This is a genomic window from Paracoccus wurundjeri, assembly GCF_030678915.1.
In the GTDB taxonomy this organism is placed as follows: domain Bacteria; phylum Pseudomonadota; class Alphaproteobacteria; order Rhodobacterales; family Rhodobacteraceae; genus Paracoccus; species Paracoccus onubensis_A.
Genome location: NZ_JAUUTZ010000014.1, coordinates 55,421 through 110,928, shown reverse-complemented (window position 1 = coordinate 110,928; position 55,508 = coordinate 55,421). Strand labels below are relative to the sequence as shown.

Here is a 55,508-nt window from a genome sequence, read left to right as displayed (position 1 = left end):
TGGATCGCCCGGTCGGCAAGGGCATCAAGGGCCAGTCGGCACTGTTGCGATATGATGCGGCGGGCATGCCGCAGATATTCGCGCATGGCGTGCATATCGTGCCGCATGATGATGGCACGGTTGCGGTTGGCTCGACCTCGGAGAATGAGTATGCCCATTGCGAAACCGATGCGCGTCTTGATGAGATCATCGCCCGGGCCCGCGATATCTGCCCAGAGCTCGCATCCGCGCCGGTGCTGGATCGCTGGGCAGGGCTGCGCCCACGGGCCAGAAGCCGTGCGCCGTTACTGGGGCCGTGGCCGGGACGGGACGGGCATTTCGTTGCGAATGGCGGCTTCAAGATCGGCTTTGGCATGGCGCCCAAAATCGCCTTTGTCATGGCCGATCTTATACTGGAGAATCATGACCGGATCCCCGACGGGTTCCGTTTGATCTGAACCAACCGTGCCTGACGGGACTCGCAGCGCGGCAAGCGGTCATAAAATCGCCCCGGTGGCTTGCCGCCCGCATCCCGTACACATATGTGAGGCGACATGCATATTCCGTTTATCAGTCGATTTCTGACCCGAAACCCGCGCGTGCCCGTCATCCGGATGCAGGGCGCGATCGGCATGTCCGGCCGTGCCGGTGGATTGAACGACGCGACATTGGCGCCGCTGATCGAGCGCGCCTTTTCGCGGGGCAAGCCCGTGGCCGTGGCTTTGGCGATCAACTCCCCCGGAGGCTCGCCGGTGCAATCGTCGCTGATCGCGGCGCGTATCCGAAGGCTGGCGGATGAAAAAGGGGTGCCGGTTCACGCCTTTGTCGAGGATGTAGCGGCGTCCGGGGGCTATTGGCTGGCCTGTGCGGCGGATGATATCTGGGCGGACGAGGCATCTATTCTCGGTTCGATCGGGGTCATTTCGGCAGGCTTCGGCTTTCACGAACTGATCGGCCGCTGGGGAATCGAACGGCGGGTGCATACCGCCGGGCGGTCGAAATCCACCCTGGACCCGTTCCGCCCCGAAAACCCCGAGGATGTCGAGCGGTTGCGCAATGTGCTTGAACCTATTCATGCGGCCTTCAAGGCGCATGTCACCGCCCGGCGCGGCAAGCGGCTGCCAGAGGATCGCGATCTGTTCACCGGTGAATTCTGGGCCGGGCGCGAGGCGGTCGAACTGGGGCTTGCCGATGGGATCGGTCATCTGGCGCCAAAGATCAAAGAGCTTTACGGCGACAAGGTGAAATTCTCGGTCCTCAGTCCGCGCCGTCCCCTGTTCCGCCGTCTTGGCCTGTCTGCGGATGCATTCCTTGATGCAGCCGAGGAACGGGCGGCATTTGCCAGTTTCGGGGCGCGGGGATGAGTATTCGCGCAGTTGTTCTGTTCCTGCTGATCATAGTTGTTCTTGCCCTTGTCAGTGGCCCCGGATTCCGCAGGTTCCTGTTGAAAATGCTGGGGATCGACCGGCGTGATCGTTGATATTCTGGCCATATTGGGTGTCATTTCTGTCTTTGCGCCCTTGCCTGTGCCACAACAGATGTTGCAGCTTGATTTATGGGTCATGCTGGGCGCCGCGCTTCTGCCTGGGGCTTTTCTGCTGCGCGGCATATCGATAACGCGCATAGTCGGGCTGGCAGGCTATGCGGTCTATGTCTGGGTGCTGCTATGAGCGCTGCATTGGTGACGGGCGCGGCAAGGCGGCTTGGTCGTGCCATGACATTGTATCTGGCCGGGCGCGGCTATGACGTTGCGGTGCATTACGACCGCTCGGCCAGCGAGGCCGAAGAGGTTGCGGCGCAGGCAAGGACGCTGGGCGTGTCGGCCATCACGGTCCGGGCCGATCTGCTGGACGAGGCGGCGACGGCCGGATTGATCCCGCAAGTGACCGAAGAACTGGGCCGCCTGTCGGTTCTGGTGAACAATGCCTCTATCTTCGATTACGATAATATCCACAGCACGACGACAGAGAGCTGGAATCGTAACATCGGCTCGAACTTCAGGGCGCCACTTCAGTTGATTCAGGCGTTTGCCGCGCAATCAGCGGCTGTGGACACCGATGATGCGGGTGAGCCGGTCGCGACCGGGCTGGTGGTTAATATGGTCGATCAGCGGGTTCTGAAGCCAACCCCGGAATTCATGACCTATTCGCTGGCCAAGGCTGGATTATGGTCACTGACGCGCACTGCGGCACAGGCGCTGGCACCCGCGATCCGGGTGAATGCGATCGGTCCCGGACCGACCCTGATCGGTGCCCGGCAAAGCCCGGAGCATTATGCGGCGCAGCGCGCGGCGACGATTCTGCAACGTGGAGCTGATCCGAAGGATATAACTGATACGCTTGGATATTTCCTTGATGCCAAGGCCGTAACAGGTCAGTTGATCTGCGTCGATGGCGGTCAGCATCTGTGCTGGCAAACGCCGGATGTTCAGGGCCCGGCGGGATCAAACCGCAGCTGATATGACATTTTGTCCACCGTCGGAAAGAACGAACAAGACTGTAGCGGATTCTTACCGGTTTTTCAGCCTCTTATTGCTGTAAGGTAAAAAATCCTTTGTTATCAAGTGCATTAATATTTGCTTAATAATTGGGCAAGGTAACAAAATCGTAACAATTACAGCATAAATGTATACTCCCTCACAGCCCGTCCACAAAGTTATCCACAGATTCCGTGGAAAGCTTTTGACTTGCAATCGCTGAACGGCGCTTGCAGCCCCGGGCGGGAATCACCACTCTGGTACCATGACTGCAAAAACCGGACACGCACTGATACATGATTACCTTCGCTCCCTTGACCGCAGCCCGGGCGTCTACAGGATGCTGGATGCGCAGGGGGCCGTGCTTTACGTCGGCAAGGCGCGCGACCTGAGGGCGCGGGTGTCGAATTATGCGCGTCCCACCGGGCATTCCGCCCGGATTGCGCGGATGATCCGCGAGACCTGCTCGATGATGTTCCTGACCACGCGCACCGAGACCGAGGCGCTGTTGCTGGAGCAGAACCTGATCAAGCAGCTCAAGCCGCGCTATAACGTGCTGCTGCGCGACGACAAATCCTTTCCGAATATCCTTGTCGCCAAGGCGCATGATTTTCCGCAGATCAAGAAGCACCGCGGGGCGAAGTCGGAGAAGGGCGATTATTACGGACCTTTCGCCAGCGCGGGCGCGGTCAACCGGACGCTGAACCAGTTGCAGCGGGTGTTTCTGCTGCGCAATTGCACGGATGCGGTATTTGAATCGCGGACGCGGCCCTGTCTTCTGTACCAGATCAAGCGATGCAGCGCGCCCTGCGTGGACCGGATCAGCCGCGAGGATTACCAGCGCCTCGTTCGCGATGCCGAGCGTTTTCTTCAGGGCAAATCCACCGATATTCAGGCACGGCTTGCCGAAGAGATGGCGGCGGCTTCTGCGGATATGGAATATGAACGCGCGGCAGCCCTGCGCGACCGGATCAAGGCCCTGACGGCGGTGCAATCGGTGCAGGCGATCAATCCGCGCGGCGTGGCCGAGGCCGATATCGTCGCGCTGCATATCGAGGGCGGGCAGGCATGCGTGCAGGTTTTCTTCATCCGCGGCAATCAAAGCTGGGGCAACCGGGATTTCTATCCGCGTCTGGGCGGTGCGGAATCGCATGACGAGGTGATGCAGGCTTTCCTGATGCAATTCTACGACGACAAGCCGCCACCCCGGATGATCCTGCTGTCGCACCCGCCCGAAGATCCCGAATTGACGGCGGATGTTCTGGGCGAAAGGGCAGGGCGCAAGGTGGAACTGCTGGCTCCGCAGCGGGGCGAGAAATTCGAGCTTGTCACCAATGCCCTGCGCAATGCCCGCGAAAGCCTGGCGCGGCGGATGTCTGAAAGCGCCGCTCAGGCCCGCCTGCTGGAAGGACTGGCCGAGGCGTTCGCGCTGCCGGCCGCGCCGCGCCGGATCGAGGTTTATGACAACAGCCATATTCAGGGCAGCAGTCCGGTGGGCGGGATGATCGTGGCCGGCCCCGAAGGCTATGTCAAAAGCCAGTACCGCAAGTTCAACATCAAGGGCACCGAGATCACGCCGGGCGATGATTTCGGCATGATGAAAGAGGTGCTGACGCGGCGTTTTCAGCGTCTGCTGAAAGAGGATCCGAACCGCGAGGGTGAGACATGGCCCGATCTGCTGCTGATCGATGGCGGCGCGGGGCAGGTATCCGCGGTCGAGACGATCCTGACGGAACTGGGTGTCACCGATATCCCGATCGTCGGGGTGGCTAAGGGCGTGGACCGCGATCACGGCAAGGAAGAATTCCACCGCCCCGGAAAACGCCCCTTTGCCCTGCGCATGAACGACCCGGTTCTGTATTTCATCCAACGGCTGCGGGACGAGGCGCATCGCTGGGCCATCGGCACCCATCGGGCGCGACGCTCCAAGGCGGCGATGGCGAACCCGCTGGACGAGGTTGCGGGGATCGGAGCGGCCCGCAAACGCGCGCTTCTGGCGCATTTCGGCAGTGCAAAGGCGGTCGGCCGTGCGGGGCTGCCGGATTTGCAGGCGGTTGAAGGAATCTCGGCGGCAATGGCGCAGAAAATCTACGATCATTTCCACGCCAAGGCATGACCGCCAAAGGATGACCGGGCGGGTCGCCTATTCATCCCGGCGCGGGAACTTCTCGTATTCCGCCCTCCGCATCGCCTCGATTCCGCAATGGCGCATTTCTTCTTTATCCAAATATCCCGGGGGAGCCGTGCAGTGCGCGGCGGGGGCAGAGCCCCGGTTTGAAGGACTGTCGGTGGCAAGCTGCCACGTGCCGCGACTTTGGGATTTTGCATTGCAGCCATGACTTGACGTCGCGCCTGTGCGAGGGCATGGGCGAGATCATGACCAATCGTGACGATTCCCCTGTAAATGTTGAACAGCAGCCGCCCTATGCGGCCTCTGCCGCGACGGCATCCGCGCCGCCTCCGATGCCGCCGAAAACGGCCCCGGCCGTTGATCGCACCGGGCTGGCCATTCTGCTGATGTGCCTGACCTGTCTGATCTTTGCCGTGCAGGACGGGTTTTCGCGTGTGCTGGGGCAGGAATATCCGGCATTTCTGGTGGTGATGATCCGCTACTGGGTCTTTGCGGTTTTCGTCATCGCCATGGTCTCGCGTCAGCCCGGAGGGCTGAAACGCGCCATTCGCACCAAGCGCCCGGTGACGCAGATGATCCGAGGGGCGTTGCTGGGCATGGAAACCGTGCTGATGGTCGAGGCATTCGTGCGGCTGGGACTGATCGAAACCCACGCCGTTTTCGCGGCCTGTCCGCTATTGATCGCGGCGCTGTCGGGGCCGATCCTGGGCGAAAAGGTCGGCTGGCGCAGATGGGCGGCGATCGGGGCCGGATTTCTGGGCATCCTTGTCATTCTGCAACCCGGTGGCGGAGTGATTTCGCCGGAGTCACTGCTTCCCTTTGGCGCGGCATTGATGTTTGCGCTTTACGGATTGCTGACGCGAAAGGTCTCTCGCGATGATCCGTCGATGGTCAGTTTTTTCTGGTCAGGCGTGGCCGGGGCATTCTCGGTCACGTTATTCGGGATCTGGGAATGGCAGTGGCTCGCCCCGGGCGATTGGATCTGGATGGCGGCACTGTGCCTGTTCGGGATGACATCGCATTACCTGATGATCCGCGCCTACGAGCTTGCCGAAGCCTCGGCGCTGCAACCCTTTGCCTATACGCAGCTTGCCTGGGCCAGCATCATCGGGATCCTGGCTTTCGGCGATGTGCTAAGACCCAATGTTGTCGTGGGTGCGGCGATCGTGGTGGCGGCGGGGCTGTTTACTCTGTGGCGTCAGCGCGTTCGGTCGGCTTGATCCAGCCTTCCGGCAGGCGTGGTCCGATGAACGGTTTTTCCGGCGGATGCGGCGACAATGCCAGTGTCAGCCGTAGCGGGGGCGCAGGTATCAGCCCGCCGCCGGTCAGATCCCATGTCGGCACCAGCGGCGCGGGCTTGCCCATGATCCGGGCGCGATAGATCGGCATCGCCTCGGTCACGCGCATGACATAGTTGCGGGTTTCGTCGAAGGGGATCAGTTCCACCCATTCGACGGGATCGAAATTCTTTCGCAGATCCCCGAAAGCCGCCAGCCACTGTACAGGCCGGCCCGGTCCGGCGTTATAGCCCGACGCGGTGAGTGCGGTCGATGCCCCGAACCTGTCGCGCAACCCGCCCAGATAGGCCGCACCCAGCCGGGCATTATAGGCGGGATCCGCCGTCAGCCGGTCGCGGCGATAAGGTTCGCCAAGCTTGCGGGCCATTTCCTCGGCGGTTCCGGGCATGAGCTGCATCAGACCCTGAGCACCGACATGGCTGCTGGCGGTATGGTTGAACTCGGATTCCTGCCGGGCGATGGACAGGACAAGTTCGGGCGGCAGTTTCAGATCGGCGGATTCCAGCCCGGTCAGCGGGAAATGCGCGGCGGGATAGATCACGCCCAGATTCGCCGCGCGTTTCGCAAGCCGTAATCCGTGCCACGGTGTCCCCGCCTCGATCATCAGCCGCGACATGCGGGCGATATCCTCGGGCTGGGCTGTTTCAGACAGATGCAGGAAGAACCGCTGAGCCTGATCGGGCCGCCCGGTTGCCAGCAGCCAGAGCCCGGCGCGGAAAATCCCGTTCTCGCGCAATGCGCTGCCGCGCCAGTCGGGCAGGGTCTCGATCGCCTTGCCCGGAATGGCATATTCGGCGGGCATCTGCGCACCGGTCTTTTCCGCAGAAAGCTGGCCGTAATAGACGCCGGGGAATTCCGCGCCGCTGGCATAGGCGGCCCGGGCGGCTGTGTCATCGCCCAATGCCTCATGCGCCCGGCCCTGCCAATAGAAGGCCCGCGCCTTGCTGATCGCGCTGCCGACCACGGTTTCAAGATGCTGGAAATGCCGCAAAGCACGGTCCGGAGCCCCGGATTTCAATGCGGCGAAACCGGCCAGCCATTCCAGATCGGAATAATGCTCGTTCTCGGGTGGCAGGAAATGCGGCGACGCCAGCCGTTCGGCAAGCCGCCAGTCGCCATTGCGCATGGCCAGCCGTGAATAATCGACCCGCATCTGCGCCCAAAGCGCCGGATCGCGCAGGGCTACGGCGCTGGTTGATGCGGCCAGCATCAGTTCCTGCGCGCCCGCATGCTGCTTGGCCCCGACACGCCACAGGAAGCGATCCATGGTCAGGCCCGGATCGTCCCGCCGATCCTCTGGCAGGGCAAGGATCAGATCGTCGACGCCTGTACGCCGTGCCTGCAAGGCGATCCGGGCGGCAGGTAATGCACGCTGCGCCTCGGGCAATTCGGGCAGAAGCTGTTCGGCCTGCTGCCATTCCTGCTTGTCCAGCATGCGCGTGACGCGGGTGAGGTGAAGCGGCTTCAATTCATCGCCGTAAGCAGTCATGAACGCGGTCGCGTCGGCCTGATCCAATGGGGTTTCGGTCCAGAATCGCGCCCGTTCTTCCTTGGCCTCATCATCGTCAAGAGCGGTCAGATAGGCGGTTTCCGCAACCAGCGTATCGGGCCGGCGGTCCCCGAACCATTGCAGGATATCACTGGCGGGAAGCTCAGGCGTCAGCTTCTTGTCGCCATTCAGGCGAATCCGGTCGAGTCCGGGCCAATCCGGGTTCTGTTCGGTGAAAGCAAGGTAATCCGCGAATGCGCCATAGCCAGCCTGCAAGACCTGCCAGCCCACCAGAGCCTCTGCCATCGGACCCGAGATAGCGGCGGCATCGCGTGCCGTGACCCAGTCGCGAACCTCTGCGGCCGAGAGGGCAAGCGCCATCGCCCCGGCTTCCTCGGCTTTCGAGGCCGAGACAGGCAGGACGATCAGAACGGCTGCCGCCAGCATGTCGCGCATATGTCGCATCACCTCTCTGTGTCACAGTCTTGCGGCGAAAGCGCAATTCACATCCTTGGCAAGACGTTCCGATGGGATTAGGTTCGCGCGACTTCATGGAATATTAACAGGAGCGTGTCATGTTCAAAGGGTCGATGCCCGCCCTCGTCACGCCGTTCACAGCGGACGGCGAACTGGATCTGGACACGCTGAAGAAGCTGGTCGAATGGCATATAGACCAAGGCAGCAACGGGCTTGTGCCGGTCGGGACTACGGGCGAAAGCCCGACGCTGACACATGACGAACACCGTATCGTCGTGGAAGAGGTCGTGAAGACCGCCGCCGGCCGGATTCCGGTGATCGCCGGGGCGGGGTCGAATTCCACGCGCGAGGGGATCGGGCTTGTCCGCCATGCCGCTGAAGTGGGGGCGGATGCCGCGCTTGTCGTGACGCCCTATTACAACAAGCCCAATCAGGCCGGACTGATCGCCCATTTCACCGCCCTGACCGAGGCGGTCGATCTGCCCATCATCATATACAACATCCCACCACGTTCGGTCATCGACATGCTGCCTGAGACGATGGGAGAATTGGCCAAATTGCCCAATATCGTCGGCGTCAAGGACGCGACCGGCAAGCTGGAACGGGTCAGCCAGCAGCGAATTACCTGCGGCGCGGATTTCGTGCAGCTTTCGGGCGAGGACGCGACGGCATTGGGCTTCAACGCGCATGGCGGGGTGGGCTGTATCAGTGTCTCTGCGAATGTCGCACCCAAGCTGTGCGCCGAATTTCAGGCGGCGACTTTACGCGGCGATTACGCGGCGGCGCTTGAATATCAGGACCGGCTGATGCCGCTGCATATGGCGATCTTCATCGAGCCGGGGCTGGTCGGTGTGAAATACGCGATGTCACGCCTTGGCCTGTGCGATGAGCGGGTGCGCCTGCCGCTGGTGGCGCTTGAGGACTCCACGCGCCGCCGGATCGATGCCGCATTGGAGCATGCCGGGTTGCTGTAAGGGAAAGGGGGCGCTGCCCCCTTCGTCGCTGACGCTCCTTACCCCCGAGATATTTATGCAAAGAAGAAGGGGTCAGATGCGGGTAATCTTCATGGGAACTCCGGATTTCTCGGTGCCAGCGCTGCATGCGGTGGCGGCGGCGCATGAGATCGTGGCGGTCTATTCGCAACCACCGCGTCAGGCGGGCAGGGGGCAGAAGCTTCGGCTTTCGCCGGTTCATGCGGCCGCCGAGAGGCTGGGGCTTGAAGTGCGCGTGCCGCCCGCGCTGCGCGATGAGGGGGTGCAGGCGGATTTTGCCGATTTGCATGCCGATGTCGCGGTTGTGGTCGCCTATGGGCTGATCCTGCCGCAGGCGGTGCTGGACGCGCCGCGCTTTGGCTGTCTGAATATCCATGCCTCGTTGCTGCCTCGCTGGCGGGGCGCCGCGCCGATCCATCGCGCGGTGATCGCGGGCGATGCCGAGACGGGCGTGGCGATCATGCAGATGGAGGCCGGGCTGGATACCGGGCCGGTTCTGGCCGAAGCGCGGACAGGGATCGGGGCGGAAGAGACCACGGCGGATCTGCATGACCGGCTGTCGGAAATGGGGGCCGGGTTGATTGCCGAGGTTCTGGCCGGATTGCCGATGCCTGCGCGGCCGCAGCCGGAGGATGGCGTGACCTATGCCGCCAAGATCGACAAATCCGAGGCGCGGATCGACTGGACGCGCCCCGCGGCAGAGATCGACCGCCGGATCAGGGGGCTTTCGCCTTTCCCCGGCGCATGGTGCGACATCGACGGCGAGCGAGTGAAACTGTTGCGCAGCAGGCTGGTGGAGGGACAGGGCGCGCCCGGACAGCTGCTGTCAGGATTCCGGGTTGCTTGCGGTGCGGGCGCGGTCGAGATCCTTGAGGCGCAGCGGGCAGGGAAGAAGCCGATGAGTGCCACGGAATTGCTGCGCGGCTGGGCGCTGCCCGAGCGATTGGGATAGGGTCAGCCTGCTTCGCGGATCGCCTTGGCGATGAGCACGGGCACTTCGGGGGCAAGGCCGATCGGCGGCAGGCGCGGGCCGGTGAAACCTGCTTCGTCCAAAGCCATGGGCAGATCGTTCAGCACATGATCAGCCTGCAGCGCGAAAAGCGGCAGGCTGACGGCGCGGCCAAGATCGCGGGCGGCATCGGCGATGAAGGGCGGTTGTTCGACGAAAGCGGTGACGACGCGGGCGAAACGGGGCGCGATTCCAGCCGCGAGCCTGTTGGTGATATCAAAGCTGGCCTGCGAACGCCCCGAGCCATGCGCTGTCAGCAGAAGCGTGGTGTCCTGCGACTGCCAGCCTTCCGCGGCGGCCGCCTGACTTGCCTTGGCGAGGATCAGGCCGGGCAGGGCGGGATCGGTGCCGAAAGGGCGCATGATCCGGGCATGAGGGGCGCCGGCTTCGGTGAGACGGCGGGGAAGTTCGGTGCCGGTGAACCAGCCCTCGGCCATGAACATCGGGTAGATCAGGCTGTCATTGTCGCAAGTGCCGGAAAGCGAGCCGGGCATGGCAAGGGTTGCGCCCAGAACCGGGCAGCCGGGATCATTGCGCGACACCTGCGCCGCCAGTGCCTCGATAGCGTGTTGCTGCGGCACGGGGTCGCCGGGCTGACCATGCGAAACGATGACCGCGTGGCGCATCAATCGCGGAAATAAGGTGCGAAGGCTTGGGGGATATCGAATTCCTTCAAGGCTTTCGCGCGGGCATCGGCAGACATCTTGCGCGCAGTCCTCTCGATGATGCGGGGCATCTTCTCGTCGGGCTGCTCGGCGGCGAAATCGCCCAGATACCAGCGGATGAAGGTGAAGCAGATGACATCCTCTAGCGCCTGAACCTCGTCGTCGCGCTTGATCCCTTGCTTCATCAGCATCCGGCGGGTGCGGTCGATCTGATCTTGCGGATAACCCGCATCGGCCATGATCCCGGCCAGCCGTTCGGCATGACGGCGGCCCTGTTCCTGACGCCATTGCAGATAGCCCGCCCGATCCATCGGGAAATCACTGCGCGGCAACAGCCAGCGTTCGATATGCTGGCCCCGGCAGGCAATGCGCAGCGGTTCGGAGGCGGTTGGAAACAAAGTTTGCTGTTCCGCCGTCATTCTTTGGCCGTAAAGAAGGGCGGCGGGTTGATCGCCCTCCAGTGTCGGATCCTTGATATTGGCGGCGTCGATGGCCGAAAAGACCTGATCAAGCGGTGTTGTCATTGGCGTGCCTCGGTTAGCTGCCGCCAGTTTCGCCTGACAGGGCCGTCTGCTGCAAGCCTCTAATTCCCGGTGAACTCCCATGCGCCTTCCCCCAATGCCGGAGAGGCGTATTCCGTGACAATATCGCTGCGTGAAAAGCGGAGCGGGCTGCGCAGGCCGGGGATGCCCTCTGGCGCGATCTGCAATCCGCGCGCCTTGATCTGCGGATCGGAAAGCGCTTCCGAGATGTCATTGACCGGCCCGGCGGGAACGCCCGCTTCCTCCAGCAGGGAAATCAGTTCCTTGCGAGTGTGACGCCCGGTCGCCTGCGCAAGCAGCGGGACCAGCCTGTCACGATTGGCGACGCGGGCGGGATTGGTGGCGAAATCGGGATCATCGGGCAGATCGGGCAGATCCAGCGCCCGGCATAGCGCGGTGAATTGCCGGTCATTTCCGCAGGCGATGATCGCATGCCCGTCCGAGGCGGCGAAAAGCTGATACGGCACGATATTTGGGTGGGCATTGCCCAAACGGTGCGGCACGGTCCCGCCCAACAGATAATTCGTCGCCTGATTGGCAAGAACCGCCACGCCGCAATCCAGCAGCGACAGGTCGATATGCTGTCCACGCCCCGACCGCGCCCGCTCGGCCAAGGCCGCCTGCACGGCGATGACACCGTAAAGTCCGGTGAAAATGTCGATCCATGCGACACCGACCTTTTGCGGCTCGCCCTCCGGGTCGCCGGTCAGATCCATGATGCCGCTCATCCCCTGTATGAGGAAATCATAGCCGGGTTGCGCGGCGCGTGGTCCATCCTGCCCGAAACCGGTGATCGAGGCATAGACAAGGCCCGGATTGCTGGCGGAAAGGGTCTCAAAATCCAGCCCGTAGCGGCGTAACCCGCCCAGCTTGAAATTCTCGATCACGACATCGGCGCTGTCGATCAGGCGCTTCAGACGCGCAAGATCCCGGTCGTCGCAGAAATCGCAGGTGACCGAGCGTTTGCCCCGGTTGGCGGCATGGAAATAGACCGCGACCTTTTCGGTCGTGCCATCGGCGCGGGGGCGGTCGATGAAGGGCGGACCCCAGCGGCGGGTGTCGTCGCCCTCGGGCGATTCGACCTTGATGACCTCGGCCCCAAGATCGGCCAGCGTCTGGCCGATCCACGGCCCGGCAAGGATCCGGGCGAGTTCGACGACCTTCACCCCTTTCAGCGGCGCGTCCGTCATGATCAGCCGAATGCCTGCAAACCGGTTTGCGCACGGCCAAGGATCAGGGCATGGACGTCATGCGTGCCCTCATAGGTGTTCACCGTCTCAAGGTTCTGGGCGTGGCGCATCACGTGATATTCGATCTGGATGCCATTGCCGCCATGCATGTCGCGCGCCATCCGGGCGATATCCAGCGCCTTGCCGCAATTGTTGCGCTTGACGATAGAGATCATCTCGGGCGCGAATTTGCCCTCATCGAACAGCCGACCGACGCGCAGGCTGGATTGCAGGCCAAGCGCGATCTCGGTCTGCATATCGGCCAGTTTCTTCTGGAAAAGCTGCGTCGCGGCCAGCGGGCGGTTGAACTGGTGCCGATCCAGCCCGTATTGACGCGCCCGGAACCAGCAGTCTTCGGCCGCTCCCATCGCGCCCCAACTGATGCCGTAGCGCGCGCGGTTCAGACAGCCGAAGGGGCCGCCCATGCCCTGAACATTCGGCAGCAGGGCATCCTCGCCGACTTCGACATTATCCATGACGATCTCGCCGGTGATCGAGGCGCGCAAGCTGAGTTTGCCCTCGATCTTCGGTGCGGAAAGCCCTTTCATGCCCTTTTCAAGGATGAAGCCACACACCTTGCCGTCATGGGCATCGGATTTCGCCCAAACGACGAATACATCCGCAATCGGCGCGTTCGAGATCCACATCTTCGCGCCGGTCAGCCTGTAGCCGCCATCTGTCTTGACCGCCCGTGTCCGCATTCCGGCGGGGTCCGATCCCGCGTCGGGTTCGGTCAGGCCGAAACAGCCGATGAACTCACCGCTTGCCAGCTTCGGCAGGTATTTCCGCTTCTGTTCTTCGCTGCCATAGGCTTCGATGGGGAACATCACCAGCGACGACTGCACCGACGCCATGGAGCGATAACCGGAATCGATCCGCTCGATCTCGCGGGCGACAAGGCCATAGGCCACATAAGATGCACCGACCCCGCCATATTCTTCGGCCACGGTCACGCCCAGCATGCCGGCGGCGCCCATCTCGCGGAAGATCTCCGGGTCGGTATGTTCGTTCAGATAAGCGTCCTGCACCCGCGGGGCGAGGCTTTCTGCGGCGAAGGCGGCAGCGGAATCGCGGATCATCCGCTCTTCTTCGGTCAGTTGATCCTCAAGCAGAAACGGATCCGACCACGAGAAGGGCACGCCTTTATGCGATTTGGTGGACATGCGGTTAACTCCCTTTGGGCGGCCATTCGCCCGCAAGATATTCTTGCAGTCGCTCATATCGCTTTGCAACCCGTGGTAAAATCGGATAATCCGCATTAGTTCATGTATGGGGTGAATGAAGTTGCGGCAAAGACGTTTTCTTCCCAATCTCAGCCTGCTGATGGCTTTCGATGCGGTGATGAGGAATGGTTCGGTCACCGGGGCGGCGCAGGATCTGTCGCTGACACAAAGCACCGTCAGCCGCCTGATCCAATCGCTGGAACAGCAACTGGGCCAGCCGCTGTTCATCCGGCATCGCAAGCGGCTGGTCCCGACAGAGGCCGCGCATCGTTACGTCCGCGATATCTCGCAGGCGCTTGACCTGATCCAGCGGTCCAGCATGTCACTGATCGCAAACCCCGAGGGCGGCAGCCTGGATCTTGCCGTGCTGCCGACATTCGGCACCCGCTGGCTTGCCCCAAGGCTGCCCGATTTCCTGTCGGCAAATCCGGGGGTATCGGTCAATCTTGCGACGCGCTTTACCGCCTTTAGCTTCGATGCCGAAAGGTTCGACGCGGTGATCTATTTCGGGCGGGATGACTGGCCGGGCGCGGTTCATGTCAAGCTGTTCAACGAACGATACACCGCCTGCGCCGCGCCGGAATTCCTGCGGGCAAATCCGGTAGAGCGGGCCGAGGATCTGTATGATCTGGTGCTGCTGCAACTGGAAACCCGGTTGACCGCCTGGGCGGACTGGTTTCAGGGGCAGGAGGCAGTGGCGGTGCCGATCCGCAACGGGATGCTGATGGATCAGTTCTCGATGATGATTCAGGCGGCGATTTCGGGGCTGGGCGTGGCGCTTCTGCCCGATTACCTGGCGCAGATCGAGATTTCCGGCGGTCGTCTTCAGCCGATCCTGCGTCCCGCCGTGCCCGGAACCGGCGCCTATTGGCTGGCATCTCCCGCCGCCCGGCAGGGGCTGAAACCGTTTCAGGTCTTCAGCAACTGGATCACCGCACAGATCGCGCAGGAATTCAGTCCCGCCATTCCCGCCGCAGAAAGATGAAACTGGCCACGGCCAGCCCGGCTGCCAAAGCGAACCATGTGATCGCATAGCCCAGATGCGCATTGCGGAATGTGACCACGGTCAGCCCGCCGATGGGCAAAGCGTCGCCGTTTCTGCGCGCGGCATCGATGAAATAAGGCGCGGCCTCGTCAATCCCGCGAGAGGCGGAAAGGGCCACGACATCCCGCGAATACCAGCGATTGCCGGCGGGATCATTGCTGCGCAGAAAAGCGCCGCCCGGCTGGCTCATCCGCAGCAGGCCGCTGATTTGCTGTTCGCCGTCAGGCAGGGGCCGGTTGGCGGGGGTGCTGCGATCCTGCGGGACAAAGCCGCGATTGATCCAAAGAATCCAGCCATCGGATGTGCGCAGCGGAGACATCACCCAATAGCCGCCGCCATGTTCCGTGACGGCCATTACCAATGCGTCCGATCCGGGCAGATATTCGCCTGTGACCGTGACACGGGTATATTCATCGGCCTTTTGATCGAGCGCGGGCCAGACGGACGGACCCGGAGCGTCGCTGGCAGCACTGGCCAGCCGCGCCTCGACCCGTTCGATCAGATCGGTTTTCCAGCCCAGCCGCTGCACCTGCCAGATACCAAGGCCGGTCAGCACCACCACAAGCCCGGCCACCAGCAGCCCGATCAGCAGCTTTCCCCGCCGTTTTCGCGATTGCGGGATGGTCACCCCCGCAGCCTTTCGGGCAGCAGATCGTGATCCATCTGCGGCATCATATTGGTGTTCAGGTGGAACATGACCCAAAGCGACCCGGCGATCATGATCACCACGATAATCACCGTGAACAAGGTGGACAGCAGCGTCCAGCCCTCTTCTGCGCGGCTGTTCATATGCAGGAAACAGACCATATGGACCAGCACCTGAACCACCGCGCAACCGATCACGACGCCGACCGTCAGGAACCGGTTTTCGAACCCGCCCGCCATGACAAGGCCAAAGGGGATTGCGGTCAGGATCACGGACAGCACGAAACCGGTCAGATAGCCGCGATAGCTGCCATGTCCGTGATCGGAGTGTTGCGAATGTGCCGACATCAGATCACCCCCAGCAGATAGACAAGCGTGAAGACCCCGATCCAGATCACGTCGAGGAAATGCCAGAACAGGCTGAGGCATAACAACCGTCGCTGGTTTTCGGGGATGAGCCCCCGCTGCGCGACCTGCACCATCAGCACCACCAGCCACAGCGACCCGAAGGTGACATGCAGCCCATGCGTGCCCACCAATGTGAAAAAGGCTGACAGAAAGGCCGAACGCTGCGGCCCCGCCCCTTCATGGATCATGTGATTGAACTCGTAAAGCTCGATCCCCAGAAAGCACAGCCCGAAGATCAGCGTTATCCCAAGCCAGCGAAGCGTCGCGGATTTATTGCCCTGCGCCATGGCCAGCATCGCGAACCCATAGGTGATCGACGATAGCAGCAGCATCGCCGTATTCACGGCGACCAGCCTCAGATCGAACAGATCCTGCGGTCCCGGCCCGGCGGCGTAACTGCCATGAAGCACCCCGAATGTCGCGAAAAGCACCGCGAACATCAGGCAATCGCTCATCAGATAGACCCAGAAGCCGATATTGGTCGAGGCGCCGTCCTCGTGATGATGCGGTTCGGTTTCCCAATAGGTGGTACTCATTCCTCAGACCCCCTGTGCCAGCAGGCGCGCGCGCTCATCCTCGGTCCGGCGGATATTGTCGGCAGGAATGTGATAATCGCGATCGTAATTGAACGTATGGGCAATGGCCGCTACGACAAGCGCGGCAAAGGACAGTGCCGCCAGCCACCAGATATACCAGACAAGCGCCAGCCCGCAGATGGTGGACAGCGCCGCAAGGATCACCCCCGCGCCGGTTCCCTTCGGCATATGGATCGGCAGATAGGGGGCATCGGGGCGGGTGGCATTCTGCGCCTTCATCTCGGCCCAGGCATCCAGCCCGTGGATCACCGGCGTGAAGGCGAAATTATAGGGGGCGGGCGGTGAAGAGGTCGCCCATTCCAGGGATCGCGCGTCCCATGGATCGCCGGTCAGGTCGCGGTTCTGATCCCGGCGCATGATCGAGACGCCGAATTGCACGAACATCGCGGCAATCCCAAGCGCGATCAGAACGGCGCCAAAGCCTGCGATGGCGAACCAGATTTGCAGCCCGGGATCGTCGAATACCCGCATCCGGCGCGTCACGCCCATCAGGCCAAGGACGTAAAGCGGCATGAACGCGACCCAGAACCCGACCACCCAGAACCAGAAGGAAACCTTGCCCCAGAAGACATCCAGCGTGTAGCCGAACGCCTTGGGCCACCAGAAATTGATTGCCGCGAAAAGGCCGAACAGCACGCCACCGATGATCACATTATGGAAATGCGCGACCAGGAACAGTGAATTGTGCAGTACGAAATCCGCAGGCGGAACGGCCAGCAGCACCCCGGTCATCCCGCCGATCACAAAGGTCAGCATAAAGGCGATTGTCCACATCATCGGCAGTTCGAACCGCAGCCGGCCCTGATACATGGTGAACAGCCAGTTGAAAAGCTTGGCCCCGGTCGGGATCGAAATGATCATCGTGGTGATTCCGAAGAACGAGTTCACCGAGGCCCCCGACCCCATGGTAAAGAAATGGTGCAGCCAGACGAGATAGCTGAGAATGGTGATACAGATCGTCGCATAGACCATCGAGGTATAGCCAAACAGCTTCTTGCCCGAGAAGGTCGAGGTGACTTCCGAATACACGCCGAACAGCGGCAGGATCAGGATATAAACCTCGGGGTGGCCCCAAATCCAGATGAGGTTGATATACATCATCGGATTGCCGCCAAGATCGTTGGTGAAGAAATTCGTGCCCAGATAGCGGTCCAGCGTCAGCAGCACGAGCGTTGCGGTCAGGACCGGGAAAGAGGCGACGATCAGGATATTGGTGCAGAAGGATGTCCAGGTGAAGACCGGCATCCGCATCATGGTCATGCCCGGCGCGCGCATCTTGAGGATCGTCACCAGAAGGTTGATCCCCGACAGCGTCGTGCCCACGCCTGCGACCTGAAGCCCCCAGATATAGTAATCCACACCGACCCACGGACTATAGGACAACCCGGATAGCGGCGGAAAGGCCAGCCAGCCGGTTTGTGCGAATTCGCCCAGGAACAGCGATGCCATCACGATCACCGCGCCGCCCGTCGTCATCCAGAACGAGAAATTGTTCAGGAAAGGGAAGGAAACGTCGCGCGCGCCGATCTGCAGCGGTACGATATAGTTCATCAGCCCGGTGACGAAAGGCATCGCCACGAAGAAGATCATGATCACGCCATGCGCGGTGAAGATCTGGTCATAGTGATGCGCGTTCAGATAGCCTTCCGAGCCGTTGAACGCCATGACCTGCTGCAGCCGCATCATGATCGCATCGGCGAAACCGCGCACGAACATCACCAGGCCCAGCACCATATACATGATCCCGATCTTCTTGTGATCGACCGAGGTGAACCATTCGCGCCACAGCCATCCCCATAACCGGTAATGGGTCAGCAGGGCCAGCATCGCAAGCCCGCCAAGCAGGACGACTGCGAAGGTCGCCAATACGATGGGCTCCCGGGGGATGGCGTCCCAGTTCAGGCGGCCAAGCAGGAAAGTGGTCTCGACATTGTCGGGGATGGCCATTGCTGGGCTCCGTTCAAAGTTTGGGTTCCGGCAAGGCGGAACGGCTGGCGTCGCGAATCGCCGGAGAGCTCATCCGCCCGAATACTCCGGTAGGTACCGGCAGGGCATGTCCATGCATCCGTTCGGGATTGCTGCGCCGTTCCGGTTTCTCGTCGGTATCGGTCAGCATCAGGGCAATATCGCCGGGGGTGCAGATCGAGGACACCGCGAAGGGCGTCACGCCCAGAACCGGTTCCGCGTTGCCGCGCCGGGCATGTTTGTCATGCGTCAACGACTGGATATTGATGCTGCCTTCAAGACCCAGCCCACCCTTGTCGTCGATGGCCATCATCTCGGCCATGCACATCTTGCCCGGCTCGACGCAAAGATTGACCGCGCGGTTGAACAGCTCGGGGTCGACCGAGGCATAGGTGCGGGGCGATTCGTTCTGGCTGGGCACCTCCAGCTTCAGATATTCCTCGCGCGTCAGGTCGCCACCTTTCGCCCGGACCTCGGCCACCCAGTCCTGAAAGCCGGCCTCGACCACGGCATGCGCCTTGAACCGCATTCCGGAAAAACCCCAGCCGGAGTAATGCGAGGCAAGCCCCTGATAACTTCCGGGATTGTTGAAGACCCCGTGCAGTTTCGTCTCCATCCCCGGCATGGCGTAGATCATGCCTGCCATTGCCGGGATATAGAATGCATTCATCACCGATGAGGATGTCAGCCTGAACTCGACCTCCCTGTTCGCGGGAATGGCGAGTTCGTTGATCGCGGCGACACCTTGTTCGGGATAGATGAACAGCCATTTCCAGTCCAGCGCCACGACCTGAACCTCAAGCGGTTGGTGATCCGGGGGAATTTCTGCGGTTTTGCTGATCCGGTCCAGGGGGCGATAGGGGTCCAGCAGATGCGTTCCGACCCATGTCAACGCGCCCAGGCAGATGATGATCATCAGCGGCGCGGCCCAGATGACCAGTTCGATTTTCGTCGAATGGGCCCATTCGGGCTGATAGGTCGCCTTGCGGTCCGCGCGGTATTTCCATGCGAAGAATACGACCAGCGCCATGACCGGAATGATGATGATCAGCATCAGGCCGGTCGCGGCCAGAAGCAGATCCTTCTGGCGTTCCGCGATATCGCCCGCAGGGGACAGAACAACTGCCTCACATCCCGACAATGCCGCGATTACCGGCACCGGAATTGCATATCGGAAAACTTTCATCGAAATGGTCATGGCTGCCGAATCCCGTAACGACGCGTGCAGTATGCGTCACGAAGCTGTTCTAGATCCTACCGCATGAGACCGGCATCGGACAATTTGACACATACAATTTTAACAGTTTTCCGGCTTGAAATGAGGCCATGAGCGGGATCACCATAGGCTATGGGCGGCCCATGCGCATGGGTTTTGGCCGGAACGAAGGAGTCCGCAGGATATGAATGATGCATCTACGGCAAAGTCTGCGCGCCCCGGCCCGGACAACGGGCATGCAGTGTCCCCGTCCGATATCGCCGTGGGGGTGATCATCGGACGCACATCGGAATTCTTCGATTTCTTCGTCTTCGCGATCGCTTCGGTGATCGTTTTTCCGATGCGTTATTTCCCGTTCGAAGAACCCGTACGGGCGACATTGTGGTCCTTCACGATCTTTGCGCTTGCCTTTCTGGCGCGGCCGATCGGGACGGCGGTTTTCACCGCGATCGACCGTGGCTACGGCAAGGGGGTCAAGCTGACGATCGCGTTGCTTTTGCTGGGAACTTCTACCGTCTCCATGGGGCTGATACCGTCATATGAGAATATCGGCGCCGCTTCGATCGTGGTGCTTTGTATCCTGCGAATCGGGCAGGGAATGGCGCTTGGCGGCGCATGGGACGGGCTGCCCTCGCTGCTGGCGGTCACGGCGCCGGAAGGGAAACGGGGTTTCTATGCCATGGTGCCGCAGCTTGGCGCGCCGCTGGGGCTGATCGTGGCAAGCCTGCTTTTCGCCTATCTGGTTTCGCATCTGTCGCAGGAGGATTTTCTTGACTGGGGCTGGCGTTATCCGTTCTTTGTCGCATTCGCGATCAATGTCGTCGCGCTGTTCGCGCGGCTGCGAATCGTGGTGACTCCGGAATATGACCAGATGTTCCATGCCCGCGAGCTGGAACCTTCCCGGATGCGAGAGGCTATTGCCCGTGATGGCAAGACCATTCTTGTCGGCGCTTTCGTGCCATTGGCGACATTCGCACTGTTCCATATGGTCACGGTCTTTCCGCTGTCCTGGGTATATCTTTACACCGATGAAAGCCTGTCCCGCTTTCTGCTGATCGAATCATTCGCAGCAGTCTTCGGGATCGTCTCGATCGTCTTTTCGGGTTTTCTGGCCGATCGGATGGGGCACCGGAAATTCCTGTTTCAGGGTGCGGTCTATATCGCCGGTTACGCCATCCTCGCGCCATTGCTTCTGGCCGGGCAGGGATTGGGCGAGGCGATCTACATGATCATGGGCTTCATCATCCTGGGGCTGAATTTCGGGCAATCCTCGGGTGCGGTCGCCTCGCTGTTCGAACGCCATCACCGTTATACCGGCTCGGCCATCGTGTCGGATCTGGCATGGATGTTCGGCGCGGGCTTCGCGCCGCTTGCCGCTCTTGCCCTGTCGGCATGGGGTGGTCTGCCCGCCTCGGGCCTCTATCTGCTGTCGGGCGCGGTCTGCACCTTTCTGGCGCTGTGGCTGGCGACCCGGCTGGAGTTCGGAAAATCGTGACCTGATAACAGGGGGCGCCTGAATCCCCCCTTCATTTTCCTGACCAAACGGTTCAGAAAGAGCCTATGGATTGTCAGGGAGGGTTCGATGAATCCAAATACGCTCGAAAACTACTGGATGCCGTTCACCGCGAACCGCGACTTCAAGGCCGATCCGCGCATGGTCGTGTCTGCCGAGGGAATGTATTACACTTCCGAGGATGGGCGGCAGATCATGGACGGCGCAGCCGGTCTGTGGTGCGCCAATGCCGGACACAGCCACCCGCTGATTGTCGAGGCGATTGCCACCACCGCCAAAACGCTGGATTTCGCGCCGATGTTCAATTTCGGCCATCCCGAGCCCTTCCGGCTGGCAGGTCAGCTTGCCGCCCTGTTTCCGGAACCGCTGAATCGAATCTTCTTTGCCAATTCCGGTTCGGAGGCAGTGGATACGGCGCTCAAGATCGCGCTGGCCTATCACAAGGCGCGCGGCAAGGCGGGCAAAAACCGTTTCATCGGGCGTGAACGGGGCTATCACGGGGTCGGCTTCGGCGGTATCTCGGTCGGCGGCATCGTGGCGAATCGTAAACAATTCGCGACCCATCTGCCGGGCGTCGATCACATGCGTCATACCCATGATCCGGCCCGCAACAGCTTTACCCGCGGTGCGGTGCCGCATGGCGTCGAACTGGCCGATGATCTGGAACGGCTGGTGACCCTGCATGGCGCCGAGACGATCGCGGCCGTGATCGTCGAACCCGTCGCCGGCTCCACCGGTGTTCTGCCGCCGCCCGAAGGCTATCTGCAACGCCTGCGCGAGATCGCGACCCGGCATGACATCCTGCTGATCTTCGACGAGGTGATTACCGGTTTCGGGCGTCTGGGCCGTGCAACCGCTTCGGAATATTTCGGTGTGACGCCGGATCTGATGACCTTCGCCAAGGGCGTCACAAGCGGCACGATCCCGATGGGTGGGGTTGCTGCCGCACAGTTCATCTATGATGCGGTGGTCGAGAATTCCGAAACCCCGATCGAACTGTTTCACGGCTACACCTATTCCGCCCACCCGGTCGCCACCGCGGCGGCGCTTGCCGCCCTGCGCGCCTATAGCGAAGAGGGGATGTTCGAAAATGCCGCCCGTCTCGAGCAGGCATGGGGCGATGCCTTCCACGGGCTGAAGGATGCGGCGCATGTGACCGATATCCGCACCATCGGGCTGATCGCCGGGGTCGAGCTTGCCAGTCGCGACGGCGCTGCCGGCGCGCGCGCCGTCGAGGTGATGAAACGCGCATGGGCCAAAGGGCTGATGATCCGCGTGACCGGGGATATCATCGCATTGTCGCCGCCGCTGGTCCTGTCGGAATCCGATATCGGTTTCATGGCGGACACGCTGCGCGAGGTTCTGGCGGAAACCGCCTGACATGAAGGATAGCGGGCAGGATCCTCTCCCGCTATCCCATACGCTCGGACGCATAAGAGCCGGGCGAGGCCGGGAAAACCACCGTCTTGTTGCCGTTCTGGAACACGCGGTGGTGAATATGCGCATGGATCGCGCGCGCCAGGACCTGACTTTCCACGTCGCGGCCTAGGCTCACATAATCCTCGGGCGATTGAGCATGGGTCACGCGGATGATGTCCTGTTCGATGATCGGCCCTTCGTCCAGATCGGCGGTGACATAATGCGATGTCGCGCCGATCAGCTTCACCCCTCGCTCGTAAGCCTGCTTATAGGGATTCGCGCCCTTGAAGCTGGGCAGGAAGGAGTGGTGGATATTGATGATCCGCCCCGACATCTTCTGGCACAGCGAATCCGAGAGGATCTGCATATAGCGCGCCAGCACCACCAGTTCCGTGCCGGTATCCTCGACAATACCCATCATCTGGGCTTCGGCCTGTGACTTGTTCTCTTTCGTCACCCGGATGTGGTGAAAGGGGATATCGTGATTCACCACGAGTTTCTGATAAGTCAGGTGGTTCGAGATCACCCCAACGATATCGATCGGCAGCGCCCCGATCCGCCAGCGATACAGCAGATCATTCAGGCAATGCCCGAAATTCGACACCATCAGCAGCACCTTCATCCGATGCGCGGAATCATGCATCGCCCAGATCATCCCAAAGGGCTGTGCGACCGGATCGAACCCCTCGCGCAACTCTTCCAGCCCGGTACCGGTTTCGGGGCGGAACGTGACGCGGATGAAGAAACGTCCGGTCAGTTCATCGTCGAACTGCGCCGCATCGGTGATGTTGCACCCGTTCTCGGCCAGATAACCCGAGATCGCGGCAACGATGCCGCGACGGGATTCGCATTGCACGGTCAGGACGTAAGAATTCATTCAGGTGATCCTTCTGAAAACCGGAGGCCAAGCGGGGGGATACGGGCTGCCTGTCGCCCGCCGATTAGCATGGGCCTGCGCCCATGCCGGTCACGGCGGCGAACAGATATGGCAGGAAACCGTCATGCGGCGTAAAGATCACCCGCCGGTTTCGGTCTTTTCCCCCGCTGATTCGGCGGAATCACCTGTAATTCCTTCGGGGCGTCCGACAAGGATAAAGCGCAGATTGTCGGAATCCAGAAGCCGTTCCGCCACCTGTTTCACATCATCGGCGGTGACGGCTTCGACCAGATCGTTGCGGTAATTCGGGTAGTCTATGGGAAAGCCCGCAAGCTGCATGCCGGTCAGAAGCGAGGCGATCTTGCCATTGCCGTCGAACCGCAGGGGATATTCGCCGGTCAGATAGGTCTTGGCGTCACTCAGTTCCTGTTCGGTGACGCCATCCGTGGCCATGCGATCCCATTCCTGACGGATCAGATCGATCGCCTGCCCGACCGTGGCGTTCGATCCGGCCATGCCGCCCTGCCATGTCTCGCCGTAGAGCCCGTTGGCAAGGCCGGTGCCGATGCCATAGGTCAGCCCCCGCTTTTCCCGGATTTCGTCCATCAGACGCGAACTGAAGCCGCCGCCGCCAAGGATATGATTGGCCACATAGGCGGCAAAGTAATCCGGGTCGTCGATAGGCAATCCCGGCCCGGCGAAACTGACGATCGTCTGCGGGCTGTTCCAGTCGATCACCGAGACGCCGCCCGTCAATTGCAGCTCTGCCGGCTGTGGCAGGGGAGCGGTTCCCTTTTCCGGCAGACCGCCGACGATCTTGTCGATAAGCGCGCCAAGCTCTTCCGCGCTTATGTCGCCTGCCGCGCCGACAATCACCCGGTCACGGGCCAAAACGCGGTTCTTGGCCGCTACCAGATCGTTGCGGGTCAGGTTTTTCACCGATTCGGCCGTGCCGTTGATCGAACTCGCGTAAGGGTGATCCCCCCATGCCTGCTTTGCCATTTCCTTGGCGGCGATCGCCTGCGGATCGGTAGCCTCGGCCTTGATGACGGCCTGCACCTGGGCGCGAACCCGGTCGACAGCCTTATCCTCGAACCGCGGCTGAGTCAGGGCCTGCGCAAGAAGCGCGGCGGCGTCATCCCTGTTCTCGGTCAGGCTGCGCATCGAGACATTCAGCGAATCATCGGCGACGTCAAAGCTGAACTGTGCGCCCAATGCCTCGGCCGCCTGCGCGTATTCGGTCGCGTTCAGCTTGCCGGCACCCTCTTCCAGCGTTGCCGTCATCAGGTTGATGGCGCCGCGCTTGGCAGGATCGTCCAGGCTGGCGCCGCCCTTGAAACTGATGCTAAGGGCGGTGAAAGGGATCGAATGATCCTCGACCAGCCAGGCTTTGACACCACCAGGAGAGGTGACCTCCTGTATGTCGATGGCATGGGCAGGAATGGCCAGAACGGCGAAGAAAATGGCTATTGCGGCGCGGATCATTCTTGCACCTCGCTTTTGGCGGCTGCATCGGAGGCTGGTTGTTGTGCTTCGGGGGCCGCCGGTTGCGCGTTGCCCCCGGGTTCCTCTTCCGCGGGCAGCAGCCACCCGGTGACATTGGCATTGCTGTTCAGAACCTGCCTTGCGGCCTCTGTAACATCCTCGACTGTGACAGCAGAAAGAATATCCGGCCAGTCATTCACATCCTCGACCGTCAAACCGGTTGCCAGACCCTGCCCGTAATCATAGGCGCGCCCATGCGCCGAATCGCGAGAATAGATCTGCGAGGCGCGGATCTGGGTCTTGACCCGTTCGAGATCCTTGGCGTCGGGGCCGGTCTCGGCGAATTTCTCAAGAACCTCGTCAAGCATCGTCTCGGCCTCTTGCTGATCCATCCCCGATGCGGGAACCATCGAGATCGAGAATGCCCGCGGATCGACAGCCAGCCCGTCATAATCGGCACTGACCCACAGCGCCTTGCCCGGAATCGCAAGCTCGCGCCCCAGAACCGAGGTTTGCATCGATCCGCCCAGCAATTCGGCCAGAACCGTCAGGGCGGCGGCGCTTTCCTGTTCGCCGGAATTCCGCTCTGGCACCAGATAGCTGCGGGTCATGCGCGGCTGGGCCACCCGCGCGTCATGCATCTCCATCCGGCGCGGCGCGTTCTGGACCGGCTCTTGCGGGCGGGCGCGCGGCTCTGGCTTGCCTTTTGCGGTAATGGGGCCGTAATATTCCTCGGCCAATTCCCGCGCCTTTTCCGGGGTGACATCGCCGGCAAGGATCAACACCGCCTCATCGGGCGAATAATGCTCGTCATACCAGGCGATCGCATCCTCGCGGGTGAGAGCCATCATCTCCTGCCGCCAGCCGATGACGGGACGACGATAGGGATGGTTGTAGTACTGGACGGCATTATGCTCTTCCGCGAAAAGCGCCTGCGGGTCGCTGTCGATCCGCTGCGCCCGCTCTTCCAGAACCACCTGCCGCTCGGCCTGCCAGTCATCCTCGCCGATCTTTAGATTGGCCATCCGGTCCGCCTCCATCTCCATGATCAGGGGCAGGCGGTCGCTGGCGATACGCTGGAAATAGGTGGTGTAGTCGTAAGAGGTAAAGGCATTGTCCATGCCGCCGTTCCGGGTGACGGTTTTCGATAGTTCCCCGGGTTCCAGCTTATCCGTGCCCTTGAACATCAGATGTTCCAGATAATGGGCGATGCCGGATTTGCCGGGGGGCTCATCGGCCGCGCCGATCTTGTACCACAGCATCTGCACGACGACCGGGGCCCGGTGATCCTCGATCACCACGGTTTCCAGACCATTGGGCAGGGTGAAATGACTGATCCCCTCGGGTATCTCGGCAGGGGCGGCCGGCGCGGTCAGCAACAGAGCCAGCACGGCGGACAGGGCAGGACGACGCATATTCCAGACGATCTCCTCTTTTGCACCGAAACCTGACCGCCGGAAGGGGCGGGCGCAAGCATGACTTGCCACAGCTTTCGACAAAGTGAACCGAAGCGTGAACGGGACCGCCGGGACCCCGTTGCGCTACAGGACGTAACGCGACATGTCTGCGGAACGCGCCAGATCGCCCAGATGCTTTTCGACATAGGCGGCATCGACGCCGACCGTCTCGCCGCTCTTGTCGGGGGCGGCGAAGGACAATTCCTCGAAAACCCGCTCGATCACGGTATAAAGCCTGCGCGCGCCGATATTCTCGACCGAGGCATTCACCTCGGCGGCGATCCTCGCCAGCGCGGCGATACCGTCATCGGTAAAGCCCACCGTGACGCCTTCGGTCTTCATCAGGGCGGTATATTGCCGGGTCAACGCGTTATCCGTCTCGGTCAGGATGCGGATGAAATCCTCTTCGGTGAGGGCGCGCAATTCCACCCGGATCGGCAGGCGGCCCTGCAATTCCGGCAGCAGATCGGACGGCTTGGCAACATGGAACGCGCCCGAGGCGATGAACAGGATATGGTCGGTCTTCACGGCGCCGTATTTTGTGCTGACCGTAGTGCCCTCGATCAGCGGCAGCAGGTCGCGTTGCACGCCCTCGCGGCTGACATCGCCGCCGCGGGCATCGGTGCGGGCGCAGACCTTGTCGATCTCATCGATAAAGACGATGCCGTTTTCCTGAACCGATTCAAGCGCCGCCGTCTTGACCACCTCGTCATCCAGCAGCTTGTCCGCCTCTTCCGCGATCAGCAGATCATAGCTTTCCGAAACGGTTATCTTGCGGCGCACCCGCCGCCCGCCAAAGGCTTTCATCAGTCCCGACAGATCCATGATACCGCCCATCGCGGCTCCGGGTTGTCCGGGAATTTCCATCGCGCCAAGCGGATTGGAGTTGTCCTGCAATTCCAGTTCGATGACCGTATCGTCCAACTCGCCGCGCTTCAGCTTGTCGCGGAACATCTGCCGCGTGCCGTCGCGCGCGCCGTCCCCGGCAAGCGCCTCGATCACCCGATCCTCGGCAGCCTTATGCGCCCGCGCCTTGACCTCTTCGCGCATGCGGTCCCGCATGTCGATCATCGCCGAATCGGCCAGATCGCGGATGATCTGCTCGACATCCCGCCCGACATAACCGACCTCGGTGAACTTGGTTGCCTCGACCTTGATGAAGGGCGCATTGGCCAGTTTGGCAAGCCGCCGGCTGATCTCGGTCTTGCCGACGCCGGTCGGGCCGATCATCAGGATATTTTTCGGATAGACTTCATCGCGCAGATCGTCGCCAAGCTGCTTGCGCCGCCAGCGGTTGCGCAAAGCGACCGCAACTGCGCGCTTTGCATCCTTTTGCCCGATGATGAAGCGATCCAGTTCGGATACGATCTCGCGCGGTGTCAGGTCGGTCATGTCATTGCCTCAATTGGCTTCTTCTTTGTTAAAATACCTCGGGGAGTCGCGCGATCCGCGCGACGGGGCAGCGCCCCTTCACCCGCCGATTGTCTCGACCGTCAGGTTTCCGTTGGTGTAGATACAGATATCCGCCGCGATCGCCATCGCCTTCCGCGCAATCGTTTCGGCATCCTGATCGCTGTCCAGCAACCCCCGCGCCGCGGCCAGCGCGAAATTCCCGCCCGAGCCGATCGCGGCCACCTCATGTTCGGGTTCCAGCACATCGCCCGCGCCGGTCACCACGTAAATCTGACTGCCATCGGTCACGATCAGCATCGCCTCCAGATTGCGCAGATATTTGTCGGTCCGCCAGTCCTTGGCCAGCTCCACGCAGGCCCGCTGCAATTGCCCCGGAGCGGCCTCCAGCTTGGCCTCCAGCCGTTCAAGCAGCGTAAAGGCATCGGCGGTCGAGCCGGCGAAACCGGCAACCACCTCATGCCCGCCGGGTTTGAGCCGGCGCACCTTGCGGGCTGTGCCCTTCATCACCGTCTGGCCGACGCTGACCTGACCGTCGCCTGCCACCACGACCTTGCCGCCGCGCCGCACGGCAAGGATCGTCGTGCCATGCCAGCCGGGGAATTTGTCTTCCGTCATTCCTGACCTCCGTCATTTGGGATCAGATATGGCGGAGAAAGCGGCTCTGCAACCCGTTGATAACCGGGAGGGGGCGAATTAACCTGCCGGGATGGGAAAATGGCGGTCCATGAAAATAGTTTAATTTCATTATATTATCTGTGATAAGCCGGCTTTGGCCAGTGCTATGCAGCCGATACGATTCATAAGGAAAGACAGCAATGCCACCCATTCTCGGCCCGGGTTTCCACGATGTCCCGAACGATCATATCGCGACGGTTGTGACGTCGCTTGAAATGCGCGCGGCGCCGGCGCCTCGGCCCGAATATCCTGCATCCGATCTGCGGCTCGCGCTTTGGCGTGATCCCGATCCCGGGGCCTATCGCGCATTGTTTCGCCTTGTGGGCGAGGACTGGTTGTGGTGTTCACGGCTGCTGATGACGGACGAAAAGCTGACCTCCATCATCCATGATTCCCGGGTCGAGATTCGCAGGCTGGACACACCCGAAGGCAGTGGCCTGCTAGAGCTGGATTTCCGCACGGATGGCGAATGCGAACTGGCGTTTTTCGGCCTGTCCGCCGGGCTTGTCGGCAGCGGAACAGGGCGATGGATGATGAACCGCGCGTTGGAGATCGCGTGGTCGCGGCCATTGTCCCGGCTTTGGGTACATACCTGTACGATGGATCATCCCGGCGCGGTTGGGTTCTATCGCCGCTCGGGCTTCGTGCCGTTTCGTTGTCAGATCGAGATCATGCCGGATCCGCGCATCAGTGGGCTGCTGCCGGAGACCGCAGCGCCGCATATCCCCTGCCTGCCCGTTCTGCCTGGCTAAAGCACGTCGCCGGGTATCGGATTCGGATAAACGCATTTCTTCTTTGCAGAAATACCTTTGGGGGTCCGGGGGCAAAGCCCCCGGCCATCGCGGGACGCGATCCCCTGAAACCGGTTAACCGCAATCCTCTGAAAGCAATCAATCGTCGGACTGCGCCTCGGCCCGGCTTTTGCCCGCCACATCCATCGCAAGGGTCGCGGCCATGAAGGCGTCCAGATCACCGTCAAGCACACCCTGCGTATCGCTTGTTTCCTGCGAGGTGCGCAGATCCTTCACCATCTGGTAAGGGTGCAGCACATAGGAGCGGATCTGGTTGCCCCAGCCCGCATCGCCCTTGGCGTCATGCTGGGCCTGAATGCTTTCGGTCCGCTTGCGCAGCTCGATTTCATACAGGCGCGATTTCAGTGCGGCCATGGCATTGGCGCGGTTCTGGTGCTGCGATTTCTCGGAGCTGGTGACGACGATACCGCTGGGAATATGGGTGATCCGCACCGCCGAATCGGTCGTGTTGACGTGCTGTCCGCCCGCGCCGGATGACCGATAGGTGTCGATCCTGATCTCGTTATCGGGCACCGTGATCTCGATATTCTCATCGACGACCGGATACACCCAGACGGAACTGAACGAGGTATGCCGCCGGGCCGAACTGTCGAAGGGGCTGATCCGCACCAGCCGATGCACGCCGCTTTCCGATTTCAGCCAACCATAGGCGTTATGCCCGGAAATCTTATAGGCGACGCTGCGGATCCCGGCCTCTTCGCCGGGGCTTTCGCTCATCAGTTCGACCTCATAGCCCTTTTTCTCGGCCCATCGGACATACATCCGCGCCAGCATCGACGCCCAGTCGCAGCTTTCGGTGCCACCCGCGCCCGCATTGATTTCAAGGAAGGTGTCATTTGCGTCGGCCTCGCCGTTCAGCAGGGCTTCGAGTTCCTTCTGCGCGGCCAGTCCGGCCAGCGATTTCAGGTTGGATTCCGCCTCGGAGACCAGTTCCTCGTCGCCCTCTTCCTCGGCCAGTTCGACCATCTCGGCATTGGCGGCCAGATCGGTTTCGATCCGCTTGAATGTCTCGATGGCGTCGACCAGAGCCTGCCTTTCGCGCATCAGCTTTTGCGCGCGCGCGGGATCGGACCACAGATCGCCGGCCTCGATCATCGCGTTCATCTCTTCCAGGCGGTGCGGGGCCGTGTCCACGTCCATCCGCTGCCCCAGAAGGGTCAGGGTGCGTTGGATCGCTTCGATTGTGGACTGCGTCTCGGCGCGCATGGGCAGGCTCCAGTTCATCAGGATCAGGTCAAGGGTGTTACCGTGCGGCAAGGCTTACGGCAAGGGGATAGCCCCGGCGGTGGCAATTGGGGGCCAGCCCCCAAACCCCTAGGTATTTGGACAAAGAAGAAGGGAGGGGGCGGGCATTTTGATTGGAAGTGCCACGCCGAAAGGAGGCGTTGGCGCCGTCAGCTTCGCAGCACGCCGCCGGTCGCCCTCTGGACCTTTTCGATGATCTTCTGGCTGACAGTCTCGATCTCGGCGTCGGTCAGGGTCTTGTCGCGCGGTTGAAGGCGGGCGGTGATGGCGATGGATTTGCGGCCGTCATCCAGACCGGTGAACTGATCGAAGACCGTCACCTGTTCGATCAGGGCCTTGTCTGCGCCCTGCGCGGCGTTCACCAGGGTCAGGGCCTCGACCTGTGGATCGACCACAAAGGCAAAGTCGCGTTCGACCGCTTGCAGTTCCGAGTTCTCCAGCGCGGACCGGGTTGCGGTTTTCGTCTTGGGGAAGGGAATTTCGGCGATGCGGATGGTGAAACCGACCGCGGGGCCTTTGACATCCATGTCACGCAGGATGCGGGGATGGATTTCGCCGAATGTCGCCAGAACCTTGGGGCCAAGCGCGATATTGCCTGCCCGGCCCGGATGCCACCAGCCATCCAGTTTGCGGTTGATCTGAGCCTTTGCGGGGGCGCCGATGGCGGCCAGAACCGCTTCGGCATCGGCCTTGGCGTCGTAAAGATCGACCTTGCGGCGGCTGCCGAACGGATCGCGCGGGGCATTCGCGCCGACCAGAAGCCCGGAAAGCTGGATCGCCTGTTCGCCCGGCTCGCCGCCGAAGAAGACCGGCCCCATCTCGAACAGGGCCAGATCGGCGAAGCCGCGCGCCTGATTGCGGGCGGCGGCGGCAAGAAGGCCGGGCAGCAGATCGGGGCGCAGATGGGTCATCTCGCTGCTGATCGGATTCTCGACCCGGACCGCATCCTGTCCACCACCGAACAAGGCCGCCGATGCCTGATCGATGAAGCTGTAGGTGACGCATTCGTTATAGCCAAGCGCCGCCGCCTGACGCCGCGCGGCATTCTCGCGGATCTGCAATGGCGTCAGAATCGGTTTCGGTACCCCGGCATCGATACGCGGCAAGGGCTTGTTTTCCAAACCGGAAAGGCTGGCGATACGGGCGATTTCCTCGACCAGATCGGCTTCGCCGAGAACATCGGGCCGCCAGGGAGGCACATGTGCCATCTCGCCTTCCAGCCGGAAGCCAAGGGCTTCCAATGTTGCGCGCTGCGTCGTTTCGGGGATTTCCAACCCGACAAGGCTGGATGTCCGGGAAGGATCGAGGCGATAGGCGCGGGACGTATCGGGCACCGCGCCCGCCGTTACCACCGCGGAGGGTTCGCCGCCGCCAAGCTCGATCACCATCTGCGTGGCAAGGTCCAGCCCCTGCAAGGTGAATTCCGGATCGATGCCGCGTTCGAAACGGTAGCGGGCATCGGAATTGATCTTCAGGGCCCGCCCGGTCGCGGCGGTGCTGATCGGGTCGAACCAGGCCGCTTCGATAAAGACTTCGGTGGTGTCGCTATCCGAACCGGATGCCGCGCCGCCCATCACGCCCGCGATGCTTTCGGGGCCATTCTCGTCACAGATGACCACCGCGCCCGCAGGCAGGCGATAGGTCTTGTCGTCAAGCGCAAGGATCTCTTCGCCCTCTTGCGCGGCACGCAGGGTCAGATCGCCTTTCACCTTGGCGGCGTCGAAGACATGCAGGGGGCGGTTCAGGTCATAGGTGAAGAAATTGGTAATATCGACCAGCATGTTGATCGGCCTGAGCCCGATCGCGGTCAGGCGCTTTTGCAGCCATTCCGGGCTGGGACCGTTCTTGACCCCGCGCAGGACACGGCCGGCGAAGAACGGCGCCTTGTCCGCCACTTCGGGCTGGATCGTCACATTGATGGGGCAGGGGAAGGCCGGTTCGATCTTCGCTTCGCGCAGCGGTTTCATCCGGCCCAGACCACGCGCCGCCAGATCGCGGGCGATCCCGCGCACGCCAAGCGCGTCGGGGCGGTTCGGCGTGATCTTGATATAGATCATCGGGTCGATCTTTTCCGGCGCATTGGCAGCCAGCCAGTCGACGAATTTCTGCCCGACCTCGCCCGAGGGCAGCTCGATGATGCCGTCATGCTCGTCCGACAGTTCCAGCTCGCGTTCCGAGGCCATCATGCCGTGGCTTTCGACGCCCCGGATCTTGCCGACGCCAAGCGTCACGTCGATGCCGGGCACGTAATCGCCGGGCTTGGCCAGCACGACGGTGATTCCCTCGCGTGCGTTAGGCGCACCGCAGACGATCTGCTTTTCACCCTCATCCGTCAGCACGCGGCAAACCCGCAGCCGGTCGGCATCGGGATGCTGTTCCGCATGGGTGACGCGGGCCAGCGTAAACGCCGCCAGTTTCGAGGCGGGATCCGAGACCTCTTCAACCTCAAGACCGAGATCGGTTAGTGCTTCGGTGACCTCATCCAGCGTCGCCGTGGTGTCGAGATGTTCTTTGAGCCAGGAAAGCGTGAATTTCATATCGCAACCGTCATGTTTTGCCCTGGTCTCCTAGCGCAAGGTTGCGGGGATTGGTAGGGGGCAGGCTGATATCGCCGGAAGAGAGGCCGGTCCTGTCGCGATACGGCCGGATTTTTCAGGTATTTGGGCAAAGAAGAAATACCGGATACAGTCGGAGAAACGAGAATTTCCGGGGGGCGCTTCCGCTTAAATCATGCGGAAGCGGGTGCCCCAAGGGTCCTGCAGGATCTGCCCGGAGGCATCCGGGCTGTTCACCACGATTTCCGCCAATCCGGCCATATTCGGATCGCGCGGCCCCGCGCCCCGGCTGTTCCAGATATTCCCGGCCAGATGGTGATGATAACCGTTCCAGCCGTACCATGCCCCACCAGGCGCGTCGAAGCTGCGGGTCAGGCCCAGTTCGCCGCGAAAGAAATCATCGGCAGTATCGAGTTCGCCGACCTGCAGATGGACATGGCCGATCACCGTGCCTTCAGGCGCGGTTTTCCAGTTCGCGCCGGTCGCATTCGCCAACAGTTCCTGCAAGTCCAGTCGCCGGGTATACATCTCGACCCGGTCGCCATCGCGGTTCCACTCTGATTCCGGGCGGTCGAAATAGATCTCGATTCCGTTGCCCTCGGGATCGTCAAGATAGATCGCTTCGCTGACGCCGTGATCGGACGCGCCGGTCAGGCGAAGCCCGCTTTCTGCGGCGTGGCGCATCCAGTCGGCCAGATCGGAGCGCGAGGGTAACAGGAAAGCGGTATGGAACAGCCCCGCCTGATGAGGATCGCGTGGTGTCGCGGCGGGATCATGGCGCAGTTCCAGAAGAACACGCGATCCGGCACCCAGCCGGGTTATTCCGTTTTCTTCGCCCAGTGGCTCAAGGCCCAGCGCGGTGCGGTAAAAATCCGCCATGCGGGCATGATCACGTACCGTCAGGGCGATATGGTCGATGGTTTTCGTGCTCATGGCATCTTTCCCGGTCAATTGCGATCCGTCACAGGCTGGCGGCGAAGCCGGCGATGAAATCGGCCAGCCTTTGCCGGGTCTTGTCGTCGGTCAGGTTACCCTCGGCATCGCACATATCGCCCGCGCGGGACACCAGTAGCCGCCCCTCGTGCCATTGCTTCGCGCCAAGCGTGCGCAGCACCGGCAGCCAGTGGCTCTGCGCATGGGCGGTCCCGAAATTGCCGGGCGAGGCGCCGGTGACGGCGACGGGCTTGCCGCGGAAATTCTTGCCGCCTTCGCCGCGGGACATCCAGTCGATGGCATTCTTGAACACGCCGGGAATGCCGTTGTTATATTCGGGCGAGACCAGCAACAGACCATCGGCCCCGGCCAGTTGCCGGTTCAGTTCGGCCACCGCGGGGGGCGTGCCATCCGCCGCTTCCGCATCGCCGTCGTAAAGCGGCACATCCGCAATCGAGCCAATAGTGATGCTGACGCCTTCGGGGGCAAGCTCCTGCGCGGCGCGCAGCAGGCCCGCGTTGAACGAAGCGCGGCGCAGGCTGCCGCTGAGGCCGAGGATGGTGGTCATGTGGTGTTCTTCCTTTCATCGTGCCGGGGGCGCGTGGCCCCGGGCGGTTCGGTTAGTCGAGCGGTTTCAACCCCGCCTCGATCTGGGCGCGCTTCGGTTCGAGGAAGGGCGGCAGCGACAGCCCCTCGCCCATGGTTTCGCGCGGCTCGTCCACATCGAATCCCGGTTCGTCCGTGGCGATCTCGAACAGATTGCCACCGGGTTCGCGGAAGTAAAGCGACCTGAAGTAATATCGCTCGACCTCGCCCGAATTCGGAACGCGGAAATCCGCAACCCGGTTGGCCCATTCGGTCAGTGCGGGTTTGTCGGGCACGCGGAAGGCGACGTGATGCACCGCGCCCGCGCCCTGACGCGCGACCGGAAGACCGGGCTGCACGGCGACATGCAATTCGGCCGCCGCGCCGCCTTCGCCCATCTGGAAGACATGGACCTGACCTTCGCCGTCCGGGCTGGGATAATCGCGGACCTGCCGCATGTTCATCACATGGGTCAACAGTGCTTCGGTCGGCCCGAGTTCGGGAACCGAAATGGTGATCGGACCCAGTCCGCGAAGTTGATGTTCGGCGGGAACCGGGCTTTTCTCCCATGCGACAGAATTCCCTTCGGGTGCCGCCACAAGCCGCAGGCGCTGGCCCTCGGGATCCTCGGCGTCAAGGCTGGCGCGACCGTCAAGCGTGACGATCCGGCCGGTGCCGACTCCGGCATCGCGCAGACGCCCGGCCCAGTAATCAAGGCTGTTCTCGGCCACCCGCAACCCGGTGCGGCTGATCGAATGCGTACCGCGATATTCGCGGGCCACGGGCCAGTCGAAAAAGGTGATATCGGTGCCGGGGCTGCCCGCGCCGTCGGCGAAGAACAGGTGATAAGCTGACGTATCGTCCTGATTGACTGTCTTTTTCACCCGGCGCAGGCCAAGCGTGCCGGTATAGAAGCGGTTGTTGCCGGCCGCGTCGGCGGTGATCGCGGTCAGATGGTGGATTCCTGTAAGCTGCATGATGCGGCTCCTTTCCCTTGTCTGACCGCAATATGGCGCAGCGGGTTTGTTCGTGGCACCCGTCCGCCGGGCAACGCCGCGTTCGGATATTGCGAACGGCTGCGGCTGCGCTATTGTTCCCATCATGAACTGGTCCATCATCGATATCGAGACATTTTTGGCGGTACTGGATGCGGGAAGCATTTCGGGCGCGGCGGCGCGCGCCGATCTGTCGAAATCGGTTGTCAGCAAGCGGATCACCGATTTCGAAAAGGCTTTGGGCGTGCCCCTGTTTACGCGCCATGCCGGGCGGATCGCCCCGACCGATAACGCATTGGCCCTGTCCGAGCGGCTGCGCCCGGCATTGGCGGAACTGATCGCCGCCACCGAGAGCGTGACCGGTTCCGAGGCAGAACTTCGGGGACGTCTGGCGATTTCCGCGCCGATGAGCTTCGGGATCCGTCATCTTGGCCCGGTGATCGCAGGTTTCGCCCGTGCCCATCCGGAACTGGAGATCGTGCTGGATTACGACGACCAGATCACCGATATGGGCCGGTCGGGCTTCGATGTGGGGCTGCGGATCGGTCATCTGAAGGACAGCACGCTGATGTCGCGCCGGTTGTGTGAGGACCCGCGGGTATTGGTGGCCAGCCCTGATTATCTGGCCATGCACGGCCCCTTGACCGGTATCTCTGATCTGCCGCGGCACGAGATCATCGGCTATCTGAATGTCCGGCTGGGCGAGTTGTGGCCTTTGAATGCCGATTTTCCCCGACCCCGCCCCGGGAGGGTCATGGCAAATAACGGCGACGCCATGCGTGATCTGGCGATCGGTGGGCTGGGCCTTGCGCTGTTGCCGCTGTTCATCGTTCATGACGCGATCCGTGAAGGGCGGCTTGGGCGCGTTCTGCCGGACCTGCCGCTTGAGCCTTTGCCCGTATCGGCGGTCTGGCCGCCAATCAGGCCGATGCCGCGCAAGGTCAGACTATTCGTCGATCATCTGGTCAATGCATTCGCCGGGACGCCGCCATGGCATGCGAAAATGCATGGCACGTAAATCTGAACGGAAAAACGATCTTCCTGAACAATGGCTTGTTCGTCGCCCCCCGGGTTATGGGCCTGTCCTGCCAACGGAACTGTATCGGACAGTAACAAATGAGAATCTGTTCAGATTGATGAATCTTGGTTAATTTAGTGTCATGACAAGCCGGATCGCGCCACTGCATGGACAGAATGTCGCAGTGAAATCCGGGAAATAACGACTAATTGGCGGTATGGACAGGAATGCTGACCTAATATTGGCTGCAGCATGACAACCGCAATTATATGGTGAATGATGAGTATGATGATCGGCGCAGGAGCGCGAGATAATCCCAACAACAAGTCCTCGGCAGGAAAGAAAGCCTATGTGCTATATGCGCCTTTGGATCTCGAGCAGCGGGTTCTGAGCGATGCGGGCCGTCAGATCGAAGCCGTCGCTTTTGCGCTCGCGAAGCGGGTTCCCGCAAAGAAAATCGGCGAGTTGATGGAGATCGCAGCAAGAATCCAGAATTTCCGGGTCAAGAGTTGAATTTGGTAAAAAGGGAGGAGGGCAAACAACGTTCACAGCTGTAGGGCGATAAAGGCGCGGTACTGGGCTGGCGGTTCCGTCCTTAGATTGTCCGGTAATGCAAGTAACTGTAAGATATCGGAAATATCTGCGCGATCATTGTCCCCCAACGCAAGTTCGCGTTCTTCCGATGCGACCCGCTAAAGCGAGTTATCGCTGCTTTAGCGGGTTTGCTATGCTTTGCACTATGACATTCTGGCCAGTTATGACATGGTAGTGTTGTCTTAACTTGTGTTATGTAGCCATGTCTGTTCTCGAGGTCTTTGGTCAAAATCTGCGCAACCTGACAGCCCTGCGGGGGTCGCAGGCTCAGGTGTCGGAGGATCTGGATATCAACCGCATCCAGTTCGGACGGTATCTTCGCTCCGAATCCTTTCCCAAGCCGAATGTTCTCAAACGCATCTGCGATTATTTCGACGTCGATGCCCGGATCGTGACCGAGCGTCTGACCCCCGGCCAACTTGAAATGATCGGCGCGGGCGCAGGCAAACTTGCGGCTATTGTCCCCAATCCGTCGGCCATGAACGAGGCGATCACCTATTGCGCATCGGATCAGGCCTATTTCGATGACAATACCGGATTGCCCGACGGTATCTACCAGTTCTGGCGCCGGGCATTCGCGCGGCCGGACTGTGCCGTGAAGATGCTGATCAAGATCGCTTCGCTGAATCATGCGCGGGTGATCCGGGGCTATGATCCTGTATTAACCTATTTCGACAAGAAGAATTATCGGGGTCAGGCGCGGGAATTCCGGGGAATGCTGCTCAGGCAGCGGGTCGGCTATGCAAGCATCAGTTTTCATCACGAGCCATCAAGGGTGGTCTCGGTCAGTTATTTCGAACCGGTCGATACCGTGACCGGCAGCTTTGCCGCCGGTTTCAGCATGATCGCACGCGCAGAGCGGCCCGATTGCCACCGCGTCAGCCGTAGCATCATTTCCCGGATCGAGGGCGGCTGGACGGATGTGATGCGGGTTGCCCGCCTGCCGTCCTTCATCGCATGGGAGGATGTGCCGACCCGGATCCGGCCCTATATCTTCCCCGCAGGCGAAACATTCTGATCGTGCCTATCCGAACTGAACCGCAAAACTGCGCTTCAGGGCCAGATCGAGATCCTCCATGGTGACCGGCAGGCCAAGATCGACAAGGCTGGTCACGCCATGCCCGCTGATTCCGCATGGCACGATGCCGTCGTAATGGGTCAGATCGGGTTCGACATTGATCGAAACCCCGTGAAAACTGATCCATCGGCGCAGCTTGACGCCGATTGCGGCGATCTTGTCTTCGCGAGGCGTGCCATCCGGCAGCGGCGGCCTTTCGGGGCGCGGCACCCAGACCCCGACCCGGCCTTGCCGGATTTCTCCGGTAACGCCGAATTCTGCCAGCGCCCCGATGATCCAGGCTTCAAGATTCGCGACAAAGCGCCTGATGTCACGACCCCGGCGATTGAGGTCAAGCATCACATAGGCGACGCGCTGCCCCGGGCCGTGATAGGTATATTGCCCGCCGCGCCCCGTCTGAAACACCGGAAAGCGCGCCTTCAGCAGATCCTCGGTCCGGGCACTGGTTCCGGCGGTATAAAGCGCAGGATGCTCGACCAGCCAGACGGCTTCATCCGCCGTGCCTGCGGCTATGGCGGCGACCCTGCTTTCCATGAAGCTTTCGGCTTCCGGGTAGCCGGTCAGGCCGCTGCTGTGTATCCATTCAACCATATCCGCGATCTGACCCGAAGCAGCTCCGCAGTCAAGCCATTGTGGCACCGGCGCACGCCGCGGCAGTTTCGCGGTCATAGCTGCAAAATTCCCCTTTTCATCCCGCAATGGCTCGGTTATGACCCTCGGCACTGCCCGGATGCGGTCGTGGCGGAATTGGTAGACGCGCAGCGTTGAGGTCGCTGTTCCTTAACCGGAGTGGAAGTTCGAGTCTTCTCGACCGCACCAAATACACCCCTAAGTAGCGGAAAAATAATCCTTTTCCTTTTCAGGGGGGTGCTAGCCCCACATGTGAATTCGTTTTTTAGTTGCGGTATTTCTGCCACTTTCCGCTGACTTGCTGATCCTTCCCGTCCGGGCGAGGCTGAAGCCATCTGGTCATCGGAGGAGAGGACCATGGCAAATACCGAAGGGGTGTTGATTCATCCCGCCGTCGACAACGGCATAAAACAAGGCAGCCCGGATTTTTCCGGAGGCGTCCTGAGTTGTCATTGCACTGATAATCCAGTGAAAATCCGCGTTGGGGCGCAAACCGCGCATAACCATGTATGCGGCTGCACCAAGTGCTGGAAACCTGAAGGCGCGATCTTCAGTCAGGTTGCGGTCGTGTCCCGGGATGCGGTCGAGGTGCTGGAGAACGGCGACAAACTGGAGATCGTGGATACCCAGGCGCCGATTCAGCGATACCGTTGCCGCGATTGCGGGGTGCATATGTATGGGCGGATCGAGAATCAGGGCCATCCGTTCTACGGTCTTGATTTCGTGCATACGGAATTGTCCAAGGAGCAGGGCTGGTCCGCGCCGGAATTCGCGGCTTTCGTCAGTTCGGTCATCGAATCGGGTGTCGATCCGTCGCGGATGGATGGCATCCGGGGGCGTCTGCGCGAATTGGGGCTTCATCCCTATGACACGCTGTCGCCGCCATTGATGGATGCGATTGCAACTCATGTCGCAAAGCAGTCGGCATCCGCGCCTGCCGCGGCAAGTCAGAATGCATCCTCTGCGCCTCAACAGGAGTCGGCGACCCCGCCGCCGCCGCCGCCCGCCGGGCAGGGCGAATCGCTGTTTGGCAGGCTGCTGAGCAGGCTTTTCGGCGGTGGTCAGAGATAGGGCGTAATGCCCTTCTGTCCTGATCTGCAACGCTCGGTTCCTGCGGTTGGCAAGAACCGGGCGATGCCTGTTTGTCGGGCAGGCGCTTCCGCGTGGAAATGACCTTGCCCGAATGGTTCCCGGTCAGTTCCGGCTTCGCAGCAGACCCATGATCTCTTTCGTGCGATCAAGGATAGGCGTCGCGACTGCTTCGGCCCGTTCGGCGCCCTGTCCCAGAATGCGGTCGATCTCGCCGGGATCGGCCATGAACTCGCCCATCCTGCGGGTGATCGGCGACAATGTCTCGACGGCAAGCTCGGCGAGGGCAGGCTTGAAGGCGCCGAATCCCTGCCCTTCGAACCGGGTAAGAACCTGATCTGGCGTCTGATCCGAAAGAGCGGCGAAGATATTGACCAGATTGCGCGCCTCGGGACGGTCCTTCAGGCCCTCGGCCGAGCCTGGCAGCGGATCGGCGTCGGTGCGGGCCTTGCGGATCTTTTGCGCAATGGCGTCGGCATCGTCGGTCAGATTGATCCGGCTGGCATCCGAAGGATCGGATTTCGACATCTTCTTGGCACCGTCCCGCAGCGACATCACGCGCGTGGCCGCCCCTTCGATCAGCGGTTCGGTCATCGGGAAATGCTGTACGCCGTAATCATGGTTGAACTTGGCGGCGATATCGCGGGTCAGTTCCAGATGCTGTTTCTGATCCTCGCCCACGGGAACGGCGGTGGCCTGATAGACCAGGATATCCGCCGCCATCAGGGCTGGATAGGCCAGCAGGCCAAGGCTGGCGTTTTCGCTGTTCTTGCCGGCTTTATCCTTGAACTGGGTCATCCGATACATCCAGCCGACCCGCGCCACGGTATTGAACAGCCAGGCCAGCTCGGCATGGGCCGGGACCTGCGACTGGTTGAACAGGATCGATTGCGCCGGATCGACGCCCGAGGCCATGAAGGCCGCGGCGCCTTCGCGGATGCGCTGGCGCAGGATTTCCGGTTCCTGCCAGACGGTGATCGCGTGCAGATCGACGATGCAATAGATCGTCTCGGCCTTCTCGCCCTGCAGTGCCGCAAAGCGCTTGAGTGCGCCAAGGTAATTGCCAAGCGTCAAACCGCCCGAGGGCTGGATTCCGGAAAAGATGCGCGGGGTGAACCCCTGATTTACTGTCTCGCTCATGCCAAGCCTGCTTGGAATTTGATCGGGGCTGGCTTAGCTGTTGCCCGCAGCAACCGCAACCGTGAAGGAACGACCATGCACCAAGGGATGAATGAATCTCCCGTCAATCCGCTGCCGGCCGTCGTCTGGATGCTCGCGATGCCGGTTATCGCCTCAGAGGCGGTATTCGCTTTGGGGCGGCTTGGGCTGATCGGCGGGGCCGAGGGGATCGGGCTGCGACTGGCCGGACTGCAAATGAGCGCCTATGCCCCAGAACTGGTGCAGCGGATGTGGAGCGTCGGGACGATCGACTGGAGGCAGATCCACCGGCTTGTGGCTTATCCGTTCGTGAATGCTTCATTCACGCAGGCCCTGCTCGTGCTGGCCTTCACGCTGGCGCTTGGAAATATGGTCGCGCGGGAGTTCCGGGCATGGGCCGTCATCGCCCTGTATCTGGGCTCGGCGCTGGGCGGGGCGTTGGTTTATACGGTTGTCATGTCGTATCTTCCCGCCCGGCCTGCGGTACTGGTCGGCGGATATCCGGCGGTATACGGGCTTGTGGGGGCCTTTACCTTTCTGCTGTGGACAAGGCTCGCGGCGGTGAACGCGAACCGTTTCCGTGCCTTTACGCTGATCGGGATGCTGCTGCTGTTTCAGCTTGTCTTCGGTATCGTTTTCGGTGGCGCAGGTTATGGCTGGATCGCCGAGATCGCCGGTTTCGCGGTCGGCTTCGGGTTAAGCTTCGTTCTGGTGGATGGCGGCATGACGCGGGCGCTGGGGCATTTGCGTCAGCGATAGGGTGTTCAACCCTGTCAGGTTTTGATGAAAATCGTTTTGCCGCAATCCGCAGAGCCACCCATTCACGGGTTTTCAGTCGTCTGGAATCGGTTCCGCAGCATCTCCGGAAGGGCCGGATGCTGCGGAGCCTCCATATGAGTCGTATCGGGCAGGATGGCAAGCCACGAATCCGCGATGAGGTCGCGCAGATGCAGCGCATGGGCGGGCAGGACGAAATCCCGGTCGCCGATGACGATCAACACCGGCGCGGGGATTGCCGCGATGTCCTTGTCGCTCTGGCCCCAGTCCGATGCAAGCAGGGCGCGCAGTTTCTTCATCAGCGGCACAATCGCGCCGGTTCCCTTCGGGTTCTGCGTCTGGAAGCTGCTGCGTATCCCCAGAATATCTTTGGGCGAGGGCAGGCGTTCGACCAGTTCAGGCGATGGAGTTTGCGTGGGATTGCGGTTCAACTCGACCAGTTCGGGCAGGAAGCCGTCATTGCCCTGCGGGGCCGATATCACCGTCAGCGAGGCGATCCTGCCCGGATTTTCGGCCGCCAGTTCGAAGCCCAGCATCCCGCCCAGCGAAAAGCCGACGACATGGACCTTGCTCAGCCCTAACGCATCAAGCACGCCCAGGGTATCGGCGCGCATGCTGTCCAGCGTGATCGGCCCGTTGCGGTCCGCGCTATGGCCATGGCCCTGCTGATCGATGCCGATGACCATGCGGTCCTGCGCCAGATCCGGGATCAGCCCGGACCATGTCAGTTCGGTATTCATCATTCCGCCATGAAGCAGCAGGATGGGCGATCTGTCCGCCGCCGGTTTGCCGTAAACGTGATACCAGATGTCATGCCCGTCGACCGAAACCGTTTCGGCGCCCGCGCAAAGCGGCATGGCCGCCAGAAAGACGGCGGCCAGGGCCAGTCTTCGTCTCATTCGGATGCGGCCAGCCTTTCATCGGCAGCGCGCCAATGGGCCATATGGTCCGCCATCGCGCGGCCGAAGGCGGGGCGCGAGGTCGAGCGCTCAAGGTAGGAGGCGAGTCCGGGCAGATCGTCCAGCAGGCCGTTATTGGCCGGGGCGCGCAGGACATCCGACATCATCAGATCGGCGACCGAGAAACTGTCGCCGGCAAGCCATTCGCGATCGCCCAGCCCGTTCTGAACCTGCTTCAGCCTTTCACGCAGAGGCTTCTCGCATCGCGCCGCCAGAGCCTCGTCCTTGGTGAAGAACTTGGCCTCGGCCCATTTCATCGCATAGGGCTCGACGCTGTTCAGCGAGGCGATCAGCCATTGGGTCGCAATGGCGCGATTATGGCCTTCCGGCAGCAGCGGCGATCCCTCGGCCAGATACAGAAGGATCGCGCCGCTTTCGAACAGCGACAATTCGCCATCCGTCAGGATCGGCACCTGACCGAAGGGCTGCCGTGAATAATGCTCGGGCGATTTCTCGCGTACGGGGACCGTTTCGATATCGTAATCCCGCCCGATCTCTTCGCATAGCCAGCGAACCCGGATGTCGCGCACATAGCCATGTGCGAATTCCGGCACCCAGTCATAGGTGGTGATGGTGATTTTCGTGCTCATTCGTTCATATCCTTTGGACCGACGACTGCGAAATGCGCGCCCTGCGGATCGCGGGCGATCGCGATGAATGCGCCGCCCGGCACTTCCTGCGGGCCGTGGATCACCTCTCCTCCGTGTTTGCGGATGCGTTCCATCGCGGTGACCACGCCTTTCGTGCCGAAATAGGGCAGCCAACAGGAAACCGGCGCGTTGCCCAGCCCCATCATACCGCCGATATCCGTGCCGTCATGCGAGAAAAGCTGATAGGTGCCCATCTCGCCCATATCCAAGGGCGTGGATTTCTGCCAGCCGAACAGACCGGAGTAGAAACCGAACCCGGCATCGGGATCGCTGCTCATCAATTCATGCCAGTTGCCATGCCCGGCTTTCGACTGATCGAAAGCATTGCCGCCCGTGTCCCCTTCCATCGGCAGGGGTTGCAGGATGCCGAAAGCCGCGCCCTGTGGATCGGCGGCAATGGCGAAGCGGCCGGTGCCGGGAATATCCTGCGGCTGGCGGTGTATCTCGCCGCCCGCCGCTTCGATATCCGCTGCCGTCTTATCCGCATCCCCGACCGAGAAATACAGCATCCAGAACGGAGGCACATGCGCCACGTCGTCAGGCATTTCCATCAATCCGGCAACCATGTCGCCATCTGATGCCGCGAGATGGTAAATAAACCCTTCCATCCCCGAATCCTGCACATCCCAGCCCAGGATCGCGGCGTAAAACGCCCCGGCGGAACCGAGATTGCCCTTGCTGGTGCCAAGCTCGTACCAGCAGGGCAGTCCATGAGAATCCGCCATCCGCCTAGCTTTCGTCAACGACCGGGGTGAAGCCACCCCAGAACATCCGCGCCCCGTCGAAAGGCATCTCGGGCATTTCATCCGGATCGAAATCTTCCGCCATGGCGGCGAATGCCTTGTCGGCGGTTTCACGATCCGGCCATTCGATCCACGAGAACAGGGGCGTTTCGTCATCCTTGCAGTTCGTCGCCCGGTAGAAATCGGTTTGCTTGCCGCGCGGAACATCCTCGCCCCAGTTCTCGATCATCCGGAGCGCGCCGCGCTTCTTGAAGACGGGCCATGATTCGCGGGCGTGATCGATGAATTTCTGCTTGTTGGCGGTGGGTACGGCAAGAACGAAGCCGGAATAATAGGTCATGTTATCCTCCTGTTATTTGTCTGCCGATAAAAGTACCGACCAGTCGGTATGCTTGTCAACCATCAATATCAAAAGACCGGTGAATTGGCGTCTTTCCGCTTTGTTCCCGCCTACAGGACAAAAATCACACTTGCCTGACAATCGCCAAAAAACCTATGGCTGGGTTCAGTCTTCCTGCAAGATCCGTTAACCTTCCAGACATGCGTGAAAGTATATCCATGGGACATAACAAGACCGTCTGGGACAACCCGGCCGATGTGATCCGTAACCTTCAGCCGGAAAATCCGGTTATGGTCTTTGCTCCTACCGTCCTTCAGGAACGTGCAAGGCGGTTCATGGACGGGTTTCCCGGGCTGGTGACCTATGCGGTCAAGTCGAATCCCGAAGAGGTCGTCGTCCAGAACCTGCTGAGCGCGGGGATCAGGGGATTCGACGTTGCCTCGCCGGCAGAGATCGACCTGATCGGGCGGCTGGCGCCAGGCGCCGCGCGTCATTACCACAACCCGGTGCGGGCAAGTTTCGAGATCACCCAGGCCGTGCGTGCCGGTGTCCGTGCCTGGTCGGTGGACAGCGACTCTGAACTTGCCAAGCTGTTCGCACAGGTTCCTGTCGAAATCGATGGCAAGGGGGTCGAGATTTCTCCGCGCTTCAAATTGCCGGTGCTTGGCGCGATCTATGATTTCGGTTCGAAATTCGGCGCCGCGCCAGAGGCGGCGGCCGAGATGCTGAAAGCCGTTGCCGCGCGCGGATATATTCCCTCGCTGACCTTTCACCCCGGCACGCAATGCGTGGATCCGGCGGCATGGGAAAGCTATATCTCGGTGGCCCGCGATATCTGCGATCAGGCCGGGGTGAAGATACGACGGCTGAATGTGGGTGGCGGATTCCCTTCTTACCGCGTTGTCGGGGTAGAGCCGGAACTGGAAGCGATCTTCGACCGGATCGGAGAAACCGCAAGAACCGTGTTTGGCGATGACAAGCCGGAACTGGTTTGTGAACCGGGACGCGGGCTTTGCGCGGATGCGTTTTCGTTGATTACCCGTGTGAAGGCGGTGCGCGACGGCAGTTCTGTCTTTCTGAATGACGGGGTTTATGGCGGGCTTGCCGAACTGCCCGTCGTCGGCAATATCGACCGGGTTCAGGTCCTGACCCCCGCCGGAGAACCGCGCGAGGATGAGCGCAGCGGACGGATCATTTTCGGTCCGACATGCGATTCGGTCGATCGGCTGCCCGGCGAACTGGGCCTGCCCGAGACGATTGCCGAAGGAGATTACGTGATCTTCCACGGGGCAGGTGCCTATTCCACGGTCACGAATACAAGATTCAACGGCTTCGGCGAGTTGCTGCACGCAACCGTGATGGCATTGGAGTAACGAATTCATCACGACTCGGTGCTAGCATCCGGCCATGACCTTGCAACGCGATAATCGGATATTGGTGGTATTGATCGACGGCACTTTCGCCTCGCTTGAGGATGAAAGGCGCAGTTCGGTTGGGAAAATCCATGGTTTGCTAAGGGGGGATCATGGTCCGCTGGACGGTGTGCAGCTGCGCCTTTACTACATGCGGGGCCAGCAATGGAACAGTTGGCGCACCATTCCCGACCTGATCATGGGGCAGGGGCTGACGATGCGGATCGTTCACGCCTATACATGGCTGGCCAGAAATTACCGGCCCGGCGACCGGATTTTCCTGTTCGGCTATTCCCGCGGCGCATTTGCCATCCGCAGCCTTGCCGGAATGATCAGCCGCGTCGGGCTTTTGCGGCAGGACAGGGTCACCGACCGAAATGTCCGGCTTGCATGGCGCTATTACAGCCAAGGGGGGGCGGACCCGATGGTGGGGCGGTTTCGCCGCCGCCGCGCCCATGACAACGTCCCGATCCGCATGGTCGGATGCTTTGACACGGTGATGGCGCTGGGCATCCGGCTGCCGCTGTTATGGATGCTGACCGAGCCGCGATTCCGCTTTCATGACACCCATCTGGGGCCCGATGTCCAATATGGGTTTCAGGCACTGGCCCTGAATGAAACCCGCGCCGCTTTCGCGCCGATCCTGTGGGACGATAGCAGCCAGTCTGAACTTATCGAACAGATGTGGTTCAAGGGCGCGCATGCCGATATCGGCGGTCAGTTGAACGGATTGGAATTCGCTCGTCCGCTGGCGAATATCCCGCTTGTCTGGATGCTGGAACGCGCGGAATTCGCGGGGCTTCCGCTGCCCAAGGGCTGGAAGCGGCATTTCCCCTGCGACGTGACCGCGCCCTCTGTCGGATCGTGGCGGAACTGGGGCAAGGCGTTTCTGGCGCGCGCCCGCCGGGTTGCCGGGCAGCAACAAACGGAAATGCTGCATTCCACGGTGCCGCGCCCCTATCCCGGCCCGGCGCGGCTGATCGGCCATCTCGCGGAAATCGCCGCGGTGCCGGGGGAAGGCGGCCTTCGCGGGCAGGAGGACGATTTGGACCCTGCATTCACGGCCAAACCGGGGAAGGTGTGAAGGCCCGCAATTCTCGGCTGTGCAGGATCAGCGGTCACATATCGGCGCGGGATTCCAGCATCGCGGGCAGGCTGGCGCGAAGAAGCCCGAAACCTCCGGGCTGCCAGCCCAGCCCTGCCAGCCGCGCGCAATGCAGGACCCGAAGGGCAGAGATATCTGCCACCGGGGGCAGGGGATGCGTACAGCCGGTCAGATGCCGGACTTCCGCCAGCAGGGCGCGCCGGTCAAGGATCAGGTCGCCGGCATTGACGACGGGCGGCGGATTGTTCTGCTCCAGCAGCAGCAGCATGGCCCGCGCCAGATCGTCGCCATGCAATTCGGTTCCGGCACGGGCGGCGATTTCCCGTCCCGCCAGATAATCCGCAAACAGGCCGCGCCATTTATGCGCCGGACCGGGACCGTAGATCCCGGTTGCGCGGATCGAGCTTCCGTAAAGACGCATGCCGCGCAGATGATCCTCGGCCCGCGCCTTGACCTCTCCGTAGAGATTGGCGGGGCAGGCGGGCAGGTCGTCGGTCAGGTTGATACCGGGCGCATGGCCGTCATGAACCGCGCGCGAGGACAGGAACAGGATACGCCCCACGCCGCTATCCGCTGCGGCCTCGAACAGACGGATCGTGCCGTCCAGATTGGCTCTGCGAAAGCCCTGCGCGTCGTCTCCCTCGCCGCCCCGATAGAGGCCGGGCGCGTGGGCGAAGGCGCAATGGATCAATGCGTCATGTCCTGACAGATCGGGCGCATCCCCCAGCGTGTAGCCGCTGCGACGGTCCAGCGCCGTGACCTGATGGCCGGCAGCGGTCGCCACGCGCAGGGCGAAGCCTCCGACGATCCCGCTTGTTCCGGTGATGGCGATCTTCATCATTTGCCTTATCAGGCGGCGGGGCGCGCCTGCGCGGCAAGGTCCGGCACAGGCTGGCCGGCGGCGATGGCGCGCCAAAGCTCGATCAGCGGGCGGAGGAGATGGGTCTTGTCGTGATCCTGCCACGGCTTTTCATATTGGAAATGCAGGATCCGGATGTCATCCCAGCTCCACAGTTCAGGCATCTTGAACCAGACATATTGCAGCATGTTGTGATGCACCGACAGCCCGTGCCAGTCGGGGAAATAATCCTGAAGAAAGGTCTGGTCGGTGCGGCGCCAGAACACGCCGGGGCGATCCAGTCGCGCCAGCATGTCGCGGAAGGTCCGGGGATCGGGACAGGCTGTGAAGACGCCCGAATTCATCCGGTGAAACCCGTCCAGCCCGTCATAGACATTCGGCGCGGCACAGAATTCCGGCAGTTCGAACAGCTTGTCCACCGGGCGCAGCACCACGGCATCCGCATCGATGAACACGCAACGCTCGTAATCAAGCTGCCACAGGCGCAGCTTGACGAAATTGTCCAGAGGCGTGTGGAAGTCGGGCTTGCCTCCGCGGGTGAAGGCCGCCCGTTTATGAAGGGCGTCGCGGGCATGCGTGGTGTCAAAACCGGCCGAGGTCGGCAACAGATCGGCTGCGATCAGCCGCGCGCCAAGCGCCCTGAGCCGGGCCAGATGCGCCGGCGTCAATCCGCGATGCATCACGACCAGATCGGCGCGCGTCCCGGTCAGCCGCAGGGATCGCAGCAGCGCCTCGGCGCCCGGCAGATAGTCGGGATTGCTGACCAGCGTGACATAGGCGTGATCCATGCGCGGCGGCGCTTCCGCCGCAAGCCCCCTGGGCAGGGGTCTGGCGGCTTCCCGCAGGAAGGACGGTTGGCGAGAAGTCATACGTGGCGAATCCATCTGGACGTTATCCTGCGGTTGCGTTTGCGGTCGCGGGCGCCAAGCTATGGCAATTCCGTGACTGATAGATGACAGAACGAATGGGGGTTTGCCAAGTTTCAATGCAAGGCTAGTCTGCTGCCAGCAAGCGGAGGATTGCCGATGACATTGCCGACGGAACTCTTGTCGAACCTTGAAACGCTGCTGGGTTCGCGCCTGTCGCGGGCTGCGGCCGATCGCGATCACCATGCCGCTTCCGAGAGTTTCCACCGTGCACCACCACCCGATGCGGTGGTCTGGCCCGAAACAGCCGAGGAGGTCGCGGCGATCGTCAGGGCCTGCGGGAATGCGGGTGTGCCGGTGATTCCATGGGGGACGGGCACGTCACTGGAAGGGCACGCCCTGGCCACCCAGGGCGGCGTGACGGTCGATCTGTCCCGGATGGACAAGCTGATCGAGGTCCGGGCCGAGGATATGCAGGCAAGTGTTCAGCCGGGCATGACCCGCGAGGCGTTGAATACCGAGTTGCGGGCAACCGGGCTGTTCTTTCCGGTCGATCCCGGCGCGAATGCCAGCCTTGGCGGCATGGCGGCGACGCGGTGCAGCGGGACGACGGCGGTGCGATACGGAACCATGCGCGATAATGTGCTGGCGCTTGAGGTCGTGCTGGCCGATGGGCGGATCATCCGCACCGGCACAAGGGCGGCGAAATCCAGTTCCGGTTATGACCTGACCGGCCTGTTCGTGGGATCCGAGGGCACTTTGGGGATCATCACCGAGCTGACCCTGCGCCTGCATGGTCAACCCGAAGAGGTCGCGGCGGCGATTTGCGCATTCGACACGCTTGAACAGGCCGTGGAATGCGTCACCGCGACGATTCAATCCGGTATTCCCATGGCCCGGATCGAATTCGTCGATGAGGTCGCGGCGCGTGCCTTCAGGCAGTATTCCGGCCTCGATCTGCCCGGCACACCGCATCTGATGGTAGAGTTTCACGGCTCTCCCGGCACGGTGCGCGAGGATACCGGGCGATTCGGCGATATTGCCCGCGACTGCGGTGCGAAGGGCTTCGACTGGGCCACCACGCCCGAAGATCGCAACCGGCTGTGGCGGATGCGGCACGGTGCCTATCACGCCTGCCTGACCTTGCGTCCCGGCTCGACCGGTGTCGTCACCGATGTCTGCGTGCCGATGTCGCATCTGCCCGCTGCCGTCGCCGCTGCCGCTGCGGATATCCGCGAGGCGGGGCTGATCGGCCCGATCGTCGGGCATGTCGGAGACGGAAATTTTCATTCGCAGATTCTGGTCGAGCCGGGAAATGAGGCCGAAATTGCTGCCGCCAAACACATCGCGACCCGCATGGCCGAGCGTGCGCTTGAGGTTGGCGGCACGATCACGGGCGAGCATGGGATCGGGATCGGGAAGCGCTCGCTGATGGCAGCCGAACATGGTGAGGGCTGGCAGGTCATGGGGGTTATCAAACAGGTGCTGGATCCCGGCAATATCCTTAATCCGGGCAAGCTGGTTCCTGATCGTGCCTGACGTGATCGTGACTGTCACGATACAGTGACTTTACTGCACGAGTTTGCGATAAGAAGGGAAAGCAGTCGTCAGAACTAAACAATAACACAGGCAGTATTCGAGGGCAGTCATGGGATTAATGAACAAGCTCCTTCTTGGCTTGGTGCTGGTCGTTGCGGTTGCGTGCGGCGGCGGACCGGGCCGGGATATCGGGGCACCGGGGCCGGGCGCCTATCCGCAGCTTGGCGATTCGGCGCCGCATGACTGGGGAGGCGCGCATCCATATGGTCATCAGGTGCATGGCATCGATATTTCGCGTTGGCAGGGCGATATCGACTGGGGCCGGGTCCGGGGCTCGGGGATCAGCTTCGCCTATATCAAATCGACCGAAGGCGGCGACCATCTTGATCCGAACTTCAACCGGTACTGGCGCGAGGCCGCAGGGGCCCGGATTCCGCGCGGCGCCTATCATTACTATTATTTCTGCCGTTCGGGTGCGGAACAGGCGGCATGGTTCATCCGGAATGTGCCACGCGAACGCGGCTCGCTGCCGCCGGTGCTGGATATCGAATGGACGCATTCCAAAACCTGTCCGGGCCGTCCTTCGCCAGCGGTCGTCAAACGCGAGGCGAATGTCTTCCTTGATATCGTCGGCCGCCATTACGGACAGCGTCCGGTCGTCTATACGACTGTGGATTTCTATCATGACAATGATCTTGGCGATCTGCGGGCCGAGTTCTGGCTGCGCTCGGTGGCTGGCCACCCGCGGCGCGTTTATCCCGGAGAACGCTGGGCATTCTGGCAATATACCGGCACGGGAATCGTTCCGGGCATCAGTGGAAATGTGGATCTTAACGCCTTTGCTGGCTCTCGTGCGGATTGGTCCAGATGGTTGCAGACACGCCTGACGCGGTAAGACCGCGCAGATGGCTGGCGATCGAGTTCGCGGCGCTCTATTTCGGGGCGCCGCTGGCTATTGCGCTATTCCTGCCGCCGGGGATGATGTTTTCCGCACTGTTCGTTTTTACGCTGGCGGGGCTGATGCTGCTTTGGCGGACCGGGGGGTTCGAGTGGCGTTCGCTTATCCGCGGGTGGAGCAGGGTGCATTGGGCGTTCCTGTTAGCCTTCACTATCGGGGTGGGCTTTCTGGGCTGGGCGATCATGGTGTTAACTCAACCGGATTACGTGATTCCGCTTAGTCCCGCCCGGTTACGTTTTCTTGCACTGATCTGGGCGCTTTATCCGTTGCTGTCGGCGTTGCCGCAGGAGCTGATCTTCCGGGTGTTGTTCTTTTACCGCTACGGGTCGTTGCTGCCGCCGGGAAATGCCCGGATCGCCATCAATGCGGCGGTGTTTTCCTTTGCCCATCTGATGTACTGGTCATGGATCGTGGCCATAATGACCTTTGTCGGCGGCGTGATCTTCGCCCGCGGATATCTGGAGCGTGGCTTTCCTTCGGCATGGCTTTTGCACGCTTTCGCAGGAAATATGCTGTTTGCCGTCGGGATGGGCTATTATTTCTGGTCCGGGAACGTGGTCCGGCCCTTCTGACCTGTTGACTTCCGTCCCGTCAAAAGGTTCATGCGGGTGCTGAAGAAACCCGAGGATCGATCATGCACGCCTATCGCAGCCATACCTGCGCCGAACTGACTGCCGCCAATGCCGGAGAGACCGTCCGCCTGTCGGGCTGGGTTCATCGGGTGCGCGATCACGGAGGCGTGCTGTTCGTCGATCTGCGCGATCATTACGGCATGACGCAGGTGCTGGCCGACAGCGACAGCGCCGCCTTTGCCGAGATGGAAAAGCTCAGGGCGGAAACCGTGATCCGTATCGACGGCCGGGTCAAGCCGCGCGATCCTTCGCTGATCAATCCCAAACTGCCGACCGGCGAGATCGAGGTCTACGCCACCGGGCTGGAGGTTCTCGGCCCCGCCGACGAACTGCCCCTGCCGGTCTTCGGCGATCAGGATTACCCCGAGGAAACCCGGCTGGCTTACCGCTTCCTCGACCTGCGCCGCGAAAGCCTGCATAACAACATCATGCTGCGCAGCCATGTGGTTCGCAGCCTGCGCAACCGCATGTGGGATCAGGACTTTACCGAGTTCCAGACCCCGATCATCACCGCATCCAGCCCCGAGGGCGCGCGCGACTTTCTGGTGCCGTCCCGGTTGCATCCGGGCAAGTTCTATGCGCTGCCGCAGGCGCCGCAGCAGTTCAAACAGCTGATCATGGTGGCGGGCTTTGACCGCTATTTCCAGATCGCCCCATGCTTCCGCGATGAGGATCCCCGCGCCGACCGCAGTCCCACCGATTTCTATCAGCTCGACCTTGAAATGTCCTTTGTCGAGCAAGAGGATGTCTTTGCTGCGATCCAGCCCGTTATTCAGGGCCTGTTCGAGGAATTCGGCGGTGGCCGCCGCGTCGATACCGACTGGCCGCGTATCCCCTTTGCCGAGGCGATGCTGAAATATGGCAGCGACAAGCCCGATCTGCGCAACCCGATCGAGATGCAGGTGGTCAGCGAGCATTTTCGTGGCTCGGGCTTTGCGATCTTCGCCAAACTGCTTGAGCAGGAAGGGACAGAGATCCGCGCCATTCCCGCCCCGACCGGCGGCAGCCGCAAATTCGCCGACCGGATGAATGCGTTCGCGCAGCAGCAGGGACTGCCCGGCATGGGCTATATCTTCTGGCGCAAGGGTGAGGACGGGCAGACCGAGGCGGCAGGCCCGATCGCCAAGAATATCGGCCCTGAACGCACCGAGGCGATCCGTCGGCAGCTTGGGTTGGGTGAAGGCGACGCGGCCTTTTTCCTTGGCGGCAAGCCGGAAAGCTTCGAAGCTGTCGCAGGCCGCGCAAGAAACGAGATCGGGCGCGAACTGGGGCTGACCGACGAGAAACAGTTCAAATTCGCCTGGATCGTCGATTTCCCGATGTATGAGAAGGATGACGAGGGCAGGATCGATTTCAGCCATAATCCCTTCTCGATGCCGCAAGGCGGGATCGAGGCGTTGAACGGCGATCCGCTGGCCGTGAAGGGCTATCAATACGACCTTGCCTGCAATGGTTACGAGCTGATTTCCGGCGCGATCCGCAACCACAAGCCGGAAATCATGTTCAAGGCGTTCGAACTGGCGGGCTATCCGGCCGCCGAGGTCGAGAAACGTTTCGGCGGCATGGTCAAGGCGTTCCGTTATGGCGCGCCTCCGCATGGCGGCTGTGCTGCCGGGATCGACCGGATCGTAATGCTGCTGGCGGATGAGCAGAATATCCGCGAGGTGATCATGTTCCCGATGAACCAGCGGGCCGAGGATTTGATGATGGGCGCCCCCTCCGAGCCGACGAACGAGCAGTTGCGTGAATTGCGGCTGCGCGTTCTGCCGAAAGAGTGACGCGGGCGGGGCGGTTAATGCAACTGCCCGCCCAATGCCAGTTGCTGGGGCGGAATTGTTGCGCTTCCTGCATCCAGCCGTTGTTGCAGCATTGCCTGAACAGGCGCGATATCATTCAGATCATGTTTACCGGATCTGATTTTCACCATTAACGCTGTGGCGCTGTCGTGCAATTCTGTATCGTCGGCCACGGCGGCGACACCGGTGATAAAGGTCGCGGCATAACCGATCGCCCGAGGTTCGCAGGCATTGGCCAGCAAAGCCAGACCATGCGCCATGTCCTGCATCAGCATCAGGCCATCCGCGGCGATCTGCTCATCCGAAACGCGTGCCGGTTTCCATTGCTGCAATTCCGGCGGCAAAGCCGATTTGATCGCATGCTGAAAGATCGCAACGCTTTCAAACGGTTTCAAGATGAACCCATCGGCACCCGCCTGGATCGCCTTTGCTCGATCGTCTGCCTGTGCCGACATGCCGAGAATCATCGAAAGACGAGGGTTCATTTTGTCGAGATTTGTTATCAGCGACGCGCCTTCCCCGTCGGGCAGACACATTTCCGTTATAACGATGTCGGGACGATAGGCCCGCAGGTGACGCATGGCCGCGGTAACGCCATTTGCCTGCCGAACGCGTGCGCCCGAAGACAAGCATAACAATCGCAAGGTTTCACTGGAAAACTTTGAAGCTTCGACCACAAGAACGGTCAGCCCGGCAAGCGGGCCTCCTGATCGTGTCGCGATATGAAATGGCACGAATGTCGCCGGCTTCTCCGCAAATTCCGACCGCATGGTTCAATCTCCCGAATCCTGGTTACCCGGTCATCTTGCCGGCGTATCCCTAAAGCTGGGTTAATCACGCAGGGTTTTGCTTTCGTTCGGGCCGAACAGGCACTAGAAGCGTCGGGAAACGGAGGTTGCCATGATCGGACGTCTGAATCACGTCGCCATTGCCGTTCCTGATCTTCAGGCGGCGGCCGAGCAGTACCGGAACACCCTTGGCGCGACCGTGGGCCCCGCTCAGGACGAGCCGGATCACGGTGTGACCGTGGTGTTTATCGAATTGCCCAACACCAAGATCGAATTGCTGTATCCGCTTGGTCAGGACAGCCCGATCAGGGGATTTCTTGAAAAGAACCCGGCAGGCGGCATCCATCACATGTGCTATGAGGTAGCGGATATTCTTGCCGCACGCGACAGGCTGAAGGCCGAAGGCGCGCGGGTTCTGGGCAATGGCGAGCCGAAGATCGGCGCGCATGGCAAGCCTGTGCTGTTCCTGCATCCCAAGGATTTCAACGGCTGCCTGATCGAGTTGGAGCAGAGCTGATGAATCTGACGGGTGGAATCGTTCTTTATGCAGTGCTGTGGTTTCTGACATTGTTCATCGTGGCCATGATCGGCCAGAAGTCACAGGCCGATGCCGGCGAGGTGGTGCCGGGCACTCCGGCGGGCGCGCCTGCCGATCTGAAGGTCAGGCGGATCGTGATCCTGACCACGGTGATCACGACCCTGATCTGGGCCCTGATCGCATGGGTGATCCTGAGCGGAATCGTCAGCCGCGAGGAACTGGCGAATTTCGACCGGCTTTTCCGCGGATAAGGTGGAACAGATGCGTGAAGGCCGCCGATGCAAGTAACGGCGCGGCGATATTCAGCAATGGCACCGTCAGCAACACGGCAATCATGGCGCCCGCGATCGTGATCGTTACCCCGTTGCTTTTGCGCAGGCTGGTGGCCTGCGCTGCCCGCAGATGCCTTCGCGCCGCCATCTGGAAGAATTCCCGCCCAAGCAGCCAGCCATTCGCGCCGTAAAACAGGATCGGCGCAAGCGGCCCCAGAAACGGCGTCAGAAGCAGCGACAGGATCGCCACGCCGATAACCGCCGCCATCAGGGCAAGCGATTCAAGCAGCCCGTCCATGAAATCCAGCGACTGGCCGGTTTCGGACGGGTAATGGATCTGCTCGACCGCTTCCGACAC

54 protein-coding genes, 1 tRNA gene and 1 pseudogene (2 of these 56 running past the window's edge) are annotated in these 55,508 nt (G+C 61.5%); 26 read left to right on the top strand and 30 right to left on the bottom strand.

What is annotated here, in order from left to right; genetic code table 11:
• From Q0601_RS14855 to Q0601_RS14830, 6 genes are all read left to right on the top strand, one after another.
• Nucleotides 1-437, top strand: the 3' end of a protein-coding gene (locus tag Q0601_RS14855; protein ID WP_305290651.1) for an NAD(P)/FAD-dependent oxidoreductase. Its footprint begins 604 nt before the window's first position; the window shows 437 of its 1,041 coding nt (coding positions 605-1,041); its start codon lies beyond the left edge, outside the window; its stop codon occupies nt 435-437.
• A 96-nt stretch (nt 438-533) separates the two neighbouring features.
• A complete protein-coding gene (locus Q0601_RS14850) occupies nt 534-1,343 on the top strand; it encodes a S49 family peptidase (RefSeq protein WP_305290636.1) in 810 nt (269 codons plus the stop codon).
• A 105-nt stretch (nt 1,344-1,448) separates the two neighbouring features.
• Nucleotides 1,449-1,649, top strand: a complete 201-nt coding sequence (locus Q0601_RS14845) for a hypothetical protein (protein ID WP_305290634.1) — start codon at nt 1,449-1,451, stop codon at nt 1,647-1,649.
• On the top strand, nt 1,646-2,437 hold the full coding sequence (locus Q0601_RS14840; RefSeq protein WP_305290633.1) for an SDR family oxidoreductase: 792 nt from the start codon (nt 1,646-1,648) through the stop codon (nt 2,435-2,437). The genes Q0601_RS14845 and Q0601_RS14840 overlap by 4 nt, the downstream gene beginning before the upstream one ends.
• A gap of 283 nt (nt 2,438-2,720) precedes the next feature.
• Nucleotides 2,721-4,571, top strand: a complete 1,851-nt coding sequence (uvrC, locus tag Q0601_RS14835; protein WP_305290632.1) for an excinuclease ABC subunit UvrC — start codon at nt 2,721-2,723, stop codon at nt 4,569-4,571.
• Between the two features lie 347 nt (nt 4,572-4,918).
• Nucleotides 4,919-5,806, top strand: coding sequence for a DMT family transporter (locus tag Q0601_RS14830; RefSeq protein ID WP_305290650.1), 888 nt, complete (start codon nt 4,919-4,921; stop codon nt 5,804-5,806).
• On the opposite strand, the gene Q0601_RS14825 is transcribed toward Q0601_RS14830, so the two are convergent.
• Entirely contained in the window at nt 5,772-7,838 is a 2,067-nt protein-coding gene (locus Q0601_RS14825; protein ID WP_305290631.1) for a lytic transglycosylase domain-containing protein, read from the bottom strand. The two genes, Q0601_RS14830 and Q0601_RS14825, sit on opposite strands and share 35 nt — an antisense overlap.
• A gap of 110 nt (nt 7,839-7,948) precedes the next feature.
• On the opposite strand from Q0601_RS14825, the gene dapA reads away from it, so the two are divergent.
• Both dapA and fmt read left to right on the top strand, forming a co-directional pair.
• Entirely contained in the window at nt 7,949-8,824 is an 876-nt protein-coding gene (dapA, locus tag Q0601_RS14820; RefSeq protein ID WP_305290630.1) for a 4-hydroxy-tetrahydrodipicolinate synthase, read from the top strand.
• Nucleotides 8,825-8,900: 76 nt separating this feature from the next.
• Nucleotides 8,901-9,794 (top strand): methionyl-tRNA formyltransferase, encoded by an 894-nt coding sequence (gene fmt, locus Q0601_RS14815; protein ID WP_305290628.1) that lies wholly within the window; start codon nt 8,901-8,903, stop codon nt 9,792-9,794.
• Between the two features lie 2 nt (nt 9,795-9,796).
• Here fmt and Q0601_RS14810 read toward each other — a convergent pair whose 3' ends face one another.
• The 4 genes from Q0601_RS14810 to Q0601_RS14795 are packed head-to-tail and all read right to left on the bottom strand — an operon-like array spanning nt 9,797 to nt 13,450.
• The gene (locus tag Q0601_RS14810) at nt 9,797-10,432 is read right to left on the bottom strand and encodes a cobalamin biosynthesis protein CbiX (protein WP_305290627.1); all 636 of its coding nucleotides are present in this window, start codon (nt 10,430-10,432) and stop codon (nt 9,797-9,799) included.
• 44 nt (nt 10,433-10,476) lie between these two features.
• A complete protein-coding gene (locus Q0601_RS14805) occupies nt 10,477-11,040 on the bottom strand; it encodes a DUF4202 domain-containing protein (RefSeq protein ID WP_305290626.1) in 564 nt (187 codons plus the stop codon).
• A gap of 59 nt (nt 11,041-11,099) precedes the next feature.
• Nucleotides 11,100-12,248 carry a CaiB/BaiF CoA transferase family protein gene (locus Q0601_RS14800; protein ID WP_305290625.1) on the bottom strand — a complete coding sequence of 383 codons (1,149 nt, stop codon included), beginning with the start codon at nt 12,246-12,248 and terminating at the stop codon, nt 11,100-11,102.
• 2 nt (nt 12,249-12,250) lie between these two features.
• Nucleotides 12,251-13,450 (bottom strand): acyl-CoA dehydrogenase, encoded by a 1,200-nt coding sequence (locus Q0601_RS14795; protein ID WP_305290624.1) that lies wholly within the window; start codon nt 13,448-13,450, stop codon nt 12,251-12,253.
• Nucleotides 13,451-13,565: 115 nt separating this feature from the next.
• Between Q0601_RS14795 and Q0601_RS14790 the strand changes: the two genes are divergently transcribed.
• The gene (locus Q0601_RS14790) at nt 13,566-14,495 is read left to right on the top strand and encodes a LysR family transcriptional regulator (RefSeq protein ID WP_305290623.1); all 930 of its coding nucleotides are present in this window, start codon (nt 13,566-13,568) and stop codon (nt 14,493-14,495) included.
• Here the strand turns inward: Q0601_RS14790 and Q0601_RS14785 are convergent.
• From Q0601_RS14785 to cyoA, 5 genes are read right to left on the bottom strand one after another with little or no spacing between them, the layout of a single operon-like run.
• On the bottom strand, nt 14,464-15,183 hold the full coding sequence (locus tag Q0601_RS14785; RefSeq protein WP_305290622.1) for an SURF1 family protein: 720 nt from the start codon (nt 15,181-15,183) through the stop codon (nt 14,464-14,466). The two genes, Q0601_RS14790 and Q0601_RS14785, sit on opposite strands and share 32 nt — an antisense overlap.
• Nucleotides 15,180-15,548, bottom strand: a complete 369-nt coding sequence (gene cyoD / locus Q0601_RS14780; RefSeq protein ID WP_305290621.1) for a cytochrome o ubiquinol oxidase subunit IV — start codon at nt 15,546-15,548, stop codon at nt 15,180-15,182. Before cyoD ends, Q0601_RS14785 begins: the two co-directional genes overlap by 4 nt.
• Entirely contained in the window at nt 15,548-16,144 is a 597-nt protein-coding gene (cyoC, locus tag Q0601_RS14775) for a cytochrome o ubiquinol oxidase subunit III (RefSeq protein WP_305290620.1), read from the bottom strand. Before cyoC ends, cyoD begins: the two co-directional genes overlap by 1 nt.
• 3 nt (nt 16,145-16,147) lie before the next feature.
• Nucleotides 16,148-18,151, bottom strand: a complete 2,004-nt coding sequence (gene cyoB / locus Q0601_RS14770) for a cytochrome o ubiquinol oxidase subunit I (RefSeq protein WP_305290619.1) — start codon at nt 18,149-18,151, stop codon at nt 16,148-16,150.
• Between the two features lie 13 nt (nt 18,152-18,164).
• On the bottom strand, nt 18,165-19,367 hold the full coding sequence (gene cyoA / locus Q0601_RS14765; RefSeq protein ID WP_305290618.1) for a ubiquinol oxidase subunit II: 1,203 nt from the start codon (nt 19,365-19,367) through the stop codon (nt 18,165-18,167).
• A gap of 202 nt (nt 19,368-19,569) precedes the next feature.
• Between cyoA and Q0601_RS14760 the strand changes: the two genes are divergently transcribed.
• The gene (locus Q0601_RS14760) at nt 19,570-20,880 is read left to right on the top strand and encodes an MFS transporter (protein WP_305290617.1); all 1,311 of its coding nucleotides are present in this window, start codon (nt 19,570-19,572) and stop codon (nt 20,878-20,880) included.
• 87 nt (nt 20,881-20,967) lie between these two features.
• The gene (aptA, locus tag Q0601_RS14755) at nt 20,968-22,278 is read left to right on the top strand and encodes an omega-aminotransferase AptA (protein ID WP_305290616.1); all 1,311 of its coding nucleotides are present in this window, start codon (nt 20,968-20,970) and stop codon (nt 22,276-22,278) included.
• Nucleotides 22,279-22,309: 31 nt separating this feature from the next.
• Here the strand turns inward: aptA and purU are convergent, their stop codons facing one another.
• The 5 genes from purU to hslV all read right to left on the bottom strand — a co-directional run bounded on the left by purU (nt 22,310) and on the right by hslV (nt 28,164).
• Nucleotides 22,310-23,194, bottom strand: a complete 885-nt coding sequence (purU, locus tag Q0601_RS14750) for a formyltetrahydrofolate deformylase (protein WP_305290615.1) — start codon at nt 23,192-23,194, stop codon at nt 22,310-22,312.
• 138 nt (nt 23,195-23,332) lie between these two features.
• On the bottom strand, nt 23,333-24,679 hold the full coding sequence (locus Q0601_RS14745; RefSeq protein ID WP_305290614.1) for a M16 family metallopeptidase: 1,347 nt from the start codon (nt 24,677-24,679) through the stop codon (nt 23,333-23,335).
• Nucleotides 24,676-26,094: a M16 family metallopeptidase gene (locus tag Q0601_RS14740; protein WP_305290613.1), complete on the bottom strand. Its 1,419-nt coding sequence runs from the start codon at nt 26,092-26,094 to the stop codon at nt 24,676-24,678. Before Q0601_RS14740 ends, Q0601_RS14745 begins: the two co-directional genes overlap by 4 nt.
• A gap of 126 nt (nt 26,095-26,220) precedes the next feature.
• Nucleotides 26,221-27,528: an ATP-dependent protease ATPase subunit HslU gene (gene hslU / locus Q0601_RS14735; RefSeq protein WP_305290612.1), complete on the bottom strand. Its 1,308-nt coding sequence runs from the start codon at nt 27,526-27,528 to the stop codon at nt 26,221-26,223.
• A gap of 78 nt (nt 27,529-27,606) precedes the next feature.
• Nucleotides 27,607-28,164 carry an ATP-dependent protease subunit HslV gene (hslV, locus tag Q0601_RS14730; RefSeq protein WP_305290611.1) on the bottom strand — a complete coding sequence of 186 codons (558 nt, stop codon included), beginning with the start codon at nt 28,162-28,164 and terminating at the stop codon, nt 27,607-27,609.
• A gap of 200 nt (nt 28,165-28,364) precedes the next feature.
• Between hslV and Q0601_RS14725 the strand changes: the two genes are divergently transcribed.
• Entirely contained in the window at nt 28,365-28,976 is a 612-nt protein-coding gene (locus Q0601_RS14725) for a GNAT family N-acetyltransferase (RefSeq protein WP_305290610.1), read from the top strand.
• Between the two features lie 138 nt (nt 28,977-29,114).
• Here the strand turns inward: Q0601_RS14725 and prfB are convergent, their stop codons facing one another.
• From prfB to Q0601_RS14700, 5 genes are all read right to left on the bottom strand, one after another.
• The gene (gene prfB / locus Q0601_RS14720; protein WP_305290609.1) at nt 29,115-30,242 is read right to left on the bottom strand and encodes a peptide chain release factor 2; all 1,128 of its coding nucleotides are present in this window, start codon (nt 30,240-30,242) and stop codon (nt 29,115-29,117) included.
• Between the two features lie 188 nt (nt 30,243-30,430).
• The gene (pheT, locus tag Q0601_RS14715; protein WP_305290608.1) at nt 30,431-32,818 is read right to left on the bottom strand and encodes a phenylalanine--tRNA ligase subunit beta; all 2,388 of its coding nucleotides are present in this window, start codon (nt 32,816-32,818) and stop codon (nt 30,431-30,433) included.
• A gap of 186 nt (nt 32,819-33,004) precedes the next feature.
• A complete protein-coding gene (locus tag Q0601_RS14710) occupies nt 33,005-33,769 on the bottom strand; it encodes a VOC family protein (protein WP_305290607.1) in 765 nt (254 codons plus the stop codon).
• Nucleotides 33,770-33,797: 28 nt separating this feature from the next.
• Nucleotides 33,798-34,337: an NADPH-dependent FMN reductase gene (locus tag Q0601_RS14705; RefSeq protein WP_305290606.1), complete on the bottom strand. Its 540-nt coding sequence runs from the start codon at nt 34,335-34,337 to the stop codon at nt 33,798-33,800.
• Nucleotides 34,338-34,389: 52 nt separating this feature from the next.
• Nucleotides 34,390-35,331 (bottom strand): ring-cleaving dioxygenase, encoded by a 942-nt coding sequence (locus tag Q0601_RS14700; protein ID WP_305290605.1) that lies wholly within the window; start codon nt 35,329-35,331, stop codon nt 34,390-34,392.
• Between the two features lie 124 nt (nt 35,332-35,455).
• Here Q0601_RS14700 and Q0601_RS14695 point away from each other — a divergent pair, with 124 nt between their 5' ends.
• From Q0601_RS14695 to Q0601_RS14685, 3 genes are all read left to right on the top strand, one after another.
• A complete protein-coding gene (locus tag Q0601_RS14695; RefSeq protein ID WP_305290604.1) occupies nt 35,456-36,367 on the top strand; it encodes a LysR family transcriptional regulator in 912 nt (303 codons plus the stop codon).
• 279 nt (nt 36,368-36,646) lie between these two features.
• Entirely contained in the window at nt 36,647-36,880 is a 234-nt protein-coding gene (locus Q0601_RS14690; RefSeq protein ID WP_305290603.1) for a hypothetical protein, read from the top strand.
• A 283-nt stretch (nt 36,881-37,163) separates the two neighbouring features.
• Nucleotides 37,164-37,979, top strand: a complete 816-nt coding sequence (locus Q0601_RS14685) for a helix-turn-helix domain-containing protein (RefSeq protein WP_305290602.1) — start codon at nt 37,164-37,166, stop codon at nt 37,977-37,979.
• 6 nt (nt 37,980-37,985) lie between these two features.
• Here the strand turns inward: Q0601_RS14685 and lipB are convergent, their stop codons facing one another.
• On the bottom strand, nt 37,986-38,630 hold the full coding sequence (gene lipB / locus Q0601_RS14680; RefSeq protein ID WP_305290649.1) for a lipoyl(octanoyl) transferase LipB: 645 nt from the start codon (nt 38,628-38,630) through the stop codon (nt 37,986-37,988).
• 141 nt (nt 38,631-38,771) lie between these two features.
• Here lipB and Q0601_RS14675 point away from each other — a divergent pair.
• Nucleotides 38,772-38,858, top strand: a tRNA-Leu gene (locus tag Q0601_RS14675).
• A 168-nt stretch (nt 38,859-39,026) separates the two neighbouring features.
• Nucleotides 39,027-39,608 (top strand): annotated as a pseudogene (gene gfa / locus Q0601_RS14670) (S-(hydroxymethyl)glutathione synthase); the annotation flags it as partial.
• A 255-nt stretch (nt 39,609-39,863) separates the two neighbouring features.
• On the opposite strand, the gene trpS reads toward gfa, so the two are convergent.
• On the bottom strand, nt 39,864-40,898 hold the full coding sequence (gene trpS, locus Q0601_RS14665; protein ID WP_305290601.1) for a tryptophan--tRNA ligase: 1,035 nt from the start codon (nt 40,896-40,898) through the stop codon (nt 39,864-39,866).
• A gap of 75 nt (nt 40,899-40,973) precedes the next feature.
• Here trpS and Q0601_RS14660 point away from each other — a divergent pair, with 75 nt between their 5' ends.
• Nucleotides 40,974-41,675, top strand: coding sequence for a rhomboid family intramembrane serine protease (locus Q0601_RS14660; protein ID WP_305290600.1), 702 nt, complete (start codon nt 40,974-40,976; stop codon nt 41,673-41,675).
• A gap of 62 nt (nt 41,676-41,737) precedes the next feature.
• On the opposite strand, the gene Q0601_RS14655 is transcribed toward Q0601_RS14660, so the two are convergent.
• From Q0601_RS14655 to Q0601_RS14640, 4 genes are read right to left on the bottom strand one after another with little or no spacing between them, the layout of a single operon-like run.
• Nucleotides 41,738-42,592 carry an alpha/beta fold hydrolase gene (locus tag Q0601_RS14655; RefSeq protein ID WP_305290599.1) on the bottom strand — a complete coding sequence of 285 codons (855 nt, stop codon included), beginning with the start codon at nt 42,590-42,592 and terminating at the stop codon, nt 41,738-41,740.
• Entirely contained in the window at nt 42,589-43,242 is a 654-nt protein-coding gene (locus Q0601_RS14650; RefSeq protein ID WP_305290598.1) for a glutathione S-transferase family protein, read from the bottom strand. The genes Q0601_RS14655 and Q0601_RS14650 overlap by 4 nt, the downstream gene beginning before the upstream one ends.
• Complete coding sequence (locus Q0601_RS14645; protein ID WP_305290597.1) at nt 43,239-44,027, bottom strand: VOC family protein; 789 nt, start codon at nt 44,025-44,027, stop codon at nt 43,239-43,241. The genes Q0601_RS14650 and Q0601_RS14645 overlap by 4 nt, the downstream gene beginning before the upstream one ends.
• 4 nt (nt 44,028-44,031) lie before the next feature.
• Nucleotides 44,032-44,385 carry a DUF1428 domain-containing protein gene (locus Q0601_RS14640; RefSeq protein ID WP_305290596.1) on the bottom strand — a complete coding sequence of 118 codons (354 nt, stop codon included), beginning with the start codon at nt 44,383-44,385 and terminating at the stop codon, nt 44,032-44,034.
• A gap of 218 nt (nt 44,386-44,603) precedes the next feature.
• Between Q0601_RS14640 and Q0601_RS14635 the strand changes: the two genes are divergently transcribed.
• Nucleotides 44,604-45,758 carry a type III PLP-dependent enzyme gene (locus Q0601_RS14635; RefSeq protein WP_305290595.1) on the top strand — a complete coding sequence of 385 codons (1,155 nt, stop codon included), beginning with the start codon at nt 44,604-44,606 and terminating at the stop codon, nt 45,756-45,758.
• 34 nt (nt 45,759-45,792) lie between these two features.
• On the top strand, nt 45,793-46,881 hold the full coding sequence (locus Q0601_RS14630; RefSeq protein ID WP_305290594.1) for a DUF2235 domain-containing protein: 1,089 nt from the start codon (nt 45,793-45,795) through the stop codon (nt 46,879-46,881).
• A 34-nt stretch (nt 46,882-46,915) separates the two neighbouring features.
• On the opposite strand, the gene Q0601_RS14625 is transcribed toward Q0601_RS14630, so the two are convergent.
• The gene (locus tag Q0601_RS14625) at nt 46,916-47,740 is read right to left on the bottom strand and encodes an NAD-dependent epimerase/dehydratase family protein (RefSeq protein ID WP_305290648.1); all 825 of its coding nucleotides are present in this window, start codon (nt 47,738-47,740) and stop codon (nt 46,916-46,918) included.
• A gap of 11 nt (nt 47,741-47,751) precedes the next feature.
• Nucleotides 47,752-48,549: a glycosyltransferase gene (locus Q0601_RS14620; protein ID WP_305290647.1), complete on the bottom strand. Its 798-nt coding sequence runs from the start codon at nt 48,547-48,549 to the stop codon at nt 47,752-47,754.
• Between the two features lie 237 nt (nt 48,550-48,786).
• Here Q0601_RS14620 and Q0601_RS14615 point away from each other — a divergent pair, with 237 nt between their 5' ends.
• The 4 genes from Q0601_RS14615 (at nt 48,787) to aspS (ending at nt 53,534) form a co-directional block, all read left to right on the top strand.
• Nucleotides 48,787-50,166: an FAD-binding oxidoreductase gene (locus Q0601_RS14615; RefSeq protein ID WP_305290593.1), complete on the top strand. Its 1,380-nt coding sequence runs from the start codon at nt 48,787-48,789 to the stop codon at nt 50,164-50,166.
• A 118-nt stretch (nt 50,167-50,284) separates the two neighbouring features.
• Entirely contained in the window at nt 50,285-51,061 is a 777-nt protein-coding gene (locus Q0601_RS14610; RefSeq protein WP_305290592.1) for a glycoside hydrolase family 25 protein, read from the top strand.
• A complete protein-coding gene (locus Q0601_RS14605; protein WP_305290591.1) occupies nt 51,034-51,696 on the top strand; it encodes a CPBP family glutamic-type intramembrane protease in 663 nt (220 codons plus the stop codon). The genes Q0601_RS14610 and Q0601_RS14605 overlap by 28 nt, the downstream gene beginning before the upstream one ends.
• Nucleotides 51,697-51,758: 62 nt before the next feature.
• Nucleotides 51,759-53,534, top strand: coding sequence for an aspartate--tRNA ligase (aspS, locus tag Q0601_RS14600; protein ID WP_305290590.1), 1,776 nt, complete (start codon nt 51,759-51,761; stop codon nt 53,532-53,534).
• Nucleotides 53,535-53,548: 14 nt separating this feature from the next.
• Here the strand turns inward: aspS and Q0601_RS14595 are convergent, their stop codons facing one another.
• Nucleotides 53,549-54,322: a response regulator gene (locus Q0601_RS14595; RefSeq protein ID WP_305290589.1), complete on the bottom strand. Its 774-nt coding sequence runs from the start codon at nt 54,320-54,322 to the stop codon at nt 53,549-53,551.
• 130 nt (nt 54,323-54,452) lie between these two features.
• Between Q0601_RS14595 and mce the strand changes: the two genes are divergently transcribed.
• Both mce and Q0601_RS14585 read left to right on the top strand, forming a co-directional pair.
• Nucleotides 54,453-54,857 (top strand): methylmalonyl-CoA epimerase, encoded by a 405-nt coding sequence (mce, locus tag Q0601_RS14590; RefSeq protein WP_305290588.1) that lies wholly within the window; start codon nt 54,453-54,455, stop codon nt 54,855-54,857.
• Entirely contained in the window at nt 54,857-55,129 is a 273-nt protein-coding gene (locus Q0601_RS14585; RefSeq protein WP_305290587.1) for a DUF1467 family protein, read from the top strand. Before mce ends, Q0601_RS14585 begins: the two co-directional genes overlap by 1 nt.
• Here the strand turns inward: Q0601_RS14585 and Q0601_RS14580 are convergent.
• Nucleotides 55,083-55,508, bottom strand: the 3' portion of a protein-coding gene (locus Q0601_RS14580; RefSeq protein WP_305290586.1) for an EI24 domain-containing protein. 291 nt of this gene lie beyond the right edge of the window; 426 of the gene's 717 nt are visible here — the last part of the coding sequence; the start codon falls outside the window, past its right edge; the stop codon is at nt 55,083-55,085. The two genes, Q0601_RS14585 and Q0601_RS14580, sit on opposite strands and share 47 nt — an antisense overlap.

What these genes read in the sequence shown, in the direction of transcription:
- Q0601_RS14850 (WP_305290636.1), top strand. Translation starts at nt 534, where the DNA reads ATGCATATTCCGTTTATCAGTCGATTTCTGACCCGAAACCCGCGCGTG.
- Q0601_RS14840 (WP_305290633.1), top strand. Translation starts at nt 1,646, where the DNA reads ATGAGCGCTGCATTGGTGACGGGCGCGGCAAGGCGGCTTGGTCGTGCC.
- uvrC (WP_305290632.1), top strand. Translation starts at nt 2,721, where the DNA reads ATGACTGCAAAAACCGGACACGCACTGATACATGATTACCTTCGCTCC.
- Q0601_RS14830 (WP_305290650.1), top strand. Translation starts at nt 4,919, where the DNA reads ATGCCGCCGAAAACGGCCCCGGCCGTTGATCGCACCGGGCTGGCCATT.
- Q0601_RS14825 (WP_305290631.1), bottom strand. Translation starts at nt 7,838, where the DNA reads ATGCGACATATGCGCGACATGCTGGCGGCAGCCGTTCTGATCGTCCTG.
- dapA (WP_305290630.1), top strand. Translation starts at nt 7,949, where the DNA reads ATGTTCAAAGGGTCGATGCCCGCCCTCGTCACGCCGTTCACAGCGGAC.
- fmt (WP_305290628.1), top strand. Translation starts at nt 8,901, where the DNA reads ATGCGGGTAATCTTCATGGGAACTCCGGATTTCTCGGTGCCAGCGCTG.
- Q0601_RS14805 (WP_305290626.1), bottom strand. Translation starts at nt 11,040, where the DNA reads ATGACAACACCGCTTGATCAGGTCTTTTCGGCCATCGACGCCGCCAAT.
- Q0601_RS14800 (WP_305290625.1), bottom strand. Translation starts at nt 12,248, where the DNA reads ATGACGGACGCGCCGCTGAAAGGGGTGAAGGTCGTCGAACTCGCCCGG.
- Q0601_RS14795 (WP_305290624.1), bottom strand. Translation starts at nt 13,450, where the DNA reads ATGTCCACCAAATCGCATAAAGGCGTGCCCTTCTCGTGGTCGGATCCG.
- Q0601_RS14790 (WP_305290623.1), top strand. Translation starts at nt 13,566, where the DNA reads ATGAAGTTGCGGCAAAGACGTTTTCTTCCCAATCTCAGCCTGCTGATG.
- cyoD (WP_305290621.1), bottom strand. Translation starts at nt 15,548, where the DNA reads ATGTCGGCACATTCGCAACACTCCGATCACGGACATGGCAGCTATCGC.
- cyoC (WP_305290620.1), bottom strand. Translation starts at nt 16,144, where the DNA reads ATGAGTACCACCTATTGGGAAACCGAACCGCATCATCACGAGGACGGC.
- cyoB (WP_305290619.1), bottom strand. Translation starts at nt 18,151, where the DNA reads ATGGCCATCCCCGACAATGTCGAGACCACTTTCCTGCTTGGCCGCCTG.
- cyoA (WP_305290618.1), bottom strand. Translation starts at nt 19,367, where the DNA reads ATGACCATTTCGATGAAAGTTTTCCGATATGCAATTCCGGTGCCGGTA.
- Q0601_RS14760 (WP_305290617.1), top strand. Translation starts at nt 19,570, where the DNA reads ATGAATGATGCATCTACGGCAAAGTCTGCGCGCCCCGGCCCGGACAAC.
- aptA (WP_305290616.1), top strand. Translation starts at nt 20,968, where the DNA reads ATGAATCCAAATACGCTCGAAAACTACTGGATGCCGTTCACCGCGAAC.
- purU (WP_305290615.1), bottom strand. Translation starts at nt 23,194, where the DNA reads ATGAATTCTTACGTCCTGACCGTGCAATGCGAATCCCGTCGCGGCATC.
- Q0601_RS14745 (WP_305290614.1), bottom strand. Translation starts at nt 24,679, where the DNA reads ATGATCCGCGCCGCAATAGCCATTTTCTTCGCCGTTCTGGCCATTCCT.
- Q0601_RS14740 (WP_305290613.1), bottom strand. Translation starts at nt 26,094, where the DNA reads ATGCGTCGTCCTGCCCTGTCCGCCGTGCTGGCTCTGTTGCTGACCGCG.
- hslU (WP_305290612.1), bottom strand. Translation starts at nt 27,528, where the DNA reads ATGACCGACCTGACACCGCGCGAGATCGTATCCGAACTGGATCGCTTC.
- hslV (WP_305290611.1), bottom strand. Translation starts at nt 28,164, where the DNA reads ATGACGGAAGACAAATTCCCCGGCTGGCATGGCACGACGATCCTTGCC.
- Q0601_RS14725 (WP_305290610.1), top strand. Translation starts at nt 28,365, where the DNA reads ATGCCACCCATTCTCGGCCCGGGTTTCCACGATGTCCCGAACGATCAT.
- prfB (WP_305290609.1), bottom strand. Translation starts at nt 30,242, where the DNA reads ATGCGCGCCGAGACGCAGTCCACAATCGAAGCGATCCAACGCACCCTG.
- pheT (WP_305290608.1), bottom strand. Translation starts at nt 32,818, where the DNA reads ATGAAATTCACGCTTTCCTGGCTCAAAGAACATCTCGACACCACGGCG.
- Q0601_RS14710 (WP_305290607.1), bottom strand. Translation starts at nt 33,769, where the DNA reads ATGAGCACGAAAACCATCGACCATATCGCCCTGACGGTACGTGATCAT.
- Q0601_RS14705 (WP_305290606.1), bottom strand. Translation starts at nt 34,337, where the DNA reads ATGACCACCATCCTCGGCCTCAGCGGCAGCCTGCGCCGCGCTTCGTTC.
- Q0601_RS14700 (WP_305290605.1), bottom strand. Translation starts at nt 35,331, where the DNA reads ATGCAGCTTACAGGAATCCACCATCTGACCGCGATCACCGCCGACGCG.
- Q0601_RS14695 (WP_305290604.1), top strand. Translation starts at nt 35,456, where the DNA reads ATGAACTGGTCCATCATCGATATCGAGACATTTTTGGCGGTACTGGAT.
- Q0601_RS14690 (WP_305290603.1), top strand. Translation starts at nt 36,647, where the DNA reads ATGAGTATGATGATCGGCGCAGGAGCGCGAGATAATCCCAACAACAAG.
- Q0601_RS14685 (WP_305290602.1), top strand. Translation starts at nt 37,164, where the DNA reads ATGTCTGTTCTCGAGGTCTTTGGTCAAAATCTGCGCAACCTGACAGCC.
- lipB (WP_305290649.1), bottom strand. Translation starts at nt 38,630, where the DNA reads ATGGTTGAATGGATACACAGCAGCGGCCTGACCGGCTACCCGGAAGCC.
- trpS (WP_305290601.1), bottom strand. Translation starts at nt 40,898, where the DNA reads ATGAGCGAGACAGTAAATCAGGGGTTCACCCCGCGCATCTTTTCCGGA.
- Q0601_RS14660 (WP_305290600.1), top strand. Translation starts at nt 40,974, where the DNA reads ATGCACCAAGGGATGAATGAATCTCCCGTCAATCCGCTGCCGGCCGTC.
- Q0601_RS14655 (WP_305290599.1), bottom strand. Translation starts at nt 42,592, where the DNA reads ATGAGACGAAGACTGGCCCTGGCCGCCGTCTTTCTGGCGGCCATGCCG.
- Q0601_RS14650 (WP_305290598.1), bottom strand. Translation starts at nt 43,242, where the DNA reads ATGAGCACGAAAATCACCATCACCACCTATGACTGGGTGCCGGAATTC.
- Q0601_RS14645 (WP_305290597.1), bottom strand. Translation starts at nt 44,027, where the DNA reads ATGGCGGATTCTCATGGACTGCCCTGCTGGTACGAGCTTGGCACCAGC.
- Q0601_RS14640 (WP_305290596.1), bottom strand. Translation starts at nt 44,385, where the DNA reads ATGACCTATTATTCCGGCTTCGTTCTTGCCGTACCCACCGCCAACAAG.
- Q0601_RS14635 (WP_305290595.1), top strand. Translation starts at nt 44,604, where the DNA reads ATGGGACATAACAAGACCGTCTGGGACAACCCGGCCGATGTGATCCGT.
- Q0601_RS14630 (WP_305290594.1), top strand. Translation starts at nt 45,793, where the DNA reads ATGACCTTGCAACGCGATAATCGGATATTGGTGGTATTGATCGACGGC.
- Q0601_RS14625 (WP_305290648.1), bottom strand. Translation starts at nt 47,740, where the DNA reads ATGAAGATCGCCATCACCGGAACAAGCGGGATCGTCGGAGGCTTCGCC.
- Q0601_RS14620 (WP_305290647.1), bottom strand. Translation starts at nt 48,549, where the DNA reads ATGGATCACGCCTATGTCACGCTGGTCAGCAATCCCGACTATCTGCCG.
- Q0601_RS14615 (WP_305290593.1), top strand. Translation starts at nt 48,787, where the DNA reads ATGACATTGCCGACGGAACTCTTGTCGAACCTTGAAACGCTGCTGGGT.
- Q0601_RS14610 (WP_305290592.1), top strand. Translation starts at nt 50,285, where the DNA reads ATGAACAAGCTCCTTCTTGGCTTGGTGCTGGTCGTTGCGGTTGCGTGC.
- Q0601_RS14605 (WP_305290591.1), top strand. Translation starts at nt 51,034, where the DNA reads ATGGTTGCAGACACGCCTGACGCGGTAAGACCGCGCAGATGGCTGGCG.
- aspS (WP_305290590.1), top strand. Translation starts at nt 51,759, where the DNA reads ATGCACGCCTATCGCAGCCATACCTGCGCCGAACTGACTGCCGCCAAT.
- Q0601_RS14595 (WP_305290589.1), bottom strand. Translation starts at nt 54,322, where the DNA reads ATGCGGTCGGAATTTGCGGAGAAGCCGGCGACATTCGTGCCATTTCAT.
- mce (WP_305290588.1), top strand. Translation starts at nt 54,453, where the DNA reads ATGATCGGACGTCTGAATCACGTCGCCATTGCCGTTCCTGATCTTCAG.
- Q0601_RS14585 (WP_305290587.1), top strand. Translation starts at nt 54,857, where the DNA reads ATGAATCTGACGGGTGGAATCGTTCTTTATGCAGTGCTGTGGTTTCTG.